This window comes from Bradyrhizobium genosp. SA-4 str. CB756 (assembly GCF_000473125.1).
GTDB classification, from domain to species: Bacteria; Pseudomonadota; Alphaproteobacteria; order Rhizobiales; family Xanthobacteraceae; genus Bradyrhizobium; species Bradyrhizobium arachidis.
Genome location: NZ_KI421499.1, coordinates 6,580,460 through 6,638,130, shown reverse-complemented (window position 1 = coordinate 6,638,130; position 57,671 = coordinate 6,580,460). Strand labels below are relative to the sequence as shown.

The window sequence follows — 57,671 nt, the reverse complement described above, 5'->3', positions numbered from 1 at the left end:
AAAGTAGTGCCAGAAGCAAACATGAAAAAAAATCGGCCTCGCGGAGCGAGGCCGATTTTGTTCAAAAGCTGCAATTTTCCGGATCGCTTACTGGCGATATTGCTGTATGCGGGTGGTGCGAAGACCCGCCAGACCGTGCTGGTCGATGGAAAACTGCCAGGAGAGGAATTCGTCTACCGTCAGGGTATAACGGCTGCAGGCCTCCTCGAGGGAGAGAAGTCCGCCACGCACAGCGGCGACGACTTCGGCCTTGCGGCGGATGACCCAGCGTTTGGTGCCGGGCGCGGGCAGGTCTGCGATCGTCAGCGGACTGCCGTCCGGCCCGATGACGTATTTTACCCTCGGGCGATGGGGTTCTGTCATGGCGTACTCACAAACTCTCAACCACTGAACTCACGCGGTAACCTTACGCCCGGCGGCTTAAAAATCCGCTAAGCCTAAGGCTTCAATACAATTCTCGTTGAATCTTGCGGGAACGCGGCCGGCCCGGGGGGGCCGAAAACGCGGTTTCGGCGGGCCGGGCGGGGCAGAAGGTAAATACTTTACTAACAAACAGAGGCCTGAGCGCGGTGCCGCAAGCCTCTCAACCGTCGTCCAGGGGCGCGCGAAGCGCGAGCCAGGGACCCATAACCCCAAGGAGTAGTTTAGCGAAGACCCGGGGTTACGACCTCATGCGAGAACGATTTCCTGGGGTTATGGATCCCCGCCCCGTGCGCAATTGCGCACTAGGCGGGGATGACATCTCGTGTTTGGCGCGCGTAGTGCGCCTCAATTGCTGCTGGTCGCGATGATGCTCTTCACCTGGCTCAGCGTGTAGCTGGCGCCGTCGATCGTCAGCAGCGGCGGCGACTGGGTCAGGTCGACGGAGGACACCACGCCCTGCACCTGCGCGGCGATGCCGACATTGTTGTTCGCGACGTCCTTGCCCGTGGCCGAGATCGTGTACTTGCCGTCGGGCCATTGCGTGCCGTCATTGCCCTGGCCGTTCCAGGTGAAGGGAATGTCGGTGCCGGCAGAGGCAGTGTATTTGCCGGTGAACACGGTCTGGCCGCTGGCATTGGCGACGGTGATGTCGACGGTGGAGTCGGTCGGCACGTTGAGATGCCAGGTCGCCGACGATTTCGTCATGGTCGCGGTCGAGCCGTCGACCAGGGCCGTCTTGCCGACGAAGCCGAGTGCCTGGGTCGCCTGCGTGGTCTGCTGCAACGTGACGAGCTGCGACAGCGAATCGTTGGTCTTGAGCTGCTGCTCGACGCCGGCGAACTGCACCAGCTGCTGGGTGAACTGGTTGGTGTCGAGCGGATCGAGCGGGTTCTGGTTCTGCAGCTGCGTCGTCAGCAGCGTCAGGAACGTCTGGAAGTTGCCGGCGAGCGTCGAGCCCGTGCTCGAGCTCAGCGACGAGTTCGATGAGGATTTCGGGACGTCCGTCGTGCCGGAGACGGGCGTAGGCGCGGTGGTGGCATTCGTAGTGGTCATTGTCGAATACTCCTCACACTCTGATGTCGACGCCGCTGCTCGATCCGAGCATGCGGCCGTAGCCGCGCCCGACGGGCGCTGCGGTAACGCTTTCGTCCTCGCTGATGATCAGCCGGCGGGCATTGCCGCCATTGTCGTTGTTCTGGCCGGATTGCTGGCCCGATGAATTCTGGTCGCGCAGGCTGAAGGACAGCCCGTTGCTGCCGGTCTTGAATCCGGCATCGTCGAGCGCGCGCTGCAATTGCGGCGCATCCTGCTTCAGCATCGCCAGCGTCTCCGGCTTCTCGACCGTGAGATGCGAGGTGACCTGGCCGTTGCGGTCGACATTGATGCGGACATCGATGCGGCCGAGCTCGACCGGATCGAGGCTGATGTCGAACCGCGTCTTGCCAGCGCGCGCGGCTGCGGCGATCTCGATCGGCACCGCGTTGAGCGGCACGGCCGTATTGGTGGCCGCGGTCGCGGTGAGCGTCGCGGTCGAAGCGGTCGCGGCCGACGTCGTATTGGTCACCGGCGCTTGGATGGCGGATGCAGCCTGCGCGCTGGTATCGGTCGTGGGCACGGCGGCTTGCGCGCTCGCATGGTGCGTGGTGGTGGCGGGTGTCGCATCGGCGACGCCGGCCTTCGCATCGGCCTTGGCGTCGACCGTGCCGGAATCGGCTTGCGGCTTGATGCCTTGCGCATGCGCGGCGTTGGCGGTCGTCGCTGCCGGACCTTGTGTGGTGGCGTTGGCCTTGCCTGCGTCCTGACCGATATTGGAGACGTCGGTCTGGCCTTGCGCGGTGGCGGCGGCCTTGAACGAGGTTTTTGGCGTGCCGAGGTCGGCGACGGCGATCAGGCCGCCGCTGGTCTTGGCATCGGTCGCGGTGCCATCGGTGGTGGCCGTATCCCCGAGCGTTGCCGAGGTGTCGGCAGCGACCTTGGCGCCGGCCGTCTTGGCGCTCTTGTCGCCCGCCGTTGCGGTGTCGGTCTTGTTGCCCGCGATCTGCGCCGCGGTGGAGGCGCTGGCGGCAAGGCCGGCGGCGGCGATCGTCAGCGGGGATGCGGCATCGGATGCCTGGTTAGCTGTGGCATTGGGATCGACCGGTACGACGGGCGCGGCAACGGGAATCGCGTTTGGATCGGGCACGGCCGCCTGCGTCGCGCCGGTCTGCGCGGTCGCCGTGGCATCGACGGCGGCGGCAAGCCCATCGGTGGTGTCGTTCTTGTCAGCCTTGGTCTGGTCGGACTTGTCCGCCGGCTTGGCGTCGGAGGTCTCGGACTTGTCCTTGGCCTTGCCGGCCTTGTCAGCCGCTTTGGCCGAATCGGTTGTCGTGTCGCTGCTGGCGCTCGTGGACGGCTCGGTGTCGTCGCTCGCTTTGCTCTGCGAGGAGGAGTCGCTCGATGACGTGTCGCGCGTGCTGCGGTCCGAGGCGGAGGAGGACGAGGTCGCGGAATCGGACCGGCGCGGCGCGGTGTCCTGCGTGCCTGCGTTGTTGCTGATCGCCTGGGTGTTGCTGTCGACCAGCGAGCCGAAGGAGTCGGAGGTGTCCCTGCTGCCCTGCGACTTGGCAGGCTTTTGCTGCGCGCTCGGAACTTGCACGCTGGCGGCTACATCTGACGTCCGACCGACCACAGGCGACCTCTTGGAAACATCTTCGGCATAGGAGGTAGCAAGGAGCGGGCCAGCCTTCCGTCTTCGTATTTTATACAGCAAAATCAATATGTTGATGAATCTAGGTTGGCCCCGGGGACCCCATCCGGCCCCGCCATTTCTGCCGCCCCGGCAAGAATTGCCCTAAGCGCGCCGCGCGCGTGATTGCTTCACCGGAATGCCGCCTATATTAAAGAGGCAGCTCTCAGCCGCTTTCGCCCGGGCCAGCCGTGCCCTTCGGGAACCAAAGTTCCCGGGGAGCGCCGATGTCCCGGTCAGAAGCAAATTGCGGATCGCCGAACGCCGCCGTCACAAGCTTTAAAGTCATGCTCAACAGTCTGGATATCGAAGGCCGACCTGAGGATACCAGGGTCGTCGTTGCCATGTCGGGCGGCGTCGATTCCTCGACGACGGCTGCGCTGCTCAAGGCTGAGGGCTATGACGTGGTCGGCATCACGCTGCAGCTCTACGACCATGGTGCGGCGACTCATCGCAAAGGCGCCTGCTGCGCCGGCCAGGACATCCACGACGCCCGCGACGTCGCCGCAAAACTCGGCATTCCCCATTACGTGCTCGATTACGAGGACCGCTTCCGCGAGTCCGTCATCGACAACTTTGCCGACAGCTACGCGCTCGGCGAGACGCCGGTGCCGTGCATCGAGTGCAACCGCTCCGTCAAGTTCCGCGACCTCCTCAAGACCGCGCGCGAACTCGGCGCGCAGGCGCTCGCCACCGGCCATTACGTCGCCTCGCGCCGCCGCGATGACGGCTCGCGTGCGCTGGTCTGCGCCGCCGACAGCGACCGCGACCAGAGCTACTTCCTGTTCGCGACCACGCAAGAGCAGCTGGATTTCCTGCGCTTCCCGCTCGGCGACATGACCAAGCCCGAGACGCGCGAGCTCGCGCGCCGCTTCGGACTCGCCGTCGCCGACAAGCACGACAGCCAGGACATCTGCTTCGTGCCGACCGGGCGCTACACCGACATCATCACGCGCCTGCGCCCGAACGCGATGGACCCCGGCGACATCGTCGATCTCGAGGGACGCGTGCTCGGCCGCCACAACGGCATCGCCAATTTCACCGTCGGCCAGCGCCGCGGCCTCGGCATTGCGGCTCACGCGCCGCTGTTCGTGGTGCGGCTCGATGCCGCAAACCGCCGCGTCGTCGTCGGCCCGCGCGATGCGCTGAAGATGCACCGCATCAGCTTGCGCGACGTCAACTGGATCGGAGGCGGCGACATCGACCGCGCTATCGGCAATGGCCTTGAGATGTTCGTTCGCGTGCGTTCGACCCGCTCGCCCCAGCCGGCCTGGCTGCGCGGGGCGAACGGTCACTACGAGGTCGAGCTCGTCGCCGGCGAAGAGGGCGTCTCGCCGGGACAAGCCTGCGTGTTCTACGACGCGCCCAGCGGGCAGGCGCGCGTGCTCGGCGGCGGCTTTATCCAGAGCGCCACGGCGAAGGTGACGGCGAGTTCAGCGAGGCCACTCGCGGAAGCCGTCCGCGGCTAAGTAATTTCCGGGGCAGGGGGCATGGCAGCAGACATCTCGCGGGCCGGGGTCGAGAAGGCCTATGGCCGCTGGGCGCCGGTCTACGATCTCGTATTCGGCAAGGTGTTCGACGCCGGACGGCAGTCGACCATCGCGGAGGCCGACCGCATCGGCGGCCGCATCCTCGATGTCGGCGTCGGAACCGGCCTGTCGTTGTCCGATTACGCGCGCACCACGAAGATCTGCGGCGTCGACATATCCGAGCCGATGCTGCGCAAGGCGCAGGCGCGCGTGCGTGCGCTCAGGCTTTCCAACGTCGAAGTGCTCTCGGTGATGGACGCGAAGAATCTCGCCTTCCCCGGAAACTTCTTTGACGCGGTGGTCGCGCAATATGTCATCACCGCCGTGCCCGACCCCGAAGGCACGCTCGACGAGTTCGTGCGCGTGCTCAAGCCCGGCGGCGAGCTGATCCTCGTCAACCACATCGGCGCCGAGAAGGGTTTTCGCAAACTCTCCGAGCTCGCCTTCGCGCCGCTCGCCCGCCGCCTCGGCTGGCGTCCGGAATTCCCGTGGGCCCGCCTCGAAGGCTGGGCCGCCAAGCACGGCGGCGTCACGCTCACCGAGCGCAGGCCGATGCCGCCGATGGGTCACTTCTCCCTGATCCGCTACCGCAAGGACTGACGGCGAGCCCGGCGCGCCGCCAAGTCAGCAGTGCGCTCCCTCCCCCGCGAGCGGGGGAGGGTTGGGGAGAGGGCTCTCTCCACCCGCGATATTTCGCGAGTCGCTCCGTCATTGCGAAGCGAAGCAATCCAGACTGTCGCGGCGAATCGAGACCTCATCCTGAGGAGCCCGCGAAGCGGGCATCGAAGGATGCGCGGCGCGGAAACCCGCGACATTCCAGCGCTTCAATTCGTCGTGCGCCAGCCGGAACCTCCGTATAGGCGCAGACGTTTTCTCCCCATGCGCACGACATCAAACATCATCTTGGCCAGCCTCTTGATCGCCGCCTCCGGCAGCGCGATCGCGCAGGCTCCGCCCGCCCCGGCGACGCCGCCGCAACAGACCGCGCCGCCTTCCCCGCAACACGCGGCCAGCTGCACCCCGCAGGACCGCCCGAACCGCGCCACCGCGCCTGACGGCACCACCACCGGCCAGGCCCGGGAACCGCTCGGCGACAAATTGGCGAAGTCCGACGGCGTGATCTGTCCGCCCGCGGGCGTCGACCCCGAAATGCACGCCCCGGCGCCGAGCACGGAGGGCAGCATGCCTGTCATCCCGCCCCCCGGCAGCCCCGGTGGCGATCAGACGGTCAGGCCGAAATAGGGCCGGCTCGGCCGGGCTCTCCTTTGCCTCTCCCCGCGCGCGGGGAGAGGCCAGAATCCGCATCAGCGCGAAGTCCGGGCGAGGGCGACTCTTCGCGACTCCAGTGCGTAAAAACGGGCGAATCGGTCCCAAACGGCGCGATTCACCAGCGAAATCACCCCCTCAATCGCGCCCACTTTGCTTGACTTCCCGCCGCCCCCTTCCTTATATGCCGCGCGTTCGCGAGATCGGCCTCATTCGCCGCCGCGATCCCTGTGGCGGGGTAGCTCAGCTGGTTAGAGCACGGGAATCATAATCCTGGGGTCGGGGGTTCGAGTCCCTCCCCCGCTACCACCTTTCCCCACACTCCTTTGACTTGGTTGGGATAGGCGTTTTCCCCGAGCAGGGCATTTAGCCGGCCTGCTATCTCCACGGCTACAGCACCTGGGCGGCCTGGATCGCGGAACACGGTGACCGTCTCGACTAGGTCTCTGATGGCTTCCGCGGCCTCTCCGTCGCCCGCACTGACGCCTTTACCCAGTGCGTCTTCAAGCCGACCGAGTTGCTCCTCATATCGTTTGAGGATGGCCGGATGCAGCGCGACTTCCTTCAGGGCGGGTGGTACACTCTGCAACTCCTCAGATATCCGCTTTCGTTCGGCATCCAGTGCGGTTGATCGCGGTCCGAGAACAGACGGATCGCCATGTCCTTTTGCGATCGCATCCACCAGTCGTTCTATCTCCCGGTTTAATTGCCCAAGCTGCTGCTCAAGGCGCTGCCGTTTTGCGTTTGATGTAGCTGCGAGGCGCTTCCGCTCCTCTAGATATGTGTGCACGTATTCCGAAAAAACCTTCGGCGCGCGGAATTCGGCCTTTAGCCCGCTGAGGACTGCACTCTCGACCGTGTCTAAATAGAACGTCTTGGCGTCAGGACACGTGCCACTTTCGGTGGCCGCCGAGCAACGAATCCGAACGCGCCCCGATTTGTCCCGTCCATTCGTTGCCATACCCGAGCCGCATGAACCACAACGGAGTAAGCCAGATAGCATCCGACGGGGCCGACGTTGATGGCTGGGGTGGCCGTGGCTGCGCTCCCCTTTGCGTTGCTGGGCAGCTGTGAACAACTCTGGACTGACAATTGCAAGATGCGGCACTTCAGCGATCTGCCAGTCACTCCTCGGATTTGGTCGTGACAGGCGCTTCCCCGAGTCGGGATCTTTCACCATCCTGACTTTGTTCCAGATAAGGCGCCCCATATAGAGTTCGTTCAGCAGAATGCCGGCGCCCCTCTCTTGATTGCCATTGATTGTTGAGGCGTTCCAGGCTCGCCCCCGCGGAGGTGATACCCCCTCCTTATTGAGATCATGCGCGATCTCCCGAGGCGTACGACCGTCCACGTATTCCTGAAATATGCGCCGGATCACTTGTGCCTCGGTCTCGACAACCACTCGTTCGCCGCTTCTTCCAGTGACCGCGGCGTACCCGTATGTCAGGCCGCCGCCAGCCAAACCTTGCTTGACCCGCCCCGCTTGGCCGCGACGCACTTTGTGCGCGTTGTCCTCACGATAGAGTTGTCCGACCAAACCGCGAAGGCCGACCAGCACGGTGTTAACGACTCCCTCGTGGACCGCCCGGATCTCGATCCCGAGAAATGACAGCCGCTTATGAATGCCAGCGAGATCTTCCATGTCGCGAGAGAGGCGATCGAGCGCTTCGACGATTACCACGTCGAAGGATCTCTCTCGCGCCTGGTCCAACATCCGCAGAAGGCCTTCGCGGCCCATGACGGACCCGCCTGAACGAGCCCGATCTTCATGGGTATTGACAACAGTCAAACCTTGGCCCTCGGCATAGCTTTGACAAAGTGAAAGCTGATCCTCAATCGACCGCTCGTTCTGCAGATCGGTTGAGAATCGAGCATAGATCGTCGCTCTTTTCCTTGTCGTCTCTTCGATTGGCGAGCTCTCTTTCATGATCTTCCCTCGCGGCCACACGAGCAAGTACTCGCGCGAGACGTAAGATCGCCTTGTCTGGATTCGTCTGCAAGACAAATTTGCGATCAGCTTCCCGCACGATCGAGCCTCTACGCCATCGCGAGGCTCAACGAGGTGCACGCACCCGCGCTGGCGCCAGTCGACAAGAGGTGGTGGGGACTGATCATCTCGAGCATCCTGCTCGGATGATAACTAAGTGCAACGGCCGCTATGAGCTCGTCGTGCAATCGGGTGCTTAATCGATGAAAAAGAGGGGAGCGAACGGCCTTGCTTGCGCCGAATTGATACTGCTCGGAGGGGCATATCGTCCCAATCTAGCGAATACCAGGGTGGAAACTCCGGGCTCCGTCACGGACTCTGTTCCAGCTATCGATTTCGCCACCAGTTCGCTCTGATTGGACCCGATGGCTCAAATGTCTCTAGCAGGTCTATCCAGGCGAGCGGAAATGATCTTCGCGGTTCGGGCAATGATCGGCGGACTACTAGGGCCAGGCCGATGAGCCTGGATATTGCGTGAAAACGGGCGCCGGGAGGAAATTTAGTTTTTGGAGCCGCTTCTTTTGGAAGATATCTCCCGCGTCGGCGCGTGCGTGGCATCCGAAGTTCTTGTCTTACCTGACAATCTCGCCGTAACTGATGAGCCAAGCGCGTCGGGAACTATATTCTTCGCCGCAGTCACAGCTTACGAGCGGCACCTTGGTCTAGGGACCGACGGCACACGGTAAGACCCACGCGCTCGACGTAATCGTCACCGGCGTCGAGAGACAACCTCCGAGTTTGGCGTAGTTACCTCGTGGCCCTTCGCCACCAGATAACTTCCTCGATGAAACAGGCGTTCGAACCAGCAAAGCGCACCATAGGTACCGATCTTTGACGAAATCGATGCCTTTCGCTGGCCCACGACCCTTTGCCCCATGAGCGAAAGATGCACCGACAAGAGGCGGGAATGGCGAGCCGCAGGATGAGGCCCGAAGGTCTGATCAATTGATGTCCTCCTTTGCTTTACATGCCTCTCTGTGACGGCCAAAGGCGGCGACCGTATCAAACTCGTTATCAAAGAGACTTTGATACGACCGTTCCTATTCCAGTTTGCATTGAGGGTTGGGGTCTCATCGTGCCGATGAGCTCTGATGCGTCTTCAATACGTCCGCCACCGCGAAACGGCTCGAGTGTCGCGCTGTTCTCGACGGTTTACAACGTAGTGGTATTGCTCACGGCAGCCGTGGTGCGCATCGAACGACCGATATGATCGACCTCAGCATCAGATCCCAGAACCCATCACTTGCTTAACTGAGGTGAGAAGCACCGCGGGCAATCTATGCTGAGGAGGCACCGTAATCAGCTATCCACGGGCACCCCGGAGCAGCGGGGAAGTTCAACCTGCCCAGGATCAGCGGGGCAAACGCGCATATCTTCAAGTTTGACCAGCAGTTTCTCGATCGCTGTGCATGACCACCAATGCTGGTAGGTCACCCGAGGACGCTCTATCGCTAAAGTGCCACCGTACCCTGAGGCGACGGGCCTCGCAGGAAAGCCGGGTGCCTTACCTTGTGATCCCCGGGGGCTAACTACTGAGCCAGCGGCACGTGATAGGGAAAGCTCCTTGATATAGGCGCCGAGTCGCATGCGCGCTGCTTTCTGTCGAACTCGCCAATTCAGTCTAGTTTAGACGCTCACAGGCTAATGGGCCTCATGAAGGCTTGGTAGCGCATTTTGGCGAAACGGACACAATCATCTTCGGTCGAGAACCTAGCGTGGAGCGGACGCCGGTAAGCGGCGCGGCGTATTCGGGTTCGAAAGCAACTGATGCGCAATCCGAATGGCCAGTCCTGCGCGGTCAAAAAGCCGGCACGAGCGGGGGGGGCGTGAGGTCACTCAGTCATAAACGTGCAGTGGATTGGCTGCGCGCTATCCGGCGCGTTGCCCCGGAGCGGCTGCCGCTGATCGCAAACATGCCGAGTGGCTACTATCCGAGGGGTAAACGTCGATATTGCTCTCGGCGGCAAGCGGCCACATGGGCTGCTTTTCGTTATGTAAATTGCTGCGCAGGTCTGTCAGCTTTCGGTAAGCCAGCCCCGATAAACAATCGTTGGGTTTAACGGGGGCGTGGCAGGGACAGCGCATGAGCTGAAGGACCACCATGTGCCGAGTTACGCTTCCGTTATGCTCATTGCACCGCGGATGCGGCAGAGATCGTGCCTCATGATGCCCCCAGGCCGTCAGGCGCCGAGCCGTGTTCGCACTGCTTCCGACCTACGGGCTAGGTCTCGTTCTGGCAATATTACTCGTGTTGCGAGCGCTAAGCTCCCGATTAGCATTTTGCCACCGCTAGCTGAGCTTGGATCCTGTTAGCGGGGTTGCAGGGACAGCGCTGCCCCGTGGGGGACGAGCGCCGAGTGCTAAGTTCAATTAGCAATGGGGACGGGCAAGGGACAACGTCTGCGCCAGTGCCACCAAACGGCGCCGAGCCGCGCGGCACTGCTTCCGATCAATCATCACCAACCCCCTGGAAGGGAAGGAGGTTTGCCTGCGAAGCAGCGGCCGCGGTTATCTTGGTGCAATTGTGTCCGCCATGTGTAGCGACGCCGACGCCGACTGTGTTGCCGGTACTCCCTGTCGTGGCTTTCGAGGTCTCGGATAAACTTTCCAAGGGACTGCCTCTATCGCGCTCCGTCTGGATTTACTCCGTCAACGTTCTCGCGTCTCTCATGCGCGTTTGGCTGTTCATTCCTGTTTATGCACAGCGCACGTGTCTGGGCATGCTGGTGTCTCCAATTTATCTAAGGGCGAAGACCTAGCTTAGAGAGCCGCCGGTGAGGATGGGACCGACCGATTTTGGTAGGTGCCCTTGAGTACTTCTAGAAGATACAAGTTGATATCCTTGAGGATTTGAGCCTCCCGGGAGCAAAGGTGGCCAACTCCAGTCTTCGTGACGGGGTTGGCCACCAGCGCTTGCGGCACTATGCCCACAGGGCAGCTCAGGCCAACAAATGCATATATTCGAGCGGCATATCATGTCCTTGCGGTCGCAAGCCCTTGCGGTGCTTGCGGCCAATCAAGCCCGTGCCGCCGATCAGTCGTTGGGACCATCAGATCGCGACGCCGCAATATTTAACATCGACGAAGTTCAGGCGATGCTAGCCATACTCGATTGCATGACGCCCAACCTGCGGCCGAACGAAGCACGGCAGATCGCTGCGCGCATACGCGCGCTTCTAGAGGGCCGCAAGGGGCAGCCGCTTCGAATAGGATGCCTCTGAGACCACTTAGATGTGAGTTTTCGGTCGGTTGTCCATCCCTGAACGAGGAAGCTGAAGATGCCGAATCTTTAGCGTACTCCCGTGAGGATCGGATGGATACCCATAAGAATGCGCCTCTGACGCGGAATGGCCGAGGGGCCATAGTGCCAAGCGTAATCGTAAGGTGGCGTGACGAAGATTGCAGCGCGCTGCAGTTTCACCAAACGGCCAAGCGTTCCGCGAAGAAGGCTTGGATGGACCGTGATCGCTGCATAAGACATTTGGCAACGCCAAGCCAAACCCTGGCTGCCACGTGCCCGGAAGTCGGAGCGTTCTACGACCGCGTCGCACAGGTAAAACAGATCGCAACCGAGGCCACTGCTGCGCCCCGCGGCGCTTTGTGCGGTCGCCTATGTTGGCTCAACGCGGCTGATCGACAACGTAATACTGGCGTTGCCAACCCGGTAGCGTAATGAGTGGCCAAACCGTGCGCAGTGTATCGAGCAAGAAACACTCAAGCCACTGTTACGAGAGGCGGATCGAGCTGGTAGCAGAGGGCGAGCGCCGATACGAATTTGTTCGGCGCGTCAGCCAAGCGACAGTGCGTGCGCACGGAATGTGTGGGGCCGTGAACGTTGTGTCCGGCAACCCTGTAAGTCTTGTTGGCGGCGATCAGCGGCCAATTCGACAAACCTTGGTTTAGTGCTTTGCAGCCGATGCTATATCACCCACTTACCTTTGTAGAGTTGAGCGCCGGTTAGATCGTTTGTACTTTCGATGTCGAACCTAGATCATTCGATCTGCGGTTCAGTGCGAAGTTTGAACTGATGCCTTGCCAGAAGTCGGCGCGTTCCAATCAGGTGTTGAGACGAACATCTTGTTGCACGCAAAAAGGGCAGGAGCTTCCTAGAAGGTGCCACTATCGAGATCCCGGTCAGCCACCAGATCAGCGGAATAGCACTTTATTGAGCGACGAAATTGGAAGCGGAGGACAGGGCGTCCGCGCTCGCCAGCGCGTGAGCTCTTAGAGTAGCCAATAACGCGTCGCTTGTGCTCGGGTCTCTAGTACAGTTGCCGCATTGATGATCATCGCTGGTGTACGTTGCCGGCGAATTTGCATACCCCTCTTGAAATGCGAGTCGAGATGGCATTTACCGAGCTTTTCATCAAACGTCCGGTATTGTCTGTCGTCGTTAGTTGCCTGATCTTACTGATCGGCGTTCGCGCGGCCACCGTACTGCCGATCCGGCAATATCCCAAGCTATCTAATACGGTCGTCAATATCACGACTTCCTATCCTGGGGCCTCGGCCGACACGATCCAGGGGTTCATCACCACTCCGCTGGAGCAGGCAGTCGCTTCCGCCGAGGGCGTCGACTACGTTATTTCCTCATCGGTGCTCGGTACCTCCACGATCCAAGTCTACATCAAGCTCAATTTTGATCCCAATGAAGCGCTCACCGAGGTGCTCTCCAAGGTAAACTCAGTTAAATACTTAATTCCGAAGGAATCGAACGATCCGGTCGTCACTAAGTCGACCGGTCAGGCCACCGCTGTCATGTATATCGCCTTCTCCAGCGAGGAACTGGCGGCCAGCGCGATCTCCGACTACCTCTCGCGCGTTGTGCAGCCCGCTATGTCAATGGTCGACGGCGTCGCAGCGGCAGACATCCTGGGCGGCCAGAGCTTTGCGATGCGGCTATGGCTCGATACCGCGAAAATGGCAGGGCACGGCGTGTCGCCGGCCGAAGTGTCGGCTGCACTCGCCGCTAACAACTTCCAGGCCGCGGCCGGCCAGACCAAGGGCTATTTCACTATCTCCGATGTCACGGCAAACACGGATCTGCGGAGTGTCGATGACTTCAAGCGCATGATCGTCAAATCCAATGACGGTGGCTTTGTGCGCATAGCGGATATTGCGACAGTCGAGCTTGCCGCGCAGACCACTGACACTAGCGTCGCTATGAACGGCGAGCACGCGGTCTTTATCGGCGTCCGAGCAAGCCCGCAAGGCAATCCGCTAAACATAGCGCGAGGCGTTCGGGCGCTGTTTCCAGAAATGGAGCGTAACCTGCCGCCGTCACTGAAGATGAACGTGGCCTACGACTCCACCAAATTCATTCAATCGTCGCTCGATGAGGTGGAGAAGACGCTCATCCAAGCTGTCGTGATCGTGGTGGCGGTAATCTTCCTTTTCCTGGCGTCGCTGCGGTCGGTCATCATTCCTGTGGTCACTATTCCGCTCTCGCTTGTTGGTGTCTGCAGCATGATGCTGGCGCTGGGGTTTTCATTCAATCTCCTGACGTTCCTTGCGATGGTTCTCGCAATCGGTCTCGTGGTCGATGACGCGATTGTTGTGGTGGAGAACATTCATCGCCATTTGGAAGAAGGTGCGCCGCCTCTAGAGGCTGCTATAAGGGGCGCGCACGAGATCGTCGGCCCCGTTGTCTCCATGACGATTACCTTGGCTGCGGTATACGCTCCAATCGGGTTTCTGGGCGGCCTCACTGGCGCGCTGTTCCGCGAGTTTGCGTTTACGCTGGCAGGAGCGGTGATCGTGTCGGGCGTGATTGCTTTGACCCTATCGCCGATGATGTGCTCGGTCTTCCTGAGGCGCGCAGAGGGGGGGCGGTTTGCAACATTTGTGAACCGCGGGTTCAGCACCATGACACGATGGTACGGCCGAAAGCTCGACCGCTCGCTCGACTATCGTCCGATTACCGGCCTGTTTGCGCTGACCATGCTGGGCCTCGTCGGCTTTCTTTATGTGAATACTTCCAAGGAACTCGCACCCGAGGAGGATCAAGGTATCGTATTCGCTTTAACTAAGGCGCCGAGATACGCCAATATCGACTACCTCGATTATTACGGCACCAAGCTCGAACACGCGCTCCAAAAATTTCCAGAGACCGATTTGAGCTTTGTACTCAATGGTGTTGGCGGCCAGCAGAGTGGCATGGCCGGCATGTTGCTCAAGGCATGGGACGAGCGCAAGCGCTCATCGATCTTGCTTAAGTCGCTCCTCCAGGCCGAGCTGTCCAAAATTGAGGGCATCAACGCGTTTGCCTTTAGTTTGCCGCCACTTCCGGGCGGCTCGGATGGCCTACCAGTGCAGATGGTGATCAATTCGACGTTTGACTTCCAATCCGTCTACGAGCAGATGTCGAAGCTGAAGGAAGCCGCGCAGAAGAGCGGTCTATTCATGGTGAGCGACTCCGACCTCGAGTTCAACCGGCCGGTGGTACGAATCAAGGTTGATCGATCCAAGGCCAACGAGCTTGGCATCACCATGCAGACCATCGGAAGCGCGCTCGCCACCTTACTCGGCGGAAACTACGTCAACCGCTTCAATTTGCAGGGCCGCTCCTACGAGGTGATCCCGCAGGTGCCCCGCGAAGAACGCCTGGCGCCGCAAGCAATCGGGAGCTATTATGTGAAGACTGCGGGGGGCTCGATGCTTCCGCTTTCGACCGTAGTCTCCATCGAGACTGCAACCGATCCGAACGCGCTCACCCACTACAATCAGCTCAACTGCGCGACCTTTCAGGCTGTGCCGATGCCCGGCGTCACGATCGGTCAGGCTGTGGACTTCCTGGAAGCGGAGGCGAAGAAACTGCCCGCAGGCTTCAGTCACGACTTCCTTGCCGACGCGCGCCAATATGTGCACGAGGGTAACCAACTGGCCATTGCCTTTGCATTTGCACTCATAATCATATTCTTGGTGCTTGCGGCGCAGTTCGAAAGTCTGCGCGATCCCCTCATCATCCTGATCAGCGTGCCGATGGCAATCGTCGGCGCCTTGATCCCGCCATTCTTTGGCTGGGCGACGATGAACATCTACACCCAGATTGGACTGTTGACACTGGTCGGGTTAATTTCCAAGCACGGCATCCTGATGGTTGAGTTCGCCAATGAGCTGCAGCTCAAAGAGAGACTTAACCGTCGCTCGGCTATAGAGATGGCGGCGCGCGTCCGACTGCGTCCGATCTTGATGACCACTGCGGCGATGGTCACGGGCTTCATACCCCTGATGACCGCAACGGGAGCTGGCGCCGCGAGTCGCTTCTCCATCGGGCTCGTGCTCGTCGCGGGCATGTCTGTGGGCACGCTGTTCACGCTCTTCGTGCTGCCGGCGGTCTACGTCGCGATCGCGTCCGATCATCGTGCCGATGCGAGCTCCGGCCGCGCGAAGATCGCTGCCGATCTCGACCTCACCGGCGCTGCTGATGCCCAGATGGCCAAGCAATGACGATCAAATTAATCCAGGTTCGCTCAGTGTGGTGCGAAGGAGCCTGCGATCGCTTCACGTTACCTTACGAATCGAGATCTTCACGCCCCGTTGGCTTTGCGAGGTTTGTAGGCTTTGCGACAAAGCCACAGTGAGCGTTGCGCCTCCGGTTGTCGCAGATCAGCAAAAACTGTCACCCTCTTATGGCCAGCTTAACCGGGAAGGACAACCGGCACACCCTATCCACGGGCTCGACGATCACCGTCCGCTTGCCTAGTGAGGTAGTCTACTAATTTTTGTGACGGCATTGCATTTGCAGGGATAAAAAATGCCAGCTTGAGGCCATCATTGTCGATAGCGCCGCCTGCAGGCGACGCACGCAGGATGAGGGGCGTCGCGCTCGCGACCCCGTTCTCTCAGGAGCGCCCGTGATACTGCCTGCTAATTGGTCTGCCGGCCCGCTTGGGATCCGGCTCGCATTTTTTGTGGCCGGATTCGGCCTCGCGGCCTGGGCGCCTTTGGTGCCCCTCGCCAAGGAGCGGCTCGCGGTCGGTGACCGCATGCTTGGTTTTCTGTTGCTCTGTCTCGGAACGGGATCCGTTATCGCGATGCTTTTGACCGGCGTATTGAATGCGCGGTACGGCAGCAAGCCCATTATCATTGGGGGTGGACTTGGACTCGCGATCTTATTGCCGTGCCTTGGAATTGCCAACACACCGGTCAGGCTCGGTGCTACGCTGTTTGCTTTCGGCGTTTCACTGGGCTCGATCGATGTAGCCATGAACATTCACGCGATTGAATTGGAGCGCGTCACGGGCCGTCCATTGATGTCTGGCTTCCACGCCCAGTATAGCATTGGGGAATTCACCGGCTCTGCCGCCGTGACCTCGCTCCTGTCGCTGCAGCTTGGCCCGCTTTTTTCGACGTTGGTCTGTTCGGCGCTGATGACGATCGCGATTGCGTCGGCCTGGCCGGGGTTGCTCGCGGCGGGGGCGGGGCAGCAGGGGCCATCGTTTGTTTTGCCCAATCGCAGTGTGTTGCTAATAGCTGTGCTCGCGGCTATCACTTTCCTTGTCGAAGGTTCAATGCTCGATTGGAGCGCTTTGCTTCTCGTTGAACGAGATCTTCTCGCGGAAGCGCATGGGGGCATTGGTTGTATGCTCTTCTCAATCGCAATGGCCGCAGGGCGTCTCGGTGGAGATGCCGTGGTGGCGCGAATCGGTGACCGTGCCATATTGATACTTGGGACTCTGCCGATCGTAACAGGATTCTTGGCTGTGGTGGCCGCGCCCGTTGCGTTAATTGCTATGGCGGGGTTCCTGCTCATTGGATTGGGCATTTCTAATGTTGTACCTGTACTTTGTCGACGCGCCGGCAAACAGAAAATAATGCCGCCAGCCGTTGCGATCGCGGTTGTCACGACAGCCGGCTACGCGGGTATACTCGTTGGACCCGCCGGCATTGGGCTCGTCGCGCACATGTTTGGCTTGCGCGTGGCGTTTGGGATATTGGGCGCGCTCATGTCCATCGTTACGCTGTCAGCGAGGATGATGAAAGACCATCGCTAAGGCGTTGGCCGAGAGGAAAGGGACACCAGTAAGCTTCCGACTAATGACCGTCCAGCGGTCGGCACTTAGCGGCTTAGAGACGATGAGCTCTCGACTTCATGGTAGCAGGTCTCGATCATGGCCATGGTGGTTGGCTGCGTCGTAGCTAGGATACACCGCGTCACTTGGGTTCTTGGCGTCCGACCGACCCCGGCGACAATGAACGCTTGTCAACTGCGAAGCAAAGTTGGAGGACGTGAGCGGCAAGTGCGCTCGGCTGGACATTCACCGCGGATTGATGCCTAGGATTGGGCCCGTTATCCCGGAACAGGCAGATCACTTTGGTACCGTTCATCGCCGTCGGCGCGATACGCCCGGTACGCCAGCTGAATGCCGTCCTCAAGCGAGGTCGTGGCGCGCCAGCCGAGCTTGGACAGCCGCCCGACGTCGAGCAGCTTGCGCGGTGTGCCGTCAGGGCGCGACGTGTCGAACCTGATCTCACCGCGAAATCCGATGGCGCCCGCAACCATGAGTGCTAACTCGGCGATGCTGATGTCCTCGCCGGTACCGATATTGACCAATTCCGGCGAGGAATAGGTCTTCATCAGATGGATGCAAGCGTCGGCGAGATCGTCAACGTAGAGAAATTCGCGGCGCGGCGTGCCGGTGCCCCAGACCACAACGCTCTTCGAGCCCGCGAGCTTTGCCTCGTGGAAGCGGCGGACCAGGGCGGCAACCACGTGGCTGTACTCGGGATGATAATTGTCGCCGGGGCCGTAGAGATTGGTCGGCATCACGCTGATGAAGTCCCTGCCATACTGGCTGCGATAGGCCTCCACCATCTTGATGCCCGCGATCTTGGCGATCGCATAAGGCTCGTTGGTCGGCTCCAGCGGGCCTGTCAGCACGGAATCCTCGCGCAGCGGCTGCGGCGCCAGCTTCGGGTAGATGCAGGACGAGCCCAGAAACATCAGCTTCTCGGCACCGTTCTGGTGCGCGGCATGGATCACGTTGGCCGCGATCGCAATGTTGTCGTAGATGAATTCGGCGCGCAGCGTGTTGTTGGCGACGATGCCACCGACCTTTGCGGCGGCAAGAAAGATCACCTGCGGCCGCACGCGCGCGAACCAATCGAAGACGGCGGCCTGGTTGCAGAGATCGACCTCGCGGCGGTCCACCGTGACCAGCTTTACGCCTTCTCGTTCGAGCCGGCGCACCAGCGCGGCTCCGACCATGCCGCGATGGCCGGCGACGTAGACGCTCTTGCCTTTCAGCTCAAACGCTGTTCTTGCCACGGCCGGCGTCCCGTTTTGCGTCCGTCAGATCGCTCGCCACCATCTCCTCGACGAGCTGTGCAAACGTCCGCTTCGGCCTCCAGCCGAGCACCTGGCGCGCCTTGCTGGCGTCACCGACCAGGAGATCGACCTCGGTCGGGCGGAAATAGGTGGGATCGATTCTCACCACGGTCTTGCCGCTCGTCTCGTCGACGCCGGTCTCGTCGACGCCCTGCCCGCGCCACGCGATGCGGCGGCCGACCTGCGCAAAGGCCAGCTCGACCATCTCGCGCACCGAGCGCGTCTCGCCGGTGGCGAGCACGAAATCATCAGGCTTGTCGGCCTGGAGGATCATGTGCATGCCTTCGACGTAGTCCCTGGCATGGCCCCAGTCGCGCTTGGCTTCGAGATTGCCGAGATAGAGCGTCTCCTCGAGGCCGACTTCGATGCGGGCGACGGCGCGGGTGATCTTGCGGGTGACGAAGGTCTCGCCGCGGATCGGGCTCTCGTGGTTGAACAGGATGCCGTTGCTCGCGAACATGCCATAGGCTTCGCGGTAGTTCACCGTGATCCAGTAGCCATAGAGCTTGGCGACGCCGTAAGGCGAGCGCGGATAGAACGGCGTGGTCTCCTTCTGCGGGATCTCCTGCACGAGGCCATAGAGCTCGGAGGTCGAGGCCTGGTAGAACCGCGTCTCCTTCTCCATGCCGAGGATGCGGATCGCCTCCAGGAGGCGCAGCACGCCGATGGCGTCGGCATTGGCGGTGTATTCCGGGCTCTCGAAGCTGACGGCGACGTGGCTCTGGGCAGCGAGATTGTAGATCTCGGTGGGGCGGATCTGCTGCATCAGGCGGATCAGATTGGTCGAATCCGTCATGTCGCCATAGTGCATCAGGAACGGCCCGTTGCCGACATGCGGGTCCTGGTAGAGGTGATCGACGCGCGCGGTGTTGAACGAGGACGAGCGGCGCTTGATGCCGTGCACGATATAGCCGAGCGACAGCAGATATTCGGCGAGATAGGCGCCGTCCTGCCCGGTGACGCCCGTAATCAGCGCAACGCGCCGTTTTGACTCCTGAGCCGCCATGGTTTCCCTTAGTAGCGCCGCAAAGAAATACCATTGCGAAGCCGTTTCTCGAAAAATCTAGATGCGCACACGCGCTCCACCCGCAATTAAAAAAGCGATCGTTAGCTCAGTCATACACATCATGCAGGAATGCACACTATATACATTCATTTATATCTGGACTGAAGGATGCCAACACATTGAGCTTCAAAAATGAAGCCCAGTAACCCTAGCGACGCGATGTTCCTAAGCAGGCGAGATGGATGGCAAAACGCCCTTACGCGTGCTCGCGGCGCGTTTGCCCCTGGGCGACATTTGTAATGAAATAGAAGCGGCGGTCTGTGCTCCTTATCTGTCCTCAGGAGCAAGTGTCCATTTCGTGCGGTCTCGTCATGGCGTGGGAGAGCGACGTCGCATTCGTCAATGCATCTGTCGGAATGGCGGCACGCAAGTCAGAACACAGCCCAAACTTGCTCATAGAGCCGCAGTCTACAAAGCGCTTTTAACTTCCGAACAGAACACGCAAGCTTGGGTCGACTCATCAACCATGTTCTGTGCCGTTGCTAATGTCCAGCTCGCGGCAGGCAGTGAGGGGCGAGGCGCGACAAAGTGAGAAAGAGTAGCAAACGTTGGTATAGATCGACGAACGTTTCGATATCGAGAGCTTACTTTCGTACAATGGAGCTTCGGCGCCAATCCTTTAACCTGGCCGAGCGTAAATTGCCTCGGTTTAAGTATGATAAGTCTCCTAAACCCGCGCTGGAAAAACGTGTCCAGTAACGCGGAACAATTCAAGCTAGAGCTGCTGCGCCGTTTGTACTCGATCATCAGTTACAAGTGGAATGTAGCCGCGCGAAGCGATGATGGCTGAAAGAGATCTAACTCACGCTTGTGAATGCGGCGGCGGTACAGGCGGTCGCGAAAACCGAACTCGACACCTGTTGCCATCGGGTAAGCGAATTTCATGACCGGGTTCCTGACTCCTTAAACTTGGGCTGCATTGATCGATATGTGTGGAATTGTTGGTATTTTGGGGCGTGGTCCGGTCGTTGGGCAGTTGCTGGCCTCGCTCAAGAGATTGGAATATCGGGGCTACGACTCCGCAGGCCTCGCGACTCTCGAAGGTCTCAATATCGAGCGCCGCCGCGCTGAAGGTAAGCTGAGAAACCTTGAGGAGCGGCTGCGCTATTATCCGCCGTCGGGGCACACGGGAATCGGTCATACCCGCTGGGCGACCCATGGAAAGCCGACCGAGAGCAATGCTCACCCGCATGCGACGGAAAATGTCGCGGTCGTTCATAACGGGATCATTGAGAATTTCCGGGAGTTGCGAGCCGAACTGGAGCGGAATGGAGCCCATTTTAACTCAGAGACAGACACAGAGGTGGTGGCGCATCTCGTCGAATCTTATCTCAAGAAGAGTTACTCGCCGCAGGATGCGGTACAAGCGTCGCTGCCCCGGCTGCGCGGTGCCTTCGCGCTGGCGTTCCTGTTCAAGGCCCACGACGATCTTTTGATCTGCGCGCGTAGGGGATCGCCCCTTGCGATCGGGCATGGTAACGGCGAAATGTATCTAGGATCGGATGCGATCGCGCTCGCGCCTTTGACCGACACCATCACCTATCTTGAAGACGGCGACTGGGCCGTGCTTACGCGCACGATGTACGTGATCTATAGCGTAGACGGATCTGTCGTCGAGCGGGAAACATCAAAGTCTGGCGTATCGTCCCTCCTTGTGGACAAAGCGAATTATCGCCACTTTATGGCCAAGGAAATTCAAGAACAGCCGACAGTGGCCGGCAAGACATTGGCGCATTATCTCGACACGGCGGCCGAGCGCGTCGCCCTGCCGCTCACATTGCCATTCGACTTTAAATCCATTCAGCGCATCTCAATTACGGCGTGCGGCACTGCAAGCTATGCCGGGCACATCGCCAAATACTGGTTCGAGCGGCTGGCGCGCTTGCCTGTCGAGATCGATGTAGCGTCCGAGTTCCGCTACAGGGAGGCGCCATTGCGCCCGGGCGATCTCGCGATCGTCATCTCGCAGTCGGGCGAAACCGCTGACACGTTAGCTGCGTTGCGATACGCCAAGGACCAGGGCGTGCACACGATATCTGTGGTCAATGTCCCGACGTCGACGATTGCGCGGGAGAGCGAATCCGTTCTGCCGACGCTGGCGGGGCCAGAAATCGGCGTCGCCTCCACCAAGGCATTCATCTGCCAGCTGATGGTATTGGCCGCGCTCGCCATCGCAGCAGGCAAAGAGCGCGATAAACTGTCTGAGATCGAGGAAACGAAGCTTGTGCGTGCGCTTATCGAAGTGCCGCAGTTGATTGCTACGGCACTGTTGATTGAGCCGCAGATCGAGAAGCTCGCGCGTTATATCGCCGACACAAGGGACGTGCTCTATCTAGGTCGTGGCACATCGGCCCCCCTGGCACTGGAGGGCGCACTCAAGCTGAAGGAAATTGCCTATATCCACTCAGAAGGTTATGCCGCCGGCGAGCTCAAGCACGGACCGATCGCGCTGATAGATGAGGCAGTGCCTGTGGTGGTGATCGCGCCATATGACGAGGTCTTCGAGAAGACCGTCTCGAATATGCAAGAAGTTGCGGCTCGGGGCGGCAAGATCATCCTGATGACCGATTCGAAGGGTGCTTTGGAAGCAACGGTGGACACACTCATGACCATTGTGCTGCCGGAGATGGTCGCATGCTTTACGCCAATAGTCTATGCCATTCCGGTTCAGCTCTTGGCTTACCATACCGCGCTCGTAAGGGGCGCGGACGTGGACCAGCCGCGTAATCTAGCAAAATCGGTGACTGTGGAATGAGGCGGCAGTGTCATATTTGAGCGGTGAGGCCACTAATGGAGTGGGCGAGCTCAAGGAGAACGATCCCATTATCAACAGCTAAATCGTAGACCGATCCAACTCGATGAGCAGAGTCAGTCCTGCTTCCGTCATCATCGTTAGCCGGCCAACGCCAATGGCGTGAACGTTACCATGCTGTCGTTCGAGCGGAACGGTCGATAACAAGTGGGAATTACGCACAATTGGGAGATCCAAGTCCGCTCTCGATTATCCAGCCTGCTATCTGCTTTGCAGGGCCAAATCAGCTTGAAGCTCGGTGCACAAAAGTGACTCTCTAACTCATCCTCCCACCTTGCCGAAGCCGACGAGCAAGTCGGTGCACACACCAGCTTCGAGCCGCTCCGTCGTGGATTGTTCACTGGCGGCGCATACGCGCAACAACCTACTTTTCCCGATTGCCCACATCCGCCCACATGTCGGGCACGTCGAGCATGCACTTCGACTCCCTGCGACGATTGCTTAGGATTAGCAGTCAAGTTTGTCGCTTCGGCGCCTAGCAGCGGCTCACGCAATCCTGTTGGACGCATACGCGTCACTGCGGCCCTCCCAGCTGCTACGTGTCATCAAATGGATTGTTAGAAACCGAACATTCTCGCGCTAGGTCGAGGGCCTATAATCAAGTGCAGGGGGCGTCGCACCGGAAAGACGCGGTGCCCCCGGCTGTAGCGGCAGGAGAGTACTACTATTCTATCCAGCGACGGCCGACCCGCTCATATCGCAGGATCAACCAGCCTTGCAGCGACGCGGGATTTAGCACGACTGGCAAATCCGGTTGGTGGGCAGCAATCGCATTGGGCTCCTACGGGGAGCCGCAGATCTGGTTGACCAGAAGAACCGCTCCTTATTCCGGGCACGGGATTTGCTGTCCCGCTCCTCGACGGACTGCTCTCAACGCATGTCTGGGAGGGCGGCGCCTTAGGGCAGCCTCTCCATTTGATCGTTTTGAAGCCTCGCCCCGAGAGTACGAGTGTGTAGCCGAAAATCTCAGGGCGACAAGCTCAACAACGCAATCGTGGTGAGATGGCTTGCCAAGCGAGGTCTCCGCTCGCCACACTTCAAGGAGGAACGCGATGAATGAACGAAATGTGGGCGAAGTCGATCTTCACAACCTACAGGTCTCGGATCCACTGATTGGGCAATGCCAGCAGCTGGTTAGGGAAGTGGCAATTCCCTACCAATGGGAGGTGCTAAACGATCGCAATCCCGAGGTGATACCGAGTCACGCGGTAGAGAACTTCCGCCTTGCTGCCGGGCGTGCGAGCGGCGAGTTTCATGGCACGGTTTTTCAGGACAGTGACGTCGCAAAATGGCTTGAGGCGGCTGCATGGTCGCTGTGCCAGGGACCAAATCCAGAGCTGGAGAAAGCCGTCGACGAGCTGGTTGAATTGATTGCGGCCGCCCAAAGCGGCGACGGTTACCTCAACACTTTTTTCATACTGAACGCGCCTCAGGAGCGCTGGACCAACTTAACGGAGTGCCATGAGCTTTATTGTGCTGGCCACTTGATCGAAGCGGGTGTCGCATTCTTTCAGGGGACTGGCAAACGGCGGTTGCTGGAGGTCGTTTGCAGGCTTGCTGACCACCTCTGCACCGTTTTCGGCCCAGAGTGCGATCAGTTGCACGGCTATGATGGCCATCCAGAAATCGAACTTGCGTTGGTACGCCTCTACGAAGCGACAAAAGAGCAGCGATATCTCACGCTGGCTAATTATTTCGTAGAGCAACGCGGCACGGAGCCACACTTCTACGACATTGAGTACGAGAAGCGCCAGCAATCCTGCGTGCCCAAATCCGATGCCGCGCCTTGGATGGTAAAAAACAAAGCGTATAGCCAAGCGCACTTGCCGCTTTCGGAGCAGCGGACCGCAACCGGTCATGCGGTTCGTTTTGTATATCTCATGACGGCAGTAGCTCATCTCGCGCGTCTGCGCCAGAACGAGCAGCAGCGCCAAACTTGCCTGCGGCTATGGCAAAACATGGTTCAGCGCCAGATCTATATTACCGGCGCCATCGGCTCGCAAGGCTCCGGCGAAGCGTTCAGCAGCGATTACGATTTGCCAAATGATACGGCGTACGCGGAAAGTTGCGCGTCGATTGGGCTGATGATGTTCGCGCGTCGCATGTTGGAGTTGGAACTGGACGGCCGCTATGCCGACGTGATGGAGCGCGCGCTCTACAATACCGTTCTCGGCAGTATCGCGTTCGACGGGCGTCACTATTTCTATGTTAACCCGCTCGAAGTGCATCCCAAAACGCTAAGGTCTAATGGCATCTACAATCACGTCTCGCCGGTTCGACGACGCTGGTTTAGCTGCGCGTGCTGCCCACCGAACATCGCACGCCTTTTCACATCGATTGGTCACTACATCTACACGCCCAGCACCGACGCGCTCTATGTAAATCTCTACGTTGGTAATATGGTGGCAATATCCGTCGACGGACATACGCTGCGGTTGCTCATAAGCGGCAGCTATCCCTGGAGAGACCAGGTGGAAATCGCCGTCGAATCTGCGCCGCCAATTGCCCACACGCTCGCCCTGCGCCTGCCGGAATGGTGCAGCGCGCCGCAGGCGAGCGTGAACGGCGAGCCCGTGAATTGCGAGCCGCGCAAGGGCTATTTGCACATTCGCCGAACGTGGCGGCAGGGAGATCGCGTCAAACTATCGCTGCCAATGCAAGTGCGTCGCGTATACGGCCATCCACAACTTCGCAATTTGGCCGGCAAGGTGGCCATCCAGCGTGGGCCCTTAATTTATTGTCTGGAGGAGGCCGACAACGGGACCGAGTTACACAACCTTTGGCTTAATGCAGACAGTCGGTTTTCACTTATCGAAGGAACTGGTCTCTTTAGTGGCAAGATCTTGCTGCAGGCCGACGGGACGCGGTTGCAGCACACGCATTATGAAGAAGCGGCGCTTTATCACTACGACAAAGTGCCTGGACAGCTAGAACCGCAGCAGCTGACATTCATTCCGTTGTTCAGCTGGGCTAACCGCGGCGAAGGCGAAATGCGGATTTGGGTAAATGAGCGTTGACGCCGAACGCCCGGTCGCGTTTCTACGAGCCGACGTTAGGCTACGTTTCTGGGCAGGCGATATCGTTGCTCAAATTCTGGAAATGGGCCAATCAGTTGAAGGTGGTCCGCGAGTTCCACTGGAACGTCGAAAAGAAAACCCGGATATGAGACGGCGATCAACCAAATTCCTAATAAAGGAGCTTCCTCGGAGCTGTTCGCGACCTCTTATCAAAACCTGGCGAATGCCAACGGCACGAGCGTGTGTCCCCGTGTCGTTCAGAAAGAAGTCCTATGACAAGCCAACGTGAGGGCGGCCACGTCAGGTTTTGCTAAGCCAGGCTCCCTATCAGCGCCGCCAGGCCCAAGAAGCCAAAACTAGATGCGACCACGGGACTACCTCTACTGTGGATTTTCGAGTCGTTCATCCGCTTGTCGAGAACGCTGGCGATATCCTGCTCGAGCACCAGCTTCGAATGGACGGCGAACAGCCGCTGCTCAATTCGCGTCCGGCTAATCCGGAAGCAAGAGCCCGTGCGGCAAAGATGGGATTCGTCGAGGTTGACGCCGACAACATGGTTCTCGCCCCAGAGAAGTCAGACAAGTGGGTAAGGAAAAGCGACGGCAAATGGCAGCGAAAAGGCGCTCCTTCGCGGTATCTTTCCAAAGCTGACGACAGTGAAGGTAGTGATACCGAATTCCCAGCGAGCCCCTCAGCATACGATTATGAGGATGATTTTATGTGACCATGGGATCACCGGAGATTGGGCCCGCTTGAGTAGACTAATCTAGCCTGCTCCGGGCTCCTCTGTGCTTATGGCCTTTTCGGCTGAGAGTTCCTCTGAGTTGGCTCAGAAGACTGCCCCCAGCGTGCTCCTTGGCCCGGCGGTTGCTGAGTTGTTTGAGCGTTGGAAGTAGGGGGCTGACTGCGCAAGGCAATTACGGCAATGCTCGCTGCGGCGAGGACCTGCATGGGATGCCGCCAAAGTGCGCCCGGCCCCCCAGGGGCCTGGCGTGTTGCGCCGAGCACCTTGGGCGGCTTGGAGGCAGAAGCCCCCTACAGAGGACGGCCTACGAAGTAGTAAGCGCGTCGCGCCTGCCGTGAGTCGGTCGGCAAGGAAATGCACAGCGAAGCGGCGTTTATGGGCAAGACGGCCGGCATACGTCAACGGACATAACGACGCCGTGAGCGCGCATCGTGCAGAGCTCTTTCACCAGAAAAGGCTCAACACAACACGCGAGGCGGTTGTCCTGGCGAAGCTCCGTTATCATCGTCACTGCAGTCGGGCTGCGAACAGCCAATCTCTTGCTTTACCGAGCGCTCTTGCGCCAGCTCCACTCTGCGGTGAAGTATATAGCCTCGATCCAGACGAGTTAAGAAGTGCTTAAGTCGCCGACTGCGTGAGCGTTAAGTTGAACGTTGACCTACAGAATGAGCCGAGCCAACGTGCCTTTCCGGTCCTCGCACCGATAAGATTGTTCTGCGCCAAACTAGGCGCCCGGCGATAGTTGGTAAAGCTTGGACAGGGCAACGATTCGCCCTCTCGTTCGCTTTTTAGAGCAACTAGCGTGTTTGACTCCGAAGAGGTTGATCGGTGGCGAGATCGACGCGTGGAGCGTTTAGATCGCACAGCAATTCAAGCCGCATGTTGATTGCATCAGATGCCGCCTCGGCCGTTCAGCGCGGTGTCGAGGCACTCGATTAACGTTTGTCCGGCAAAGGGTTTGGCGAGGAAGCCAATCGCTCCGGCACCCAACGCTGACGCGCGCACGCGGTCGTTGGGGAAAGCGGTAATGAAAATGAATGGTGCGTCGTAACCCCGTGTCCGCATCTCTGCCATCAGCTCCAGGCCGCTCATAGGCGACATCTGCATATCGGTAATGACACAGGACGTCTCGCCCAATTGCGGGGACCTCAGGAGTTCCTCGGCCGACGCAAATATTTGGGCGATGTAGCCACGCGATTTCAAAAGATTCTCTGTCGCCGCACGGACTGAGGCGTCGTCGTCAACGACGGAAATCAAAGGCGTGGACAAGACGAGCCCTCCTGAAGCGGGAATAGCGGCTGCAAGCATTAGCCACCTTGCGCGAAAAGTGGGCTCGACTGATGAACTTGTAAAATCATACTTGCGTTTGTTCAGGACGATTAGTGCGAACTCCCAGCGTCTCAGTCATTCTGATCAAGTCGGCCAGCGAGCGTGCACGCATCTTTTTCATTACGTGTCCCCGGTAGATCTTGACCGTAATCTCGGCGAGCCCAAGCTCGGCGGCGACCTGCTTGTTCATCAGGCCGGCAGCGACCAGTTTCATCACCGCCTGCTCGCGCGGGCTTAAGGTCTCAAATAAAGACTGCAGGTTCGCGACCGTCTGCTGAGCCTCCCGTCTTTTGCGATCGCGTTCGGTCGCCGCAACCACGGCATCAAGCAGTTCCTGGTCGCGAAACGGTTTGCTGAGAAAATCGACCGCTCCTTCCTTCATGGCCCTGACAGTCATTGGAATGTCGCCATGGCCGGTAATGAAAATGATCGGAATATGTATGTTCAACCTCGCGAGCTCGGTCTGGAAGTCAAGGCCGCTCAAGCCTGGCAACCGAACATCAAGAACTAGGCAGCTAATAATGTCCGGGATTGGGCTCTGCAGCATTTCGCGCGCCGATCCGAATGCAATGACGCCTAACCCTACCGATTGAAAAAGGTTCGTAAGCGAGCGACGCATGGAGATGTCATCCTCCACGACGAAGACGGTCGCCTTTGTCGAGGCCTCGGCATTGCTGCCTTCATCTGGCGCGCCAAATCGTGCAGTCACGAGACGGCCTCCTTATACAGCGGTAAGGCGAACTGGAACGTCGCACCCGGTCCATTTTTGTGGACCATCGACAGTCGTCCTCCATGAGCTTCCACGATCGACCGGCAGATTGAAAGACCCATTCCAAGGCCAGTCGATTTGGTGGTGAAGAAGGGATCCAAGACGCGGTCCGCGTCGTTCTCGGCGATGCCGACGCCACAATCGGTCACGGCAAGGTGGACGTGCCCCACATCGTCCTTCGATGATTGAACCAGCAGTTCGCGTGTCCTCTCTGTAACTGCCTCCATGGCTTCGATTCCGTTCATCACGAGATTGATGATCACCTGTTGTAGCTGAATCCGATCGCCGAGGATCCTAGGCAGCCCTGCCGTCAACTCGGTTCGTAACGTCACTCGGTGGCTCACCAGCTCTCGTGTTACCAGCGCAATGACGTCCTTAACGACCTCGTTGATATCGAGCGGCGCCATCTCAATCTCGCCCTTCTTCGCGAGCGCGCGAATACGACGGATCACCTCGCTTGCCCGGATTGCGTCTTCGATGATCCACTCCACCGAAGAGCGGGCGGCGGAAAGATTAGGCGCTTCCCGGCCCATCCAACCGAGGCACGCATCGGCGTTGCTGATAATAGCGGCGAGTGGCTGGTTTATTTCGTGGGCGATGGAGGTTGTCAGCTCTCCTAAAGTCGTTACACGCGTCACATGCGCAAGCTCCGACTGTGCCCTTCGTAGTTCTTGTTCGGCTTGATCGGCGCGAATGGTGGCGGTGATGTCAGTGCTGACCCCACGGTAGCCGAGAAAATTGCCTTTTCCATCGAAAAAAGGCTTGCCACTCGTGCGGACGTAGATCGGAGAACCTGTCCGATTCACGGTGCGGTAGACGAGATCCCGAAACGGAAGATGGGCCTCCAATGTCGCCCGATGCTGCCGCCACTTCTCGGGTTCCTCTTCGAGGTCGCACGCAATGTCCCAGCGAAGCAGGCCGATCAATCCTGTCGCCAAAATTCCCGCAGCGCGGGTGTGCTCGGATAAGCGAGTGACCTGATGATCCGGCCCGGTCTCCCAGAGCCAGTCGGAAGCTGTTTCGGCGTAGTCGCGAAAGCGCTGTTCACTTTCGCGCAGCGCGGCAAGTGTGTTTTCCAGGCGTTCCCTAGCTGCGTGTTGCTCGGTCACATCCATATGTGTTCCGATCAGCTCGCTGACGTTGCCATCGCTGCCAACCACCACGTGCGCAACGGAGTGTATGCGTCTTATCCCGCCATCCGGTAGAAGGATACGAAAATCATATTCGAACCGCCGCTCCTTGTGTTCAATCGCCTGGCGCTGCACCTCCTGTAGCCGCGGCAAGTCGTCCGGATGGATGCGCGATCGAATGGTCTCGATCGATACCGGCTCTTGTGGGCTAAAGCCGAACAGACGATCGACCTCGGCGGACCGATATATGAAATCTAGACAGTAGACGTCCCAGGACCAGCTGCCCGTGTGACTGAGATGCTGAGCCTCGGCCAGATAGGCCTCGCTGCGGCGCAGCTGCTGTTCTGCTCGCCTCGCCGCCGTGATATCCGTAGCTGCCCCAACAAACTCGATGTCACCAGAGGCTGTTCTCGTCGCTCGCGCCTGCGCATGGATGTGCTTTACCGAGCCGTCCGGTAGCAGGAGCCGGTATTCGTGCTCGAAATCGCTCGGGTCTCGCATCGTGCGATCGATAAGTTCTTTAACTGAAGCCCTATCCTCTGGATGAGTGCGCTCAACGACGAGCTGCGGCCCCGGCGGCACTGTGTCAGGATCTAATTGGAAAATGCGAAATGTTTCCTTTGACCAGAAGGCCTCGCCCGTAGTGGGGTTCCAGCTGAAGCTGCCTGTGTGACTCAACTCCTGCGCCTGGGCTAAATGTGCTTCGCTCCGCTGCAGGGCAAGTTCGGTCCGCCTTCGCTCCGTGATATCTTCGCAGGCGATAAGGACAATGGGCTGCTCATCGCCCCAGAGCATGGCTTTGGCGTTTTCACGTACCCACAACACCGAGCCGTCCTTCCTGACTTTCCGGACGTCCCAAGTGCGCGTTTGTCCGACATCCTCAAGGCACGTCCGAACGCATTCGCGAACGAAACCGCGATCCTCCTCGAGAAATACGTCCAGCACTGATCGAGCGATCAGTTCAGCACGAGCATAGCCGAGTTGTGTCACGCCGAGTGAATTGACGTTGAGGATAGTGCCGGCTTCATCGACCATGAAGTACATGGCGGGATTGTGCTCGAAGATGGCGCGCCACCGCTTTTCGCGATCCTCCAAATCGGCCGCACTCCGCTGAAGCTTGGCCGCAACGACACGCGCAGCCTCTCTTTCCTGGCGGAGCTTTCCGATCAGGTGCGCTCCCACAATCGAGGCGATAAAGAATGCAACAACCACCGGCAGATCTTGGGGGTCATCGATACGCAGGCTGAACGCCGGCGGCGCAAAGTAGTAAGCGAGAGCAGCGATGGCTATGATGCAAAGCGCGGACGACGCAATGAAGCTTCCCATCAACGAAAACAGCAATACCACTAACAAATACGCGAACGCCGTCGCGGCGAAATGCGCGTGAAGGTACAAGCAAGCCAGAGTTACCACGGCCAGCGCTATGCTGCCGAACGTAAGCTGAGGGGCTGAACGTTCTAAACTGCTGATCGGGCTACGCATTCTGATACCGTCCGGCCTTTTTTCTCCGGCGGGGGAGCTATAACATTTTAGGCAAAAATAAGGCAATACTCAGCACCAGCACCCGCTGGTGAGCGGTTCCGCTCGATTGCTTGGTGGTGACCTGAGCACGCGCAGAGAAAAATTGCATTACAGACGTACGTATAGTCGTCCTAAACCTTTCAATATGGCGCGGTGACACGCCCGCGATCGATGCTCAAGTGCCTGCATTCCTCCGTTGCCGATAACTCCGGGCAGGCGCTCGAGGCTGCAGCCGAGGATAACCAGCCGCAGGAGGACAGCGGCTGCAGTTCAGTCAAGACGTTGAGCCGGAACAATCAGGGGCGCCTGGCCGAACCGGAAAGAACAAAGACAAGCTGCCGAACCACTCATCTCGCCGGTACTCATGTGCCGAGATACGAAGGCCAAGTTACGCGACCGCTTTGTATGTCCTGCGGGCCTTTACGGGCCTTTACGCCTCGGTGCGGAGGACTGGCCTCCGGGGCGTTGGCCGGAATCAAAAGCGCGCGCGCAGCGACGCCGAACCGACACTAGCCGTCTGCGACCCGCCACAGCTCTGTCAAGGTGCCATCTAATCCGCGCTGATCACACACCATCTGATCTAATGCGACAGCGCGGACCTTAACAAGGGATGATGAGTTGCGTCACAGGATCGCTACCACGTCGTTGGTCGGACAAGGCAAGCGCGGTGACCGCACACATGCGATTGTACGGGGAGCAACAACAAGTTTGTCAGGCCGACACGTTCTGTCGCAGTCCTGATATCTGGCGCGGCAAATGTCGCAGAAGCGTTCAGATGGCCGGAAGCTTAACGGTGAAAGACGCGCTTGAAAATGACTGGTAAAAAAAGCCCCGACTCTTTTGCTCGATGGGCATCGTTCCAGGGCGGCTGGCCCCGGGCGAGGTGGGGCAAGGGCTGCGCACTGGCGATCGCGCGTGAAAGTTCCGGCTCGTCAAGTCGGCTGTCTCGATTCAAACTACGAGAAATGTCGCTGCGCTTGCTTTCAACGCATCTTTGAATGGCGGCGGTCAGGATCCGGGACCTATCTCATCGTGTGTCGATAGTGGTGGAAACGTTGGGCTGGTTGAGCCGAGCTTGCAGCGTCGTGTGCTCGAGCTCGTCCTCCCACCAGGATACGAACACGGCGGCGATGCCATTGCCGGTGATGTTAGTAAGGGCGCGCACCTCGCTCATGAACTTGTCGATCGAAAATACAATTGCCATGCCCGGCACCAGCGCTGGGCTGACCACCGACAACGTCGCAGCGAGCGTGATGAAGCCCGCGCCGGTGACGCCGCTTGCTCCCTTCGACGTTAGCATTGCCACGAGCAGGATCGTGAGCTGCTGGCCAAAGGTGAGATCGACCCCGAGTGCCTGGGCAATGAACAAGGTCGCAAGTGTCATATAGATATTGGTGCCGTCGAGGTTGAAGGAGTAGCCAGTTGGCACCACCAGGCCGACCACGGGCTTGGAGCAGCCCAGCCGTTCGAGCTTCTCCATTAATTGCGGCAGCGCGCTTTCAGAGGACGATGTGCCGAGCACGATCAAAATCTCGTCCTTGATATAGAGGATGAACTTGAAGATTGAAAAGCCGACGAGGCGCGCGATCAAACCGAGCACCACCACGACAAACAACGCCGCCGTCGCGTAAAACAGCGCGATCAGACCGATCAAATTGCCGAGTGCTGCCGGCCCGAACTTGCCGATAGTGAAGGCCATGGCCGCGAAGGCGCCGATCGGAGCCGCTTTCATGATGATAGCGATCACGCCGAACACAGCGTGCGCGACGTCGTCAATCATGCCTCGCAGTCGCTCCCCGCGGGTTCCTAACGCCATCAGTGCAAAGCCGAACAGGATCGCGAACAGGAGAACCTGCAGAACATCGCCGCGGGCGAAGGCGCCGACTACGGTATCCGGAATGATGTTGAGAAAGAAATCGACGGTCTTCGAGGCTTCCGCCTGCTTGACGTAATTGGCGACCGCCGCGGCATCCGGCTTGACCGCAAGGCCATGACCGATTTGGACCAGATTGCCCATAAGCAGGCCCAACACCAAGGCAAAACTGGAGACGATCTCGAAATAGACCAGCGCCTTGACGCCGACGCGCCCGACTTTCTTCGCATCCTGAATATGCGCAATACCAGATGTGACGGTGCAGAAAATAATCGGCGCGATCACCATCTTGATGAGCTTGATAAACCCGTCACCGAGCGCCTTGACCCAGTCGTTGGTCGCGACAGAGGGCCATAGGCAACCGACCATGGCGCCAATCAAGATCGCGATCAGCACCTGCACGTAGAGAATCTTATACCAAGCTTGCGACGCGCGTGCGGGCGCCGCAGTTGCCATGGTGGTCATGACGCTTCCTTCCCTAATATACTCGAATGCGAGCCACCGCGTCATTGAGCGACGACAGCGTCATACGAGACTCATCATTTTAGCCGTGTCCGATTGAAGACGGTTCCGAGAGCCGGCGCGTCGTTCCAAAGGCAGGCGTTTAGTTGCGTTATCCCTTCTTGTTAAGCAAGATATGCACCAGTTGCTCAAAGTGCGCCCGATTAAGCAGTCTCGGACAAACCGTCTGTCTCCGGGCGGTATCGGTTTGGGTGCTCGGCCCGCGTTCGCAAGGTCGAAACAAAAAGTCGCAGCGAGGCGCGCAACTTGATCGGCTGAGCGCATTAGCGGAGTCCCGTCTCGGGATAGAAGCCCGAGCGTGATCGATATGCGCCAACTGCTGATGGATGCAACAGTAGATGACATCGGTAAAATTGATAGTTTGGATCGCACTCATCTACGAGATGGAAGCCTTTTAGGAGCTCGATTGCGTGGCAATATCTTGAATCGATGCACTGCCTTGTCGCTAGCGGCAAAGCTCGTCGTGCACGGGGCATTTGTCTCCAGCCTGCGCTAACGATGCGCATCAGGCAGGTTGGTCGAGATTCCGCCTTCGCTCTCGGCCCGCGCCTTCTGCCGAGTCGCAGAAGCTGCGTCACGATGATTACTCAGCTAGATCGTTCGCGTTGCTGCCAAGGGGCAGGCCTCCTGCGATCCGTTTCATTACCGGCCAAACGAGTACGGTGTTTGAGCTACCGACAAACTACCTAGGCATCTCTGGCCGCATCAAATTCTGCCGTTCCGTTGCGTGACCGCGCCTGTCTGCTCGGCAACAGAGATGCCAGAAATCTGACATAGCGTTAGTTCCGCGCCACAGCGACGTCGACGTCTATGCGAATTTCTCCCATGTCGCGCATAGCGCGCCGCGCCGTTCGCAAGCGGCACAGGAATTGCTGATTTCAAACGAGGAGGTGCCGCCGTCAGATGGATGGAGGCGGTCCTGTTACAGGAGTTGCCGATGAGACCTGCGACGCTGCTCTTGCTCGTAGAAACGACGCGCGTAAACGTGGCGGCCGCCATGAAGCGCGGCGCGACTAAAACGCGACCCGCGCCACATGCCTGGGCGAGCCGGACGTGCAGGCGATCACTGGAACCGTAAGACGACCTGCTTTCACTTTTGGGCTGACGCACATGGATGTCTTTTCGGCAGAGATTGCGCAATCTGTTGCGCTCACGATTGAGCTAGCCGCCGTAACGACCGTGATTCTCCTCGTGATTGGTGTGCCCCTCGCTTGGTGGCTAGCCCGCTCAAAGACTCTTTTGAGTGAGGCGGTAACGACGATGATTGCCCTGCCGCTGGTGCTACCGCCGACAGCTCTCGGCTTTTGCTTACTCGTGTTGCTCGGCCCAAGCGGGCCGGGTGGCGTTCTCGCCACTTTGTGGGGCGAGCGCACGCTCGCTTTTACCTTCGCAGGAATCGTGATCGGATCGGTCCTCTCGGCGTTACCGTTGGTGGTGCAGCCGTTCCGTAACGCCTTTGTTGGGATAGGAGATCGTCACTTGGAAACTACGGGGCGCGTTTCGTCGTTGTATGCCTTCATTACCATCAGGGGGCCGCTGGCGCGATTGGAGGTTGTTAAAGCCGCCGTGGTTGGCTTTTCTCATACGATCGGCACATTCGGCGTCGTGATGATGATCGGCGGCAACATTCCTGGGCGCACCAAGGTTTTGTCAGCCTACGTCGTAGACTACGTCCAAGCATCGCGCTGGCGCGAGGCGAGTGTAGTTGCCGGCGGTATGGTGATGTTCGCCTTTGCGGCAATCTCCACCTTAGCCCTCATCGACCGACACTGTGCCAGGAGAGGCACCGAACCGTCTTAGGTTAGCTGGTCGGACATATCCGATCGCGACCGAGCGCAGTATTGCAAGCCAGATCCATCAATCCTTGCGGGGCTACAATGAACAAGTTTGGGGCTACAATGAACAAGTTTGTTATGGCCGCGGCGGCTGCTGGAATCGGCTCAATTCAGTGCACTCCGCTCCTCGCACCGTACGGTTCGAGCGCCGATCGCTTAAGGTTGTCTGGTCCAGCAGTGGAGCTGAAGTCAAAGCAGGCTCTGTCCCTTGCGATGGCGATCCACGAGTTCGCGACGAATGCTGGTGAAGCATGGGGTCCTTTCCTGTGATGAAGGCTATGTTCTTATCGGTTGGGCTTTCGAGGGGAGGAGTTCTCTTGGCGGGAAACCGGCGGCCCAACGACCAGGAGCGGTTTCGGCAGTCACATGATCGAGATACTTCTTGCGCATGACTTCGGAGGAATGCAAGTTGGCCAACGAAAACATCTGGCCTGGAGGTTCATTTTACGACCTATGCCCGAAACTTGAGCGCTAAGCTGACAGAAGCAATCACCTGAAGCTACGGCTTTTTTTACCTGTCTCTTCGTTCGGCTCGACCTGACCGATCCGCTACATCAGGTGGCCCTTGCCAAGAAGATAATTGAGCGCAGTGCCCCCTTAGTTGATCGCCTCTCTCGGTCGCGCATGTCAGCTTGTGACGCGTGGCTGACCTTAACTCAGAGCGCGGCGATGTCCTCTTCCGAGAGATGACCCGACCAAGGGCATGCTAGCTGCGGAGGGGAGCCTTGAACCTCAACCGGACCTTGCCGGTCCCATCCGGACCACATCGGCTAGATCCGACAAAACCCCGAACTCACATCGAGCGCAATGTGAGACTTTGCCCAATTCTGGTAGTTTGACGCGGTACGAGGCGGCATTCTAAATCTCTCCATCGCAAATGGGGGGAATCCTGCAATGACCGGCGGAAGCATAGGCTCGCAACCTGCGCCGGCGAGTGACGCGTCAAGAAAGCCTATGAACCCGTCGGAGCGGCTCGACGCCATTGACGTGCTGCGGGGCGTGGCCCTGTTCGGCGTGCTCGCGATGAACATCGTGACCATATTTCGGATCTCCATCTTCGCGCTGTTCTTACCAAACGTGGAGCGGGCGGGGCCGCTCGACCAGGTGGTGGCGGCTGTGCTGACGGTTGTGGTCGAGTTGAAGGCGTTTTCGCTCCTCTCGCTGCTGTTTGGGGTTGGCCTTGCGATCCAATTCGAGCGGCTTGCCGGCAATGCACGGCGCATGATCTTGCTCGTGCGCAGGCTGCTGGTGTTGCTGGCTATTGGCCTGGTGCATCTCTATTTGATCTGGAACGGGGACATTCTGGTCGAATACGCGCTGGCGGGCTTCGTGGTGCTGCACTTTCTCGGCGGCCCGCAGTGGCTTATGGCAGGTGCAGCCTTGCTGCTCCTGGGGCTCTACGTGACCATGCCGCTGTTACCGCCGATCGTGCCGCTGCCGGGTGAAGCCGAGATGGCCGCTCTTGCCGCGGAGGCGACGCGTGTGTACGGCACGGGCGGATTTTTCGATGTGCTCGCGTTTCGGATCCGCGAGGTGCCGGCGATTTTTCCGCTGCACGTCATGGTGTTTCCGCGCACTGTCGCGCTGTTCCTCATCGGCGCCCTTGCGTGGCGCAGCGGAGTTTTGCGTTGGGCTTCGGCGAACCGGCGCCTGCTGTTCGTCATCGCAACCTCTGCCATTCTTCTCGGCGGCGGATTGAATCTCCCGGCAGCACGACAAGAGCTCTTCGATTGGCCGTCGCTCGGTCGCGCGCGCTTTCTGGTGGAAGAGCTGGGCGTGGTCGTATTGTCCCTGGGTTATGCCGCCGCAGTCATCGCCGCTGTGAACCTCCCGGGCGGGCGGAGAATGCTCGGCTGGGCCGCGCCGCTTGGCCGCATGGCGTTCACCAATTATCTGGCGCAATCTGTGATCTGCGGCTGGATCTTCTACGGCTATGGTCTAGGCCAATTTGGCCGCCTCGGCGTGGCCGCGACACTGGCGATCGGCATTTTCGTGTATGTCACGCAGGTGGTGTTCAGCGCTTGGTGGCTGCGCCGCTATCGGTTCGGTCCGGTCGAGTGGCTCTGGCGCTCCAGCATGTATGGGGTACCGCAGCCGATGCGGGCAACGGCCAATTCAGCCATCATGCGCGCGACTATAGCAGTTTGATGCGGGCCCCCGATACCCAAGCTGCGTTCTGCTTCAAGTGGAAGTCGCCCAAGCGGGTACGGCTGATTTTGTGCCTTCAGCGACCTCCGGAGGTGTCCGCTTTTCCGCCGGTTGGGGGAGCGGACATCAGGCGGCCAGTCGCTTAAGAGTACACGGCCTTTCGTAATGGGCACGATGATGTCAAGCCTCCCGCGTGAACGTCTCGTCGCCGAGCTCATGCTTCTGTCCGTGGTCAACGCCTGGCCGCACATCATGCTGTCAGAGGGAGCGGTGAGCCTATCTAGATACGCGTGGATCGTTGGATGACGTGTAGCGGCTTCACCGGATCCACCGTCCCGGCGACGGGACTTCGGGCACTGGGCTTCAGTTCGGCCCGGTTGCGTTTTTGATCTCCTCCACATCTTCTATGCCGCAAATCAGCCCCGCTTCGGTCCATCGGTGAGTTGTGCCGTCGACCCAGATCCGGCGCAGGATCACTGCCAGCTTACGTGCCAGAGCGACTGTCGCACGCTTCGAACCTCACCGCTTGGCGAGGTCCATCCCCCAGCGCTTGAGTTTTGAGAACCGCGTGATGCGCGACAGCAGAACGTTGGCGGCTTTATACAACCCCGTGCGCACCGTCTCGTCGCCGGCCAACGTGATCCCGCCTGTGACGTCCTTTTCTCCCGATTGATATTTCATTGGCGTAAGCCCGAACAGCGCGCCTGCCGCCTTCGATTTTACGATGCGATGAGGGTCATCAATCGCCGATTTGTAGGTAACAGCCACGAGCGGACCAACACCCGGCACTGTCATGAGGCGGCGACAAACCGCATCGTCACGCACAATTGTCCGCACAGCCTTGTGTAGCTTCCGTACTCTGCCTTCAAGGCCGATCGTGCCGAAAGCATCGCTGTAGCAATGCGCTCCAATGTCGCCTGCCCCGCAACCAACTCTCGGATCCGCGCTTCGAAAGTCTTCCGCGTCACCGGGCCAACCTTCAGCCCGAAGCCGCGCAAAATCCCGCGGATACTCAACTCCACGTCGATCAGCCGCCCGAGAAGCTGTTTGCGTGCGATTAGGAGGGCCCGGATCTCCTGCGCATCGACCGACTTTGCGTGTACCGGCCGGAACCATCCCATCCGTGTCAACTGGACGATCCCGCGCGCATCCTTGCGATCAGTCTTCACCGGCATCGCAGACAATGCGGCCTTCACATGTCCAGTTTCGAGCAAAACCGTCTCGAACCTTGCTCTTTTCAACCCCGCATGCAGACATTGCGACAGCGGCCGAGCCTCCAGCCCGATCCGATTCACTGCAAAGCCAAGCGTCTCGAAAAATTCAACCAAGGCGTCGGGTTCGCTCGCGACCTTCGCTTCCTTGAGGATTTTACCTTAGGCATCCACAACGCATACGCTCGACAGTTCCAATGATACGTCAATTCCGGCATAGTTCTCCACGGCTGTCCTCCTTCTCCAGATGCTTGTGGGCGACTCAGGTCGTGACCCCATTTCATGATCTATCGGGGGACAGCCACCATCATTACCCCTTGCTCGGAGCAGGGCCCATTACGGCATCTGGGCAGACACCGTTGCTACTACCCATCGATGTCGACTGAAGGTCGGCGCCGTCACCTGCTGTCTGCGTCGGCCGGCTCGCGCCAGTGCTGCAACAACGAGATCGCCTCCGCTATCACGAAGAAGCTCTTGCAAGCGGGTTTGGTGTCGCGAGGCGCCAAGACGATCTCGCATTACTGTCGATCGGCTCGCGATGAACGCTCTTGTGATAGCTCAGAACCTTCAGACTCTCTCCCCTGCAGCGTGAGGCGAGCCGCTTGGGATCAAAGGCAGATAGGATCGATCATACTTAAAAAGTGAAGGTAGTGCGCGCATCGCACTCTTCTGCGGCTTCTCTTCATCGCTCGGCAGCTGCTTTGGCGGGCTGCTTGCAGTTGCTTCTATGGGCGGGCTTTAACGTCTCATTGGTCAGCAATCGGCAAGTCTGATGAAGACTGGAGAGCAGGCCGGTGCCCGTCAGCAACACCAATTCTATTCAAGAGCCGGCATGACGTGTGAGTGTTGCGGTCGTGCAAAAGCGAGCATGACGTAGTCGTCATGCAGTGATGAACTATATTGCTGCTCTGTAGAAGTGCTCACATGAACGTCCAAAACAGGACACCGTTTGCATGAAAGATCAATGGCGCAGCCTATGGCTCGCTGCTTTCGATAGTCCGCAGTGCCGAAGCGGTGACTTGGTATCTGTCAAGTGTTTCGCTTCGCTGGCTTGTTTCTTGCTGAACGTCAGTAATTCGTTACGGCCGACGACAACTCACACGGAAGGCTTTATGGGTGGTCCAACGGAAACGTTCTACAGCGTGATCAGACGCCAAGGTATGACGCGTCGTAGTTTCCACAAATTCTGCACTTTGACTGCCGCGAGCTTGGGACTTGGTCCGCTCGCCGCAAGCAGTATTGCCAACGCCTTGGAGACCAAACCACGTGTGCCCGTCATCTGGCTGCACGGGCTCGAATGTACCTGCTGCTCGGAAAGCTTTATCCGCTCGGCCCATCCCTTGATCAAGGACGCGCTGCTCTCGATGATTTCGCTCGACTATGACGATACGATCATGGCGGCGGCGGGACACCAGGCCGAAGCCATCCTGGAGGAAACTCGTGCCAAGTACAAAGGCAGGTATGTGCTCGCCGTCGAAGGCAATCCACCGCTGAACGAGGGGGGCATGTTCTGCATTGACGGCGGCAAGCCGTTCGTTGAAAAGCTTAGGTGCATGGCGGAAGAGGCCATGGCGATCATCGCTTGGGGCACGTGTGCGTCATGGGGATGCGTGCAAGCGGCCAAGCCCAATCCGACTGGCGCGGCGTCGATCGATAAGGTGATCACCAACAAGCCGATCATTAAGGTGCCCGGGTGCCCGCCTATCGCAGAAGTCATGAGTGGCCTCGTGACTTTCATCACCACGTTCGGAAAGCTTCCGGAGCTCGATCGCCGAGGGCGTCCAAGTATGTTCTATTCCGAGCGCATTCACGACAAGTGCTATCGGCGTTCCCATTTCGACGCTGGCCAATTCGTCGAAGAGTGGGACGATAAGTACGCGCGCAAGGGCTATTGCCTGTACAAGATGGGCTGCAAAGGGCCAACCACCTACAATGCCTGTTCGGCCATTCGGTGGAACGGCGGCGTCTCATTTCCGATTCAATCCGGGCACGGCTGCTTCGGCTGTTCCGAAGACGGCTTCTGGGATAATGGGTCTTTTTACGACCGTCTCACAACCATCAAGCAGTTCGGCATCGAGGAGAACGCCGACCAGATCGGCATGGCCGCTGCTGGCGTAGTTGGGCTAACGGTCGCTGCCCATGCGGCGGTCACCGCAGTGAAGCGGTTGACCCACAAGTCGGATCGCGCAGCCCCCAAAGGCAAACTGAGTTAAGGAGGGGGCGACGTTGGCCGTCCAGACACCGAATGGGTTCAATCTCGATCGTTCAGGCAGGCGAATCGTCATCGACCCGCTGACGCGGATCGAAGGCCACCTGCGTGTCGAAGCCAATCTCGATTCGGACAATGTGATCCGCAATGCGGTCTCAAGCGGAACGATGTGGCGTGGCATCGAAGTCATCCTGCGCGGACGCGATCCGCGCGACGCCTGGGCGTTCACCGAGCGGATTTGCGGGGTCTGCACCGGCACCCATGCGCTCACCTCCGTGCGCGCGGTTGAAAATGCGCTAGGAATTGCGATTCCGGAGAATGCCAATTCAATCCGCAACATCATGCAGCTGTGCCTGCTCGTGCATGATCACCTCGTACATTTCTATCACCTGCACGCGTTGGATTGGGTCGACGTGGTCTCCGCGCTCAAGGCCGATCCCAAGTCCACCTCGGCGCTCGCGCAGTCTATCTCGCCCTGGCCGCTGTCGTCCCCTGGCTACTTTAGGGATTTGCAGATCCGGCTCACCAAATTTTTCGGATCAGGGCAGCTCGGTCCGTTCAAGAATGGCTATTGGGGGCATCCGGCCTACAAGCTGCCACCGGAAGCGAACTTGATGGCTGTAGCGCATTATCTGGAAGCGCTGGACTTCCAGAAGGAGATCGTCAAGATCCAAGCCATCTATGGTGGCAAGAACCCGCATCCGAACTGGCTGGTCGGCGGCGTGCCCTGCGCGATCAACATCGACGGAACTGGTGCGGTGGGTGCAATCAATATGGAGCGACTGAACATCGTCTCCTCGATCATCGACCGTTCGATCGAGTTTGTCGAGCAGGTCTACCTGCCCGACATTGTCGCGATCTGCTCGTTCTATAAGGACTGGCTCCATGGCGGCGGACTTTCGAGCAAGAGCGTGATGTCCTACGGCGATATCCCCGAAAACGCAAATGACTCTTCCTGTTTCAAGCTGCCGCGCGGGGTCATTCTTGGTGGCAATCTCAAGGAGATCTTGCCGATCGACCATGGTGATCCCGAGCAGATCCAGGAATTCGTCGCGCATTCATGGTATAGGTACCCCAGCGATCGTTGTGGACTGCATCCCTGGGACGGTATCACCGAGCCGTGTTTTGAACTTGGGCCAAAACTCAAAGGCAGCAAGACAGATATCAAGGAACTCGACGAAGGCAGCAAGTATTCCTGGATCAAAGCGCCGCGCTGGCGCGGCCACGCCGTGGAGGTCGGGCCGTTGGCGCGATACATCATCGGTTATGCCCAAGGCAAAGCCGAGTTCAAGGAGCCGGCCGAGAGACTACTCAAGGGGCTCAATCTTCCCCTGACTGCGCTGTTCTCGACGCTTGGCCGTACTGCGGCGCGGGCGCTCGAATGCCAGTGGGCGGCGCATCAGATGCGTTATTTCCAGGATAAGTTGGTAATCCACATCAAGGCAGGCAATACGGCAACTGCCGATGTCAGCAAGTGGAAGCCGGAAAGCTGGCACAAGGAGGCTAAGGGTTACGGGTTCAGTGAGGCCCCACGCGGCGCGCTTGGGCATTGGATCAAGATCAAGGGCGCCAAGATCGACAATTATCAATGTGTCGTGCCGACGACGTGGAACGGATCTCCTCGCGATCCCAAGGGCAATATTGGCGCTTTTGAAGCCGCCCTGATCGGTACCCCGATGGTCGATCCGCAGCGGCCCTTGGAGATCTTGCGCACGATCCATTCCTTTGATCCGTGCTTGGCTTGTTCGACTCACGTGATGAGTCCTGACGGCCAGGAAATGGCGTCAGTGAATGTTCGTTAACGACATGCTGGACAGAGCTCGGAAGCTCATTACCGCCGTCGATGCGGAACCCACTGAACGCAGCATCGGCGCTACCATCGCTGACGCGCCGGTGCGACTGTGGCATTGCGTTAATGCTGCGGCCATTCTGATGCTGAGTTTAAGCGGCTATGTCATTGGAACCGGGACACCGGCAATGTCGGGAGAGGCAAGCGGCAATTTCCTGTTCGGCTATATCCGCTTTGCTCATCTCTCGGCGGGATATGTGCTCAGTATCGGCTTTCTTCTGCGGATCTACTGGGCGTTAGTCGGAAACGCGTATGCCATGCAGATCTTTTGGGTGCCGCTCTGGCGCAAGTGCTTTTGGCGCGAAGTGTACCACGAGATTCGCTGGTATGCGTTCCTGACAGTTGAGCCCGGGAGGCGCGTCGGGCACAACCGTCTTGCTCAGCTCGCGATGTTCTTCATGTTTACGCAGACAATTACGTTCATGGTCATCACAGGCTTTGCACTTTATGGGCAAGGTGCTGGCACTGACAGTTGGCAGTACACGCTATTCGGCTGGGTATTTTCAATTTGGCCGAACAGTCAGGACGTCCATACCTGGCATCATCTCGGCCTGTGGGTGATCGTGACCTTTGCGCTGGTCCACATCTACGCGGCCGTCCGGGAAGACTAATGTCGCGCCGCAGCATCGCTTCTGTGATATCGGGTGAGTGTGGGTTTCGCGATTGACTGGAATGCGGATGCAACCGGAAAACAAGAAAAGGATCCTGGTGCTCGGCATCGGAAATATCCTGTGGGCCGATGAGGGATTCGGCGTGCGGGCGGTCGAGGAGTTTCACCGGCACTACGTGATCGATGACAACGTAACGGTCCTCGATGGCGGCACACAGGGGCTCTACCTCGTCAGTTTTCTGGAGCAGGCCGATTGCCTGATCGTGTTCGATGCCGTCGACTATGGATTGCTGCCCGGGCAGTTGAAGCTGGTGCGAGATGACGAAGTGCCAAAATTTACCGCCGTCAAGAAGGTGAGCCTACATCAGACCGGCTTTCAGGAGGTCTTGAGTGCGGCCGACCTGCTTGGCCGTCGCCCGCGAGAGCTCGCTCTCATCGGCTGTCAGCCGATGAACCTGGAGCATTGGGGCGGTCCGCTGACCGCCCCGGTACGCCTCCAGATTGCGCCTGCGATTAAACTGGCTTGCAAACTCCTGGCGCAGTGGGGCTCGCCGGCAAAGCCGCGGACCGCGCCGCTGCCTGCATCAGAACGGCTGTTGGCAAACAATATCGACCATGCAAACTATGAGATGGGGGCGCAGCCGATCTAGCGGCCCGCGACTGACCATGTGCCTTGGCCTGCCAATGACGATTGTCGAGACCGACGGCATCGTGGCGCTCTGCAAGTATGGCAATGAACAGCGGCGCGTATCGGTCATGCTGCTCTCCGACGCCTCGGCCGGCGCCAAGGTGCTCGTTCATATCGATACCGCGGTGCGGCTTTTGGATGAAAATGAAGCAAGGCTGATCTCGGAAGCACTTGAAGGACTTGAGGCCACCCTCAACGGCCAGGACTGCGATCGCTTCTTTGCGGACTTGATCGGTCATGAGCCGCAATTGCCCGAGCACCTACGCTAGCAGTTCCGCTCGCCAGTTGCGCCGATCAAGCTTGCTCACAAATCGAATTCCAGTCGCACGTAACCTCGGCATGGAAAATGTCAGGCGCTTCTGATTGGCACGCGCCTTGCTATTACCCTCCTAGCAGAACCGAACAGTATCAGAAAGGCGTGTGATGAAGTTGCAGCCGGCGCAGCATGGTCTGGCGCGGCCCGCTCCGTCCGACGCCGAGCGCGTCAGCGTCGATGCGTGCCTGGTCGCGCATGCTCTCGTGAAAGCGGCCGTGATGCCGCTGCCGGCGGCTGATCCCACATATTTGCTCCGCATCATCCAGGTCGCATTCTTACTTTCTGAGATGGTCAAGACGTTTCGGCGGCGCAGGCAAGGGGCAGTGCGTGTGCGCGCCGTAGGTGGCGAACTGGTTGAGTGGCTCGACCCGCGAGGCCCGTCGACGCCGATCCTCACCCGACGGCACGATACACTCCGCCTGATTGGTAGGAGACCGGTCCGTTTCGTCGCGATCGATCGCATTTCGGTACCGAGGGTTCGGCCACACGCCGGCAGCGCTTATGTCGGCAAGTGCATTGCCTCACGATGCAGCCAACGGAACATCGCATGATGAAAACAGCGATCCGCGTTATGTCCGACGTCGCCGACGGGGCGGCGAATGACCTTGCCACCCGCTCTGGAAGTCTCGATGTATTCTACAGGGGGTTAACGAGTACGAGTGCGCTCGCCAAGCGCGCTTGGCGCGACGGTGACGAGCTTGCAAAGACCTATCCGAATGCCACCGCGCTATTATCAAATGCCGCCGCTGCCGTTGGCAGACAGAAGAGCGGCGCTCGGACACAACTGTACGGACTCGCGAATCTCAGCGATCCCGAGCGCAAGCTGATAGGCGAAGTGCTTGGAGCCGGTGAGGTCGCTGGGGTGGTTGCGCTGCCAGATGGCTCTTTGGCGCAAATCCGTGAGTCCGTGCTTGCAGGAATTTGGCGCGTGCGCATCGGAAGCGAGCCGCCGCGCGAATATCTTGAGGTCGGAGCGATCCCGCAGATTGTCCGGCGCGCCGCAACTGACCTGACGTCCGCCGACCTTGCGATCGGCCCCGCGCCCGACGGCGCGATGAACGTGCAACCGGTGCTCGCCGAAATACGCGAGCGGGCCCGCGTCTGGCGCTTTGGAATGCGCGCGCATGTCATCAATCTCACCTTGCTGCCGATGAGCGTTATCGACCGGGCATTCCTGCAGCAAAGCCTGGGGAATGGTCCGGTCCAACTCATCTTCCGCGGCTACAGCACATGCCGAGTGCAGGCGACCGGGATCAGGAACGTCTGGTCGGTCCAGTTCTTCAATTCTACGGACAATATCATCCTTGATACGTTGGAGGTCGGCTGCGTGCCGATGCTAGCGTTGGCTGCCGACGAGGATTTGCAGGACTCTGCCGAACGCATGCAGGAAATTATTGAGGCGTACTTCACATGAAAAGCTTGGAGGAGGTTCGCCTTCTGGAGGGATCCCATGGACGGAGCGGGCGCGGCGACCGCCGGCATACCTCGCCCAGGATGTTGGTGGAGCGGTGCGCATGAGCCTCGCTGCCGGCAACAAAATCGATGTCACCGTATCGCTAGCTGCCGACGTAGTCGCCGCGATCGAGATCCTTCCGCGAGTCAGGCCGCCGCTGGCACGGCTGTTCGCTGGCAAGCAAGTCTCGTCGCTGCTCAGGGTGCTGCCGCGGCTGTTCGCATTGTGTGCCGCTGCACAGCAAGCTGCACTGCTGTCCGCGGTCGAGACGGCGCGGGACGAAGTGATCACTCGTACAACAAAACAGCGTCGTATTACGCTTATCGTTATCGAGCGCATCGCGGATTTGCTACGGGCCCTGTTTGTCGGACATCTTACGCAAGACATCGCCAGTGCGGCGGCAATTCGCTCCCTGATGTGGGCAATGTCAGCGCTTCTCGGCAGCGCACACTCACCCCGGCACTCCGCTCAATGCGAAGCAACAGCGCGGATCGTGGCTGCGCTGAACGCGCTCGGCATGACGAATGAGGGGGGCGCGATGAGGTCCGGTAGCCCATTGGCGCTTCGCATTGCAGCGCTTGATGAGATCGACCCTAAGCGAATTCCGGCGGAGCACTCGTTCCTGTCCGTTGCTGACGACCTCAACATCGTTACGCGGCTGCTCGTGGATGGCGCGAGGTTTTGCTATTGTCCGGATCTTGACGGAAACGTGCCCGAGACGGGTCCATGGGCGCGCCAAATGACGCGTGATCGACTCTCGCCCAGCCCTTCCGGTGCGGCCGAGCGGCTGAGGGCCAGAATTGCTGAAACGCTCCGGTTATGTGCCTGGCTCAAGGCCGGTGCTCAGATTGACTCGGCAGAGCACGGGATTATCGAAAGATACAAGTTAGGCCCCGCCCGTGCGGCGGCCGCGGTCGAATGCGCCAGGGGGCGTCTCTACCACGCGGTTGAGCTCGATCCTCAAGGCCGGATATCCCGCTTCGAATTCCTTGCGCCGACGGAGTGGAACTTCCACCCGTGCGGACCGCTTGTCCGCAGCCTGCAGGGAGCGGTGCTGATGGCTGGACGACGTCGGGATGCAGTCGATGCGGTGATCGCCTCGCTCGATCCATGCGTCGGGTTCACCCTCAATTTTCGCGAAGTTGGCGATGCATGAAATGGCGATTTGTCTCGGCATCATTCAAATCGTCGAGGAGGAGGTACGTCGGCGATCGTTCTCGCAGGTGCGGAGCGTCTGTCTAGAGATCGGAGCGCTGACCCATGCCGCGCCTGAAGCGCTCAGGTTCTGCTTTGCTGTCGTTGCAACGAGGACGGCCGCCGAGGGGGCAGTCCTTAATATCGTCGAACTGCCAGGCGTTGCCTGGTGCATGAGCTGTTCGAAGAGCGTCGAGATTGCGCGACGCGGTGAATGCTGTCCTTGCTGCGGCAGCTATCAGTTGCAGGTAACCGCGGGCGAACAAATGCGCGTGAAAGAGCTGGAGATCGATTGATGTGTACCGTTTGCGGCTGCACCGAAGGGACGCCGTCGACCAAGCGCGCCAAGGCGCATGATGCGGAGCGCCATGAGGGATACGATGCCCATATGCAGGGCGATTGCGATCGCCATTGTGCCCGTCCGCATGACGACCAAGGGCCGCAGCGTTCGAACCATGCTGGCGATAGTCATAGTCGCAATCCTCGCTCTGCCCATCACCAGGCTTATGGTGGCCAGGCGCTTCTGAGCGGTGCCGGGCAGGCTGGCTTGAAGGTCGCGGGTATGAGCAGAGAGCGGGTCATTCAGATCGAGCGCGATATTCTTAGCAAGAATAATGGGATTGCGGCGCACAACCGCGCATTCTTTCTCGCCAATGACCTGCTTGTATTTAATCTTTTATCCAGTCCCGGTGCAGGTAAAACGACGCTACTCGTCCGCGCGGCGTCTGAGCTCAAGCGCAGCCGGCCGGTTGGGGTTATCGAGGGCGACCAGCACACCTCGAACGACGCCGAACGCATTCGGGCCGCCGGCGTGCCATCCATTCAAGTTAACACCGGCAAGGGTTGCCATCTCGACGCTGCAATGATTGGCGAGGCTTATCGCCAGTTGCCACTGCTCACGGGTGGTATTCTCTTCATCGAGAACGTCGGTAATCTGATTTGTCCCGCAGCATTCGATCTTGGCGAGGCCTGCAAGATCGTGCTGCTATCCATTACCGAAGGTGAAGACAAACCGCTCAAATATCCTGATATGTTTGCAGCTTCGTCGCTCATGGTGATCAACAAGATTGATCTGGCCCCGCTGCTTGAGTTCGATTTCGGCAAGACGATCGAATACGCCAGACGAGTCAATCCAAACATCGAGGTGCTTTTAGTTTCGGCTCGTACAGGCGAGGGGCTTGGCGCGCTCTACGCCTGGATCGATAGACGGGCATGGTATCAAAGGCGCGCCGTAGAGGACATAAGGCGATGAGCGCCGCAACCACCTGCGACCGAACGCGACTGCGCGTGCGCGTGGCTGGGGCCGTGCAAGGGGTCGGCTTTCGTCCTTACGTCTATAGACTCGCCGTGCGCTACGGATTGGCTGGGTTTGTCATCAATGGCCCCGAGGGTGTTACGATCGAGGTCGAGGGCAACCGTGCGTCGGACTTTGTAGCAACGTTGCCGCTCGAGGCACCTCCATTGGCACGCATCGACCACATCTGCGTTCGGGAGACGGCGGCGCTCGAGGCGAAAGAATTTTCGATCGGCACGAGCGAAGCCGGCAAATTGTCAACTCAGATCGTCGCTGATGCTGCTGCCTGCCAGCAATGCCTCAGCGAGCTGTTCGATCCAGAAAGTCGGCATTACCTTTACCCCTTCGTCAGTTGCTGCCATTGCGGCCCACGGCACACCATCGCCGAACGGCTTCCGTACGACCGCCGCAACACCGTGATGCGGGCTTTTAGGCTATGCGCTGCCTGCGCGGCCGAATATGCCGATCCGGCGAGCCGCAGGTTCCATGCGGAGGCGATCGCGTGTCCGACATGCGGGCCTCGGCTCAGCCATGGGATCAGCGCCATTGCCGCGGCAATCGCGGGGGGACAAATCGTGGCGATCAAGGGGCTCGGAGGATACCAGCTTCTTTGCGACGCGCGTAACCAGGATGCCGTGCAGCGTTTGCGCAGGAGAAAGCAGCGCCTTCAGAAGCCGTTCGCGGTTATGGTCGATTCCATAGAGCGCGTCAGCGACATCGCGGAGGCGAATGCGCCCGAGCTTGCGCTGCTCGAATCCGTAGCACGCCCCATCGTCCTTCTGTGTTCGCGCAACAATTTGGCGCCCGCCATAGCTCCTGGCTTATCTCGCGTGGGTGTCATGCTGCCTGTAGCGCCGCTGCATCACCTCATCCTTCATGCGCTTCGCTCGGCAGGGGCATGTGCGCGGACCAGCCCGATCATCGTCGCCACCAGCGCCAACCTTTGCGGCGAACCGCTCCTGATCGACAACGCGCAGGCGCTGCGGCGGCTCAAGGGGATCTCCGACCTTATCGTGACCCATGATCGCGATATAGTGACACGTGCTGATGACTCCGTGGTCTCGGTGGTGGCTGGCCGGCCGCGATTCATTCGTCGTGCCCGTGGCTATGTTCCCGAACCGATCAGGCTTGCGAAGTCGGTGCCGTCCGTGCTCGCCGTCGGCGGCGCACTGAAATCGACCGTCACCATCACGCGGGACAACCAAGCGTTCGTCTCCCAGCATATTGGCGATCTGGATACGGCCGAAGGCATCCGCGCGTTCGAGGAGACGATCCGACACCTTACATCGAGCCTTGATGTAGAGCCTGTCGCCATGGCCCATGATCTGCATCCTGATATGGCTTCTACCCGGTTTGCGGAAGCCAATGGCCGCGCGCTGGTCGCTGTCCAGCATCACCACGCACACGCTGCCGCAGTGATCGCCGAGCACGGTCATGCGGGACCTGCGCTTGCCCTGGTGCTGGATGGCCATGGCCTTGGCTCCGAGGGCGGTAACTGGGGTGGCGAGCTATTGTTGTGCGAAGGGGCGGGGTGCCAACGCATCGGGCACTTGGCGCCCCTGCAAATGCCCGGTGGAGATCGTGCAGCCCGCGAGCCGTGGCGGATGGCCAGCGCAGTATTACACGGACTCGGTCGGGGTAACGAAATCGGGCTGCGCTTTGCGGCACAACGGCAGGCTGGATGTGTGTCGGCGTTGCTCGAACAGCCGGGCGGGGCCACCACGACCAGTGCGGGCCGATTGTTCGACGCCGCAGCGGCGCTGCTGGGGATTGCGAGTTTGCAGAGCTATGAGGGCGAAGCGGCGATGAAGCTCGAGGCGCTGGTGCGGCGGACTGCGATTCTCGAAGCCGGCTGGACGATCGATGGTGGCGTGCTGTCGCTTCGCCCGCTATTTGCGCGGTTGATTGCAGATGACATTGACGCGGTGGGCGGAGCCGGCCTGTTTCATGGCACTTTCGCCGCCGCCTGCGTTGACTGGGTCGCGCGGTCTGCGCGGACAACTGGCGTTAACACGGTCGTTCTGAGCGGTGGCTGCTTCCTGAACGCGGCGCTGGCGGATGAAATCCCGCGCGGTTGCAGCGCTGCCGGCCTTATCCCGCTCATGCCACGGCGGGTGCCGCCCAATGATGGCGGTTTGAGCCTTGGCCAGGCCTGGATTGCCGCTCTGCAGATAGCTCAACAGTCGTCCGCCAGGGGAGGATCAGCCTGACTATGTGTCTTTCGGTTCCGGCAAAGATTGCAAAAATTCTTCCCAACGACATGGCCATAGTGTCCATCGACGGCATCAGCCTAGAGATATCGATTGCTCTCGTCGACGAGCTCGAGGTCGGTGATTGCGTCCTTGTCCATGTGGGCTATGCGTTGGCCAAGATCGATCCGGTGGAAGCCGAGCGCACGCTGGAGCTGCTGCAGGAGCTGGGCAGCGCAGGGGAACGCCCATCATGAAATTTGCCGACGAATTTCGCAACAAGGCCATCGCTCAAGGAATTGCGCGTGCGATTGGCGCCGAGGTTAGTTCGCAAAGGGCCTATCGGTTTATGGAGTTCTGCGGCGGGCACACTCATGCGATCTCCCGTTATGGCCTGGAGGATCTGCTGCCCGCGAACGTCCGCATGATCCACGGGCCCGGTTGTCCGGTCTGCGTTCTGCCCGCCAGTCGAATCGATATGGCGATCCGGCTTGTCGACCGACCAGAGGTCACTCTGTGCGTGTACGGCGACCTGATGCGTGCGCCTGGGTCTCAAGGACACTCCCTGTTGCGAGCTAAAGCGCTCGGCGCCGACATTAGGATGGTCTACTCGACGCTCGATGCTATCAGGCTCGCCGAACAGGCACCGAGCCGCGAGGTGGTCTTCTTTGCCATCGGATTTGAGACTACGACGCCGCCGACGGCGGTGATGATCCGAATTGCCGAGAAGAAGCGGCTGAAGGGCCTCAGCGTGTTCTGCAACCACGTGCTTACACCCTCTGCGATGCACAGCATTCTCGAGAACCCCAAAATCCGCGACACCGGCGGGGTTCCAATTGACGGCTTCATCGGGCCTGCACATGTCAGCACCATTATTGGTACGCAGCCTTACGAGCCCCTGGCAGAACAATTTGGCAAGCCGATCGTGATCGCGGGATTTGAGCCGCTCGATGTGTTGCAGGCTATCCTGATGCTGGTGCGGCAGGTGAACGAAGATCGCAACGAGGTGGAGAACCAGTACAGTCGCGTGGTGACGCGTGAAGGCAATCGGCGTGCCAAAGACGAGGTATCGCAGATATTCGAACTCCGTGCGCAGTTTGAATGGCGTGGGCTCGGACTCGTACCCAACAGCGGACTGAAGCTGAAACCGGCTTACGCGCAATTCGACGCTGAGACGCGTTTTGCGATCCACGACCTGCGTGTCGCGGACAATCCAGCCTGCGAGTGCTGCGCGATTCTGCGTGGCGCCAAGCGGCCAGTCGATTGTAAGCTGTTTGGAACCGTCTGCACGCCGGAAACTCCCATAGGGTCCTGCATGGTGTCGTCGGAAGGCGCTTGCGCGGCGTATTGGACCTATGGCCGAGTTCGCGATGAACCGGTGAGGCGGACGTCATGAGCGTAAAGGGCTATCAGCGCAAGCTCGACCTCGAGAACGGACGCGTTGATCTTTCCCACGGATCCGGGGGCCGTGCCATGGCACAGCTGATCTCTGGCCTTTTTCACCAAGCCTTTGGTAATGAATGGCTCGCCCGCTGCAATGATCAGTCGGCGTTTGAGGTTGCGGCGGGCAGAATGGTGATGACGACCGACGGCTATGTGGTCTCGCCGCTGTTCTTTCCCGGCGGCAATATCGGGTCACTGGCTGTGCACGGCACCATCAATGACGTCGCGATGTCCGGCGCGCGTCCCCTCTATCTGTCGGCCAGCTTTATCATCGAGGAAGGCTTCCCGTTTTCTGATCTGAAGGTGATCGCGGATTCGATGGGCTCGGCAGCGCGCAGTGCCGGCGTTCACATCATTACCGGAGACACGAAGGTTGTTGAGCGCGGCAAGGCGGATGGTCTGTTCATCTCTACAACCGGGATCGGGATTGTGGCCGATGGGCTCGATCTCTCCGCCGACAAGGCACGGGTGGGGGACCGTGTGCTGGTGTCCGGTAGCCTCGGCGATCATGGGGTGACGATCATGTCAAAACGTCAGAACCTCGCTCTTCAGACCGAGGTCGGCTCGGATTCCGCAGCCTTGCATGATCTCGTGGCGGTCATGGTTGCCGCCGGCGGTAGCGGCATCCGGGTGATGCGCGACCCCACGCGGGGTGGGCTTGCCGCGACCCTCAACGAGATTGCGCATCAATCCGAGCTCGGGTTCCGTCTGCACGAAGCATCCATTCCGGTGAAGCCGGCGGTTGCGGCTACCTGCGAACTCCTTGGACTGGATCCCATCCATGTCGCCAATGAAGGCAAGCTCGTTGCCATCGTCGCACCTGATTTGGCTGACGCCGTGCTTGCAGCCATGAAGGCACACCCGCTCGGGTCCGATGCAGCTGATATTGGCGAAGCGGTGGCTGACAATCGGAAATTTGTCCAGATGGCGACCGGTTTCGGCGGTCGACGAATTGTCGACTGGTTGTGGGGCGAACAATTGCCTCGGATCTGTTGACACGCTGCGCATCGTCCAGCTTTTGGAAACCAGGTTTATGAGCAATGGTCGTGAGCCATCACCCATCAGCTCTGGAAACCATCCCTTCTATGGGCAATCTGCCCACCGCCAAACTGCGAGTTTGCTCTTTGGGCGTGCTGAATATCGGTTGTTAGTTTTTCCACGAGCCGAGAACGCAATTCGAAACGATTCATGGCCATCGCGCAGTTTCGACGGTTGCGCAGCGCATGGTCACACGATCCGCTCGGCACCCGTGGGTTTGAAATCCTGCGAACCTTGTCAAATATCGTTGAATTTCTGCGCCGTTTTGACGGCAGCGTCGCAGCATCGCCGCTCGCTTCCGATTAGAAAGGCGCTTCAGGCAGGAGTTTTCAAATGAAGGTCGGAGTCCCCAAGGAAATCAAGGTGCACGAATATCGCGTGGGCCTTACCCCGGGAGCTGTCCGCGAATACGTGGCAGCGGGCCACCGCGTGATGATCGAGACCAATGCCGGCGCTGGCATTGGTGCGACCGATGACGATTATCGCATTGTTGGAGGAACGATTCTAACTTCCGCAGCTGAGGTATTCGCATCGAGCGAGATGATCGTAAAGGTTAAGGAACCTCAGCCGTCCGAGTGGTGTCAGCTGCGGGAAAATCAGATCCTGTTCACTTATCTGCATCTGGCCCCCGACCCGGATCAGGCCAAGGGCCTGCTGAAATCCGGATGCACTGCGATCGCCTACGAGACCGTAACTGATCCGCATGGTGGTCTTCCGCTGCTGGCGCCGATGAGCGAGGTCGCGGGTAGGCTTGCGATCGAAGCGGCGGGCAGCGCCCTGAAGCGGAGTGCAGGCGGACGAGGGCTGTTGATCGGTGGAGTGCCTGGTGTTCAGCCTGCCCGAATCGTGGTGATCGGAGGTGGCGTCGTTGGTACGCACGCGGCACGCATGGCGGTTGGTCTGGGCGCAGAGGTCACCATCATCGACCGTTCGATACTCCGGCTCCGCGAGTTGGACGAGCTATTCGAAGGACGCGCTCGCACCAGGTTTTCGACTATCGACTCTGTGGAGGAAGAGGTATTTGCGGCGGATGTGGTGATTGGTGCGGTGCTCGTTCCAGGTGCGAGCGCGCCGAAGCTGGTCCGCCGGAGCATGCTGAGCTCGATGCGCAAGAGGGCGGTGCTCGTGGACGTCGCTATCGATCAGGGCGGCTGCTTTGAGACATCGCACCCAACCACTCACGCTGATCCTACTTACGAAGTGGATGGCATCATTCATTATTGCGTGGCCAATATGCCCGGGGCCGTGCCGCTGACCTCGAGCCAGGCACTGAACAACGCGACGCTGCCGTTTGGTTTGGCTCTGGCCAACAAGGGCTTTACCGCCGTGCTCGAAAATCCGCATTTGCGCGCAGGTCTCAACGTCCATCGGGGCCGGCTAACTTACGAAGCGGCGGCCGAAAGCCTCGGGCTGCCCTTCTCACCGATCGAACAGGCTGCGGCCTGATCCCAGAGGCCCTTATGGGCATTTCCTCCCTGACTTAGGCCACCCTCCTCCGGGGTGGCTTCTTTTTTCGGCTCCCATCGATCTGCTACCGGCGCCGGCATGCATTTCGAACGTGGAGCGAAGCGAAGGATCGCCAGACGAGCGCCTCGCTTTAGCCCCCCACGATGCGAGACAATGTACTTTCGCCCATATAGCGCATATGAATGCCGGTTTTGCCAGGTAAGCCGAGCCAATTGAACATGCGTCCACGGGGGCCCGCGATCACCGGCGACTTTGTCTGGCTTGATCGCCGCCAATCGGACCGGCTGTGGAGACGCCAACCGGGCCGGTGATGACTGCGCGGGTTATTTACCGTGGTGCTGTCGCCGGCGCCGCCGCTGTACCGGTGAGTGGAACCATCAAGAGGCGGCTCGGGGGCGACCCGACGCACCGGCGGAGAACTTTTTGAAGTGGCGCGGCGCATCCATCATCGCCGCGGCGCGGGGGCCTTAGCAAGGATCGCAGATCGTTCCCTGAGCTTGGCGAACGCGGTTCACCTGATCGCTGACTGCCGTGAGATGGACCATGCGCAAACCACGGCATCGAGCTCAAGCTACTGTCATGCGCGTTGTAGGATTTGCGACACCGTGTCGAGGCGGCGACTTGCGTTATCAAAAATAGCTCAGACAAAATCGAGTTAATCTGTTTGGCACAAGACTTGAAAGCAAGAAACTGTCCGCAAACTTCGCTCATGGAATCGCAGTGATGGCCTACAAGATAATCGCATCCCAGTGCACCGTGTGCGGTGCATGTGAGTTCGAATGTCCCAATGCCGCGATCAGCCTGAAGAACGATATATATGTGATCAATCCGACCCAGTGTACCCAATGTGAGGGGCACTTTGACGCGCCGCAATGCGCCGTCGTTTGCCCGGTGCCAGATACCTGTGTGCCGGCATAGGTGGAGTAGTCGATGAGGGGAGCTTCTGCGCAAAACATGATGAAGACGCTATCGACAGCGGCCGTCCGTCGGATTCGTCTTCTGTTTCTTTCACTCGCTGGCCCCGAGTTGCCGGCGACTTGCGCGATCCGCTTGGATCGATTGCGGCGGAGTCCCCGCCGGCGGAAGTTTTCGTTGCCCCAGTGGAGCGGGCAATGGTAGCTTTACAAGAGACAGTCGAGCGCGTGAAGCGCATCGGCGACCAGTATCGATATGGGTTTGAGACCCTGATCGAGTCCGAGAAGGCCCCGAAGGGGCTGTCGGAAGAGATCGTAAAATTCATCTCGCAGAAGAAGAATGAGCCCGCGTGGATGCTCCAGTGGCGGCTGGAGGCCTATCGGCGCTGGCTGACCATGACCGAGCCGACCTGGGCGCGTGTCGAGTATCCCAAGATCGACTTCCAGGACATCTACTATTACGCGGCGCCGAAGCCGAAGAAGACGGTGACCTCGCTCGACGAGATCGATCCGGAAATTCTCAAAACCTACGACAAGCTCGGCATCCCGCTGCGCGAGGTCGCGGCGCTCGAGGGCGTTGAGCCGCCACCCGGCGGCGAGCAGACGCCGAACCGCAAGATCGCGGTCGACGCGGTGTTCGATTCGGTCTCGGTTGCGACCACGTTCAAAGCGGAGCTGAAGAAGGCCGGCGTGATCTTCATGCCGATCTCGGAGGCGATCCGCGAGCACCCTGAGCTGGTGCAGAAATATCTGGGATCGGTGGTTCCGACCTCGGACAATTTCTATGCGACGCTGAACTCGGCGGTGTTCTCCGACGGCTCGTTCGTCTACGTGCCGCCGGGCGTGCGCTGCCCGATGGAGCTGTCGACCTATTTCCGCATCAACGAGCGCAACACCGGCCAGTTCGAGCGCACGCTGATCATCGCGGACAAGGGCTCCTACGTCTCCTATCTCGAGGGCTGTACCGCGCCGCAGCGCGACGAGAATCAGCTGCATGCGGCGGTGGTAGAGCTCGTCGCGCTCGATGACGCCGAGATCAAATATTCGACGGTGCAGAACTGGTATCCGGGCAATTCGGAAGGCAAGGGCGGCATCTACAACTTCGTCACCAAGCGTGGCGACTGCCGCGGTGATCGTTCCAAGATCTCCTGGACCCAGGTCGAAACCGGCTCGGCGATCACCTGGAAGTACCCGAGCTGCATCCTGCGTGGCGATAATTCGAGCGGCGAGTTCTACTCGATCGCGATCTCGAACGGCTTCCAGCAGGTCGATTCGGGCACCAAGATGATCCATCTCGGCAAGAACACGTCGAGCCGCATCATCTCCAAGGGCATCGCAGCGGGCAAGTCGCAGAACACCTATCGCGGTCTTGTCACCGCGCACCGGAAAGCGACCGGCGCGCGCAACTTCACCGCTTGCGATTCGCTGCTGATCGGCGACAAATGCGGCGCGCACACTGTGCCGTACATCGAGTCCAAGAACTCATCCGCGACATTCGAGCACGAGGCGACGACCTCGAAAATCTCCGAGGACGTGCTGTTCTACTGCATCCAGCGCGGCCTTTCGCAGGAAGAGGCCGTCGGCCTCGTCGTCAACGGCTTCGTCAAGCAAGTTCTGCAAAAGCTGCCGATGGAATTCGCAGTGGAAGCACAGAAGCTAATCTCGATCTCGCTCGACGGATCTGTCGGATAACCCAACCTCCCGCGAGCCGCTTCGAATGCGGCTCGCCAGATGACATTTCAGGGATCAGATTAGAATGGCGCTACTCGAAATCCGAGATTTGCATGTTGGTGTCGAAGACCGCGAAGTTATTTGCGGCCTCGATCTTAACGTCCATGCGGGTGAGGTGCACGCGATCATGGGACCGAACGGCTCCGGCAAATCGACCCTGTCGCACGTCATTGCCGGCAAACCCGGCTACGAAGTCATCGACGGCCAGATCCTGTTCAAGGGCGAGGACCTTCTCGAGATGGACCCGGACGAACGCGCCGCCGCGGGCGTGTTCCTGGCATTCCAGTATCCGGTCGAGATCGCTGGCGTGACCACCATGAACTTTCTGCGGGCGGCACTGAACGCCCAGCGAAAGGCGCGGGACCAGCAGGAATTCTCCACCCCCGAATTTCTGAAAAGAGTCCGCAAGGTGGCCGGTTCACTCAACATTCGCCAGGACATGCTCAAGCGTGGCGTTAATGTCGGATTCTCCGGCGGCGAGAAGAAGCGCAACGAAATTTTGCAGATGGCATTGTTCGAGCCGAGTCTGTGCATCCTTGACGAGATCGATTCCGGCCTCGACATCGACGCGCTGCGTATCGTCGCCAATGGCATCAACGGCTTGCGTTCGCCCGAACGAGCCATGATCGTGATCACGCACTATCGGCGGCTTCTCGACCATGTCGTGCCGGACGTTGTGCACGTGATGTCTAAAGGGCGGATCGTGAAGAGCGGCGACAAGGAACTCGCGCTGGAGCTCGAAGCCTGTGGTTACGGCCAATTCGAGGACGCGGCCTGACGGCTCTAGGGACTCCGATGAAGCAGGTTTTGCCCAAAGCCGACCCCGAACGCACAAGTGGCAATGTTTTCGCTGCGGCGCGTGGACGGCTGCCTGGTGCAGGCCTTGTTCCTCAAATCCGGGCGAGCGCATTTGAGGCCTACGAGCGTACCGGCCTTCCGCATCGGGGCATGGAGGACTGGAAATACACCGATTTGCGCGCCCTGATCGGCGAGGTGCTGCCACTCGCTCCGCGACCGGATGCGGAGGCACTAGTGCGC

Annotated in this window: 40 protein-coding genes, 1 tRNA gene and 2 pseudogenes (1 of these 43 cut by a window edge); 31 read left to right on the top strand and 12 right to left on the bottom strand. The window is 59.4% G+C overall.

The window, feature by feature from the left end; genetic code table 11:
• Positions 1-87 precede the first annotated feature (87 nt).
• The 3 genes from BRAGE_RS0131815 to BRAGE_RS0131805 form a co-directional block, all read right to left on the bottom strand.
• Complete coding sequence (locus tag BRAGE_RS0131815) at positions 88-363, bottom strand: DUF1153 domain-containing protein (RefSeq protein ID WP_002714638.1); 276 nt, start codon at positions 361-363, stop codon at positions 88-90.
• A gap of 405 nt (positions 364-768) precedes the next feature.
• A complete protein-coding gene (locus BRAGE_RS0131810; RefSeq protein WP_027560932.1) occupies positions 769-1,476 on the bottom strand; it encodes a flagellar hook assembly protein FlgD in 708 nt (235 codons plus the stop codon).
• 13 nt (positions 1,477-1,489) lie between these two features.
• A complete protein-coding gene (locus tag BRAGE_RS0131805) occupies positions 1,490-3,091 on the bottom strand; it encodes a flagellar hook-length control protein FliK (protein WP_027560931.1) in 1,602 nt (533 codons plus the stop codon).
• A gap of 344 nt (positions 3,092-3,435) precedes the next feature.
• Between BRAGE_RS0131805 and mnmA the strand changes: the two genes are divergently transcribed.
• The 4 genes from mnmA (at position 3,436) to BRAGE_RS0131785 (ending at position 6,252) form a co-directional block, all read left to right on the top strand.
• Complete coding sequence (gene mnmA / locus BRAGE_RS0131800; protein WP_027560930.1) at positions 3,436-4,617, top strand: tRNA 2-thiouridine(34) synthase MnmA; 1,182 nt, start codon at positions 3,436-3,438, stop codon at positions 4,615-4,617.
• 21 nt (positions 4,618-4,638) lie between these two features.
• Positions 4,639-5,277, top strand: a complete 639-nt coding sequence (locus tag BRAGE_RS0131795; protein ID WP_027560929.1) for a class I SAM-dependent methyltransferase — start codon at positions 4,639-4,641, stop codon at positions 5,275-5,277.
• A gap of 279 nt (positions 5,278-5,556) precedes the next feature.
• Positions 5,557-5,919: a hypothetical protein gene (locus BRAGE_RS57205; protein ID WP_027560928.1), complete on the top strand. Its 363-nt coding sequence runs from the start codon at positions 5,557-5,559 to the stop codon at positions 5,917-5,919.
• A 256-nt stretch (positions 5,920-6,175) separates the two neighbouring features.
• A tRNA-Met gene (locus tag BRAGE_RS0131785) sits at positions 6,176-6,252 on the top strand.
• Here BRAGE_RS0131785 and BRAGE_RS52230 read toward each other — a convergent pair.
• A complete protein-coding gene (locus BRAGE_RS52230; protein ID WP_084334539.1) occupies positions 6,209-7,870 on the bottom strand; it encodes a recombinase family protein in 1,662 nt (553 codons plus the stop codon). The two genes, BRAGE_RS0131785 and BRAGE_RS52230, sit on opposite strands and share 44 nt — an antisense overlap.
• Before the next feature lie 4,404 nt (positions 7,871-12,274).
• Here BRAGE_RS52230 and BRAGE_RS0131755 point away from each other — a divergent pair.
• Together BRAGE_RS0131755 and BRAGE_RS0131750 are read left to right on the top strand one after the other, a co-directional pair.
• Positions 12,275-15,379, top strand: a complete 3,105-nt coding sequence (locus BRAGE_RS0131755; protein WP_027560926.1) for an efflux RND transporter permease subunit — start codon at positions 12,275-12,277, stop codon at positions 15,377-15,379.
• Between the two features lie 410 nt (positions 15,380-15,789).
• Positions 15,790-16,926 (top strand): MFS transporter, encoded by a 1,137-nt coding sequence (locus BRAGE_RS0131750; protein ID WP_430642261.1) that lies wholly within the window; start codon positions 15,790-15,792, stop codon positions 16,924-16,926.
• Positions 16,927-17,222: 296 nt separating this feature from the next.
• Here the strand turns inward: BRAGE_RS0131750 and fcl are convergent, their stop codons facing one another.
• The 3 genes from fcl to BRAGE_RS57665 form a co-directional block, all read right to left on the bottom strand.
• Positions 17,223-18,200 (bottom strand): GDP-L-fucose synthase, encoded by a 978-nt coding sequence (fcl, locus tag BRAGE_RS0131745; protein ID WP_027560924.1) that lies wholly within the window; start codon positions 18,198-18,200, stop codon positions 17,223-17,225.
• Positions 18,181-19,266 (bottom strand): GDP-mannose 4,6-dehydratase, encoded by a 1,086-nt coding sequence (gene gmd, locus BRAGE_RS0131740; protein WP_028146458.1) that lies wholly within the window; start codon positions 19,264-19,266, stop codon positions 18,181-18,183. The genes fcl and gmd overlap by 20 nt, the downstream gene beginning before the upstream one ends.
• 810 nt (positions 19,267-20,076) lie before the next feature.
• The gene (locus tag BRAGE_RS57665) at positions 20,077-20,211 is read right to left on the bottom strand and encodes a hypothetical protein (RefSeq protein WP_283808072.1); all 135 of its coding nucleotides are present in this window, start codon (positions 20,209-20,211) and stop codon (positions 20,077-20,079) included.
• Positions 20,212-20,254: 43 nt separating this feature from the next.
• Here BRAGE_RS57665 and glmS point away from each other — a divergent pair, with 43 nt between their 5' ends.
• The 3 genes from glmS to BRAGE_RS53595 all read left to right on the top strand — a co-directional run bounded on the left by glmS (position 20,255) and on the right by BRAGE_RS53595 (position 25,879).
• Positions 20,255-22,081, top strand: coding sequence for a glutamine--fructose-6-phosphate transaminase (isomerizing) (gene glmS, locus BRAGE_RS0131735; protein WP_027565171.1), 1,827 nt, complete (start codon positions 20,255-20,257; stop codon positions 22,079-22,081).
• 1,109 nt (positions 22,082-23,190) lie between these two features.
• Positions 23,191-25,155, top strand: a complete 1,965-nt coding sequence (locus tag BRAGE_RS0131730; RefSeq protein WP_027565170.1) for a glycoside hydrolase family 127 protein — start codon at positions 23,191-23,193, stop codon at positions 25,153-25,155.
• A 385-nt stretch (positions 25,156-25,540) separates the two neighbouring features.
• Positions 25,541-25,879, top strand: a complete 339-nt coding sequence (locus tag BRAGE_RS53595) for a hypothetical protein (protein ID WP_283808071.1) — start codon at positions 25,541-25,543, stop codon at positions 25,877-25,879.
• A gap of 912 nt (positions 25,880-26,791) precedes the next feature.
• Here the strand turns inward: BRAGE_RS53595 and BRAGE_RS0131715 are convergent.
• The 4 genes from BRAGE_RS0131715 to dctA form a co-directional block, all read right to left on the bottom strand.
• Positions 26,792-27,169, bottom strand: coding sequence for a response regulator transcription factor (locus BRAGE_RS0131715; protein ID WP_027565169.1), 378 nt, complete (start codon positions 27,167-27,169; stop codon positions 26,792-26,794).
• Positions 27,170-27,254: 85 nt separating this feature from the next.
• A complete protein-coding gene (locus BRAGE_RS0131710) occupies positions 27,255-27,938 on the bottom strand; it encodes a response regulator transcription factor (protein ID WP_028146457.1) in 684 nt (227 codons plus the stop codon).
• On the bottom strand, positions 27,935-30,610 hold the full coding sequence (locus tag BRAGE_RS0131705; protein WP_028146456.1) for a PAS domain S-box protein: 2,676 nt from the start codon (positions 30,608-30,610) through the stop codon (positions 27,935-27,937). The genes BRAGE_RS0131710 and BRAGE_RS0131705 overlap by 4 nt, the downstream gene beginning before the upstream one ends.
• A 1,066-nt stretch (positions 30,611-31,676) precedes the next feature.
• Positions 31,677-32,987, bottom strand: coding sequence for a C4-dicarboxylate transporter DctA (gene dctA / locus BRAGE_RS0131700; protein WP_027557837.1), 1,311 nt, complete (start codon positions 32,985-32,987; stop codon positions 31,677-31,679).
• A 1,167-nt stretch (positions 32,988-34,154) separates the two neighbouring features.
• On the opposite strand from dctA, the gene BRAGE_RS0131695 reads away from it, so the two are divergent.
• Both BRAGE_RS0131695 and BRAGE_RS0131685 read left to right on the top strand, forming a co-directional pair.
• Complete coding sequence (locus BRAGE_RS0131695; protein WP_027557838.1) at positions 34,155-34,844, top strand: molybdate ABC transporter permease subunit; 690 nt, start codon at positions 34,155-34,157, stop codon at positions 34,842-34,844.
• 989 nt (positions 34,845-35,833) lie between these two features.
• Entirely contained in the window at positions 35,834-37,027 is a 1,194-nt protein-coding gene (locus tag BRAGE_RS0131685) for a DUF418 domain-containing protein (RefSeq protein WP_051378217.1), read from the top strand.
• Positions 37,028-37,390: 363 nt separating this feature from the next.
• On the opposite strand, the pseudogene BRAGE_RS53590 reads toward BRAGE_RS0131685, so the two are convergent.
• Positions 37,391-38,466 (bottom strand): annotated as a pseudogene (locus BRAGE_RS53590) (IS110 family transposase).
• An 884-nt stretch (positions 38,467-39,350) separates the two neighbouring features.
• Between BRAGE_RS53590 and BRAGE_RS0131675 the strand changes: the two are divergent.
• The 20 genes and pseudogenes from BRAGE_RS0131675 to sufD form a co-directional block, all read left to right on the top strand.
• On the top strand, positions 39,351-40,451 hold the full coding sequence (locus BRAGE_RS0131675) for a hydrogenase small subunit (RefSeq protein WP_027557840.1): 1,101 nt from the start codon (positions 39,351-39,353) through the stop codon (positions 40,449-40,451).
• 13 nt (positions 40,452-40,464) lie between these two features.
• Positions 40,465-42,249: a nickel-dependent hydrogenase large subunit gene (locus BRAGE_RS0131670; RefSeq protein WP_027557841.1), complete on the top strand. Its 1,785-nt coding sequence runs from the start codon at positions 40,465-40,467 to the stop codon at positions 42,247-42,249.
• Between the two features lie 4 nt (positions 42,250-42,253).
• Positions 42,254-42,963, top strand: a pseudogene (gene cybH, locus BRAGE_RS50440) (Ni/Fe-hydrogenase, b-type cytochrome subunit).
• Between the two features lie 11 nt (positions 42,964-42,974).
• Positions 42,975-43,556: a HyaD/HybD family hydrogenase maturation endopeptidase gene (locus BRAGE_RS0131660; RefSeq protein ID WP_027557842.1), complete on the top strand. Its 582-nt coding sequence runs from the start codon at positions 42,975-42,977 to the stop codon at positions 43,554-43,556.
• Between the two features lie 16 nt (positions 43,557-43,572).
• The gene (locus BRAGE_RS0131655) at positions 43,573-43,863 is read left to right on the top strand and encodes a HypC/HybG/HupF family hydrogenase formation chaperone (protein ID WP_027557843.1); all 291 of its coding nucleotides are present in this window, start codon (positions 43,573-43,575) and stop codon (positions 43,861-43,863) included.
• A 154-nt stretch (positions 43,864-44,017) separates the two neighbouring features.
• Positions 44,018-44,461: a hypothetical protein gene (locus BRAGE_RS52215; protein ID WP_035730314.1), complete on the top strand. Its 444-nt coding sequence runs from the start codon at positions 44,018-44,020 to the stop codon at positions 44,459-44,461.
• A complete protein-coding gene (locus BRAGE_RS53585) occupies positions 44,461-45,324 on the top strand; it encodes a hydrogenase expression/formation protein (RefSeq protein WP_084334173.1) in 864 nt (287 codons plus the stop codon). Before BRAGE_RS52215 ends, BRAGE_RS53585 begins: the two co-directional genes overlap by 1 nt.
• A 100-nt stretch (positions 45,325-45,424) precedes the next feature.
• Positions 45,425-46,519, top strand: a complete 1,095-nt coding sequence (locus BRAGE_RS0131640; RefSeq protein WP_027557845.1) for a hypothetical protein — start codon at positions 45,425-45,427, stop codon at positions 46,517-46,519.
• Complete coding sequence (gene hypA / locus BRAGE_RS0131635) at positions 46,512-46,853, top strand: hydrogenase maturation nickel metallochaperone HypA (protein ID WP_027557846.1); 342 nt, start codon at positions 46,512-46,514, stop codon at positions 46,851-46,853. Before BRAGE_RS0131640 ends, hypA begins: the two co-directional genes overlap by 8 nt.
• Positions 46,853-47,809, top strand: coding sequence for a hydrogenase nickel incorporation protein HypB (gene hypB, locus BRAGE_RS0131630; protein ID WP_027557847.1), 957 nt, complete (start codon positions 46,853-46,855; stop codon positions 47,807-47,809). The genes hypA and hypB overlap by 1 nt, the downstream gene beginning before the upstream one ends.
• On the top strand, positions 47,806-50,061 hold the full coding sequence (gene hypF / locus BRAGE_RS0131625) for a carbamoyltransferase HypF (protein ID WP_027557848.1): 2,256 nt from the start codon (positions 47,806-47,808) through the stop codon (positions 50,059-50,061). Before hypB ends, hypF begins: the two co-directional genes overlap by 4 nt.
• A 2-nt stretch (positions 50,062-50,063) precedes the next feature.
• Entirely contained in the window at positions 50,064-50,297 is a 234-nt protein-coding gene (locus BRAGE_RS0131620) for a HypC/HybG/HupF family hydrogenase formation chaperone (RefSeq protein WP_027557849.1), read from the top strand.
• Positions 50,294-51,436, top strand: coding sequence for a hydrogenase formation protein HypD (hypD, locus tag BRAGE_RS0131615; protein WP_027557850.1), 1,143 nt, complete (start codon positions 50,294-50,296; stop codon positions 51,434-51,436). Before BRAGE_RS0131620 ends, hypD begins: the two co-directional genes overlap by 4 nt.
• Positions 51,433-52,479, top strand: a complete 1,047-nt coding sequence (gene hypE, locus BRAGE_RS0131610; protein WP_027557851.1) for a hydrogenase expression/formation protein HypE — start codon at positions 51,433-51,435, stop codon at positions 52,477-52,479. The genes hypD and hypE overlap by 4 nt, the downstream gene beginning before the upstream one ends.
• 192 nt (positions 52,480-52,671) lie before the next feature.
• On the top strand, positions 52,672-52,827 hold the full coding sequence (locus BRAGE_RS55175; RefSeq protein WP_156950889.1) for a hypothetical protein: 156 nt from the start codon (positions 52,672-52,674) through the stop codon (positions 52,825-52,827).
• A gap of 27 nt (positions 52,828-52,854) precedes the next feature.
• On the top strand, positions 52,855-53,967 hold the full coding sequence (gene ald / locus BRAGE_RS0131605) for an alanine dehydrogenase (RefSeq protein WP_027557852.1): 1,113 nt from the start codon (positions 52,855-52,857) through the stop codon (positions 53,965-53,967).
• A 744-nt stretch (positions 53,968-54,711) separates the two neighbouring features.
• Positions 54,712-54,906 (top strand): 4Fe-4S binding protein, encoded by a 195-nt coding sequence (locus BRAGE_RS50430; RefSeq protein WP_035730311.1) that lies wholly within the window; start codon positions 54,712-54,714, stop codon positions 54,904-54,906.
• A 194-nt stretch (positions 54,907-55,100) separates the two neighbouring features.
• Positions 55,101-56,594, top strand: a complete 1,494-nt coding sequence (sufB, locus tag BRAGE_RS0131600; protein WP_028146454.1) for a Fe-S cluster assembly protein SufB — start codon at positions 55,101-55,103, stop codon at positions 56,592-56,594.
• 64 nt (positions 56,595-56,658) lie between these two features.
• Positions 56,659-57,411: a Fe-S cluster assembly ATPase SufC gene (gene sufC, locus BRAGE_RS0131595; RefSeq protein ID WP_027563318.1), complete on the top strand. Its 753-nt coding sequence runs from the start codon at positions 56,659-56,661 to the stop codon at positions 57,409-57,411.
• A 17-nt stretch (positions 57,412-57,428) separates the two neighbouring features.
• Positions 57,429-57,671, top strand: the 5' portion of a protein-coding gene (gene sufD, locus BRAGE_RS0131590) for a Fe-S cluster assembly protein SufD (protein WP_027563319.1). It continues 1,080 nt past the right edge of the window; 243 of the gene's 1,323 nt are visible here — the first part of the coding sequence; its start codon is at positions 57,429-57,431; the stop codon falls past the right edge of the window.

Coding starts and splice junctions, on each gene's coding strand:
- gmd (WP_028146458.1), bottom strand. CDS start 19,266: ATGGCGGCTCAGGAGTCAAAACGGCGCGTTGCGCTGATTACGGGCGTC.
- BRAGE_RS0131795 (WP_027560929.1), top strand. CDS start 4,639: ATGGCAGCAGACATCTCGCGGGCCGGGGTCGAGAAGGCCTATGGCCGC.
- hypB (WP_027557847.1), top strand. CDS start 46,853: ATGTGTACCGTTTGCGGCTGCACCGAAGGGACGCCGTCGACCAAGCGC.
- hypF (WP_027557848.1), top strand. CDS start 47,806: ATGAGCGCCGCAACCACCTGCGACCGAACGCGACTGCGCGTGCGCGTG.
- hypA (WP_027557846.1), top strand. CDS start 46,512: ATGCATGAAATGGCGATTTGTCTCGGCATCATTCAAATCGTCGAGGAG.
- ald (WP_027557852.1), top strand. CDS start 52,855: ATGAAGGTCGGAGTCCCCAAGGAAATCAAGGTGCACGAATATCGCGTG.
- BRAGE_RS0131640 (WP_027557845.1), top strand. CDS start 45,425: ATGAGCCTCGCTGCCGGCAACAAAATCGATGTCACCGTATCGCTAGCT.
- BRAGE_RS50430 (WP_035730311.1), top strand. CDS start 54,712: ATGGCCTACAAGATAATCGCATCCCAGTGCACCGTGTGCGGTGCATGT.
- BRAGE_RS0131705 (WP_028146456.1), bottom strand. CDS start 30,610: ATGCGTAGCCCGATCAGCAGTTTAGAACGTTCAGCCCCTCAGCTTACG.
- BRAGE_RS52230 (WP_084334539.1), bottom strand. CDS start 7,870: ATGAAAGAGAGCTCGCCAATCGAAGAGACGACAAGGAAAAGAGCGACG.
- BRAGE_RS55175 (WP_156950889.1), top strand. CDS start 52,672: ATGGCCATCGCGCAGTTTCGACGGTTGCGCAGCGCATGGTCACACGAT.
- BRAGE_RS0131755 (WP_027560926.1), top strand. CDS start 12,275: ATGGCATTTACCGAGCTTTTCATCAAACGTCCGGTATTGTCTGTCGTC.
- BRAGE_RS0131660 (WP_027557842.1), top strand. CDS start 42,975: ATGCAACCGGAAAACAAGAAAAGGATCCTGGTGCTCGGCATCGGAAAT.
- BRAGE_RS0131810 (WP_027560932.1), bottom strand. CDS start 1,476: ATGACCACTACGAATGCCACCACCGCGCCTACGCCCGTCTCCGGCACG.
- BRAGE_RS0131675 (WP_027557840.1), top strand. CDS start 39,351: ATGGGTGGTCCAACGGAAACGTTCTACAGCGTGATCAGACGCCAAGGT.
- BRAGE_RS0131815 (WP_002714638.1), bottom strand. CDS start 363: ATGACAGAACCCCATCGCCCGAGGGTAAAATACGTCATCGGGCCGGAC.
- BRAGE_RS0131620 (WP_027557849.1), top strand. CDS start 50,064: ATGTGTCTTTCGGTTCCGGCAAAGATTGCAAAAATTCTTCCCAACGAC.
- glmS (WP_027565171.1), top strand. CDS start 20,255: ATGTGTGGAATTGTTGGTATTTTGGGGCGTGGTCCGGTCGTTGGGCAG.
- sufC (WP_027563318.1), top strand. CDS start 56,659: ATGGCGCTACTCGAAATCCGAGATTTGCATGTTGGTGTCGAAGACCGC.
- hypD (WP_027557850.1), top strand. CDS start 50,294: ATGAAATTTGCCGACGAATTTCGCAACAAGGCCATCGCTCAAGGAATT.
- sufB (WP_028146454.1), top strand. CDS start 55,101: ATGGTAGCTTTACAAGAGACAGTCGAGCGCGTGAAGCGCATCGGCGAC.
- BRAGE_RS0131730 (WP_027565170.1), top strand. CDS start 23,191: ATGAATGAACGAAATGTGGGCGAAGTCGATCTTCACAACCTACAGGTC.
- BRAGE_RS0131695 (WP_027557838.1), top strand. CDS start 34,155: ATGGATGTCTTTTCGGCAGAGATTGCGCAATCTGTTGCGCTCACGATT.
- BRAGE_RS0131655 (WP_027557843.1), top strand. CDS start 43,573: ATGTGCCTTGGCCTGCCAATGACGATTGTCGAGACCGACGGCATCGTG.
- BRAGE_RS57205 (WP_027560928.1), top strand. CDS start 5,557: ATGCGCACGACATCAAACATCATCTTGGCCAGCCTCTTGATCGCCGCC.
- BRAGE_RS52215 (WP_035730314.1), top strand. CDS start 44,018: ATGAAGTTGCAGCCGGCGCAGCATGGTCTGGCGCGGCCCGCTCCGTCC.
- BRAGE_RS57665 (WP_283808072.1), bottom strand. CDS start 20,211: ATGAAATTCGCTTACCCGATGGCAACAGGTGTCGAGTTCGGTTTTCGC.
- dctA (WP_027557837.1), bottom strand. CDS start 32,987: ATGACCACCATGGCAACTGCGGCGCCCGCACGCGCGTCGCAAGCTTGG.
- BRAGE_RS53585 (WP_084334173.1), top strand. CDS start 44,461: ATGAAAACAGCGATCCGCGTTATGTCCGACGTCGCCGACGGGGCGGCG.
- BRAGE_RS0131685 (WP_051378217.1), top strand. CDS start 35,834: ATGAACCCGTCGGAGCGGCTCGACGCCATTGACGTGCTGCGGGGCGTG.
- mnmA (WP_027560930.1), top strand. CDS start 3,436: ATGCTCAACAGTCTGGATATCGAAGGCCGACCTGAGGATACCAGGGTC.
- hypE (WP_027557851.1), top strand. CDS start 51,433: ATGAGCGTAAAGGGCTATCAGCGCAAGCTCGACCTCGAGAACGGACGC.